Consider the following 55713-nt stretch of genomic DNA (forward strand, 5'->3'; position numbering starts at 1 on the left):
TGCCCTCATCCGACAGGACGAAAGAAGATGGGGTTTACCCGGCTTAACAAAGCCAATCTTGCCCGGCGGGCGCAGCGGGGTCATTTCGACGGCACATTATAGACCCTTATGCCGCCCAGCGGCGCGAGCGAGCCCATGACCCGGAACCTGACCCATCTTCAGCGCCTAGAGGCGGAGAGCATACATATATTGCGGGAGGTTGTGTCGGAGGCGGAGCGGCCTGTGATGCTGTATTCGGTGGGCAAGGATTCGGCAGTGATGCTGCATCTGGCCAAGAAGGCCTTCTATCCCTCGCCGCCGCCCTTCCCGCTGCTGCATGTCGACACCACCTGGAAGTTCCGCGCGATGTATGATCTGCGCGACAAGGCCGCGCGCGACGCGGGGATGGAACTGCTGGTCCATCATAATCCCGAGGCCCAGGCGCGCGGCATCAACCCGTTCGACCATGGCGCGCTCCACACCGACATGTGGAAGACGGAAGGGTTGAAGCAGGCGCTCGACAAGTTCGGCTTCGACGCGGCATTCGGCGGCGCGCGGCGCGACGAGGAGAAGAGCCGCGCCAAGGAGCGCATCTTCTCCTTCCGCACCGCGTCGCATGGCTGGGATCCCAAGAACCAGCGGCCCGAACTGTGGAACCTCTACAATGCGAAGAAGGCCAAGGGCGAGAGCATCCGCGTCTTCCCCATCTCCAACTGGACCGAGCTCGACATCTGGCAATATATCCAGCTCGAGGGCATCGAGATCGTGCCGCTCTATTTCGCCGCCCCCCGCCCCACCGTCGAGCGCGACGGCATGCTGCTGATGGTCGATGATGACCGCTTCCCGCTGGCGCCCGGCGAAGTGCCGGTCGAGCGATCGATCCGCTTCCGCACGCTGGGCTGCTATCCGCTGACCGGCGCGGTCGAGAGCGAGGCCAGCACCCTGTCGGAGGTGATCCAGGAGATGCTGCTCACCACCACATCCGAGCGCCAGGGTCGCGCCATCGACAAGGATGCCGGCGGCGCCGGCATGGAGAAGAAGAAGCAGGAGGGGTATTTCTGATGTCCGACGTGATCACACAGGACCCCGTCTACCAGACCGATGCGCTGATCGCGCAGGACATCGACGCCTATCTCGACGTCCATCAGCACAAGACCATGCTGCGCTTCATCACCTGCGGCTCGGTCGATGACGGCAAGTCGACCCTGATCGGGCGGCTGCTCTATGATTCGAAGATGATCTTCGAGGATCAGCTCGAAGCGCTGCAGGCCGATAGCAAGCGCGTCGGCACGCAAGGCGGCGAGATCGACTTCGCCCTGCTGGTCGATGGCCTCGCCGCCGAGCGCGAACAGGGCATCACCATCGACGTCGCCTATCGCTTCTTCGCCACCGAGAAGCGCAAGTTCATCGTCGCCGATACGCCGGGCCATGAACAATATACCCGCAACATGGTCACCGGTGCCTCCACCGCCGACCTGGCCGTCATCCTGATCGACGCGCGCAAGGGCATTCTCACCCAGACGCGGCGCCACAGCTACCTCGCCCATCTGATCGGCATCCGCAACATCGTGCTGGCCGTCAACAAGATGGACCTGGTCGGCTATGACCAGGCCGTGTTCGACAAGATCGTCGCCGATTATGCCGCGTTCGCGCAGAGCATCGGCATCAGCGCCTTCACCCCCATCCCCATCTCCGGCTTCAAGGGCGACAATATCACCGCCCGGTCCGAGAACACCCCCTGGTATCAGGGGCCGACCCTGATGGCGCATCTCGAAAGCGTCGAGGTCGATGCCACCACCGCGGCGGCCAAGCCCTTCCGCATGCCGGTCCAGTGGGTCAACCGTCCGAACCTGGACTTTCGCGGCTTTGCCGGCCTGATCGCCAGCGGATCGGTCAAGCCGGGTGACGCCGTGCGGGTGCTGCCGTCTGGCAAGACCAGCACCATCAGTCGCATCGTCACGATGCCGGGTGGAACCGGCCCGGCAAGCGGGACCGGTGGTGACGGCGACCTCGACGAAGCGATCGCCGGCCAGTCGGTCACGCTCTGCTTTGCCGACGAGATCGACTGTTCGCGCGGCGACGTCATCGCGGTCGCTGACAATCCGCCCGAGGTCTCCAGCCAGTTCGAGGCGACCATCGTGTGGATGGATGACGAGGCGATGCTGCCGGGCCGGCCCTATTGGCTCAAGATCGGCACGCAGAGCGTCTCGGCCACCGTCCAGGCGCCCAAATATGTCGTCAACGTCAACACCATGGAGCATCTGGCCGCCAAGACGCTGGACTTGAATGCCATTGGCGTTGCCGAACTGGCGACCGACAAGCCGATCAGGTTCGAGCCCTATGCCGAAAACCGCACGCTCGGCGGCTTCATTCTGATCGACAAGATCTCCAACCGCACCGTGGCGGCGGGCATGCTCCACTTCTCGCTGCGCCGGGCGCAGAATGTCCATTGGCAGGCGACCGATATCGGCCGCGAGGCCCATGCCGCGCTCAAGAACCAGGTTCCCCGCATCCTCTGGTTCACCGGCCTCTCGGGCTCGGGCAAGTCGACCATCGCCAATGAGGTGGAAAAGCGGCTCGCGCTGATGAACCGCCACACCTTCCTCTTGGATGGCGACAATATCCGCCATGGCCTCAACAAGGATCTGGGCTTTACCGAGGCCGACCGGATCGAGAATATCCGCCGCGTCGGCGAGGTTGCCAAGCTGATGGCCGACGCGGGCTTGATCGTGCTGACCGCCTTCATCTCGCCCTTCCGCGCCGAGCGCGAGATGGTGCGCGAGATGCTGCCGGACGGCGAGTTCATCGAGATCTTCGTCGATACCCCGCTCGAGGTTGCCGAGGCGCGCGACGTCAAGGGCCTCTACAAGAAGGCGCGATCGGGTGCCCTCAAGAACTTCACCGGCATCGACAGCCCCTATGAGGCGCCCACCAGCCCCGAAATCCGGGTCAACACCGTCGAGATGACGCCACAGGAAGCCGCCGAGCATATCATCCGCAAGATCATGCCGCTCAAATGAGCAACATCATGACAGATGCCGATCTGGCCGCCCATCTCGCCGAGACCGCCGGCCGCCTGCTGCTGGAGGTCCGCGCCTCGGGCCTGTTCAGCGCCAAGGCGCTCGGCAAGGCCGGCGACCAGACCGCCAACCAGTTCCTCGTCCATGCGCTGCGGGAGCAGCGGGCCGAGGATGGTCTCCTCTCCGAGGAGATGGCCTGTGACGGGGCCAGACTGACCCACAGCCGGGTGTGGATCGTCGACCCGGTCGACGGCACCCGCGAATATGGCGAGGCACGCGCCGACTGGGCCGTCCATGTCGGCCTCGCCGTAAACGGCGTGCCGACCATCGGCGCGGTTGCGCTGCCGGGGCATGAGGATGGCATCGTCCTGCGCACCGACCAGCCGCGCGCAATCCCGCCCGCGCCCGAGAAACTGCGCATGGTCGTATCCCGCACCCGCCCCGCACCCCAGGCGGTCGCGGTCGCCGAAGCGCTGGGTGCCGAACTGGTCCCCATGGGCTCCGCCGGCGCCAAGGCGATGGCGGTGATCCTGGGCCAGGCCGACATCTATCTCCACGCCGGCGGCCAATATGAATGGGACAGCTGCGCCCCCGCCGCCGTCGCACTCGCCCACGGCCTCCACGCCTCCCGCATCGACGGCGCACCGCTCATCTACAACCAAGAAGACACATATATGCCCGACCTCCTCATATGCAGGCACGAGCATGCCAGCACGGTGCTGGAAGCACTGAAGGGCTAGGCGCGGGTCGTCAGTCCGGCGCCGACATCAGCGCCCGCCCAGGCGCGCCAGCGATCACCGTCGGGATCGATGTCCACCCGGTCCGTCAGATCGAAAATCTTCACCGCCGGTCGGTCCGGCATATAGGCCGGCCAGTCCGGCTCGGGCGCGCCATGGCGGACGAAATGGGCGATATGATCGGTCATCCGCCGGCCGAGCGCCGCGCGGCGCCCGCGCATCGGCCCGCCCCGCGCAAAGGCGGCGCGCAGGCCGCGCATCGGCCAGGTCAGGGTCAGATCGAGGCCATGGGCGGCGCCGGCGATCGGATGGCGATAGTCGAAGCGATAGAACCAGGTCGGCGCCTGCCCCGACTGGCGATCGGCGAAATGGCGCGTCGGCATCAGGAAGGTGAGATCGGTGGCGAGCGCGCGGCGCCCCGCCTTGTCGCGCGGATAGGCGGCGAGGATGCGCGCGGCGTGATCGGCCGGCAATTGGGCCTGGAGCAAGGCTTCGAGCGCCGGCCAGTTGGTCGGCAGGATATCGCCGGGCATCAGCTCGAACAGACGGATTTCCTCACGCGTGGCGCCGGCGAGCAGCGGCACCGGCGCTGCCGGCTCCGCCACCGCCTCCGCCAGCGAGGCCGGCAGCAGGTCGCCGTCGAACCAGGGGGCGGCAGGAATCGTGCCGGGATTGGCGGCGCCGGCCGCGCCCTGCGCCTCGAACAGGCGGATGAGGTCCATGCTGCGCAGCGCGGCGAGATCGGGGTTGCCGAGCGCCGCCATATAATCGCGCGCCACCTGTTCGCTACGGTCGCGGCCATGGATCAGGCTGACGGCGCCACTCTGCATGATCGCGCCGGCAAACAGGCCGCGCGCGGCAGGTGCATGGAGCAATAGCGAGACCGACATGGAGCCGGCCGACTGGCCGCCGACCGTCACCCGCGCCGGATCGCCGCCGAAGGCCGCGATATTGTCGCGCACCCAGGCGAGCGCCGCGATCTGGTCGCGCAGGCCGAGATTGGAGGGGATGCCCGGCACGACCGCGCCGAAATTGACGAAGCCGAGCACGCCCAGCCGATAGTTGATGGTGACGACGATGATGTCACCGTCGCGGGCCAGTTCGCTGCCGTCATAGCTATGGCCGCCACCCGCGACGAAGGCGCCGCCGTGAATCCAGACATAAACCGGCAGCGGGCCGGTCGCACCGTCGGGCACATGGATGTTGAGCGACAGACAATCCTCGGCAAAGTCGGGCAAGGACAGCCGCGCTCGCTTCGCCTGATTGCCATACATTTGCGGACATTGCGGACCGGGGCGTGATGCGTCACGCACATCATTCCACGCGACCGGCGCCTCCGGCGCGGCAAAGCGGTCGGCCCGCGCATAGGGAATGCCGCGCCAGCATCGCACGCCGTTCGCCCGGATGCCGCGCACCGGCCCGGCCGTCGTCGTCACCGTCAATCCGTCCATGCCGCCCCTCCCGTCTTGCGGCGAAGATGCTAGGCGGCGCCGGATGAGGCGCCAACGCGCGGGGCGCAGATAGCGGCGGGGCGATGCCCCTGCCCGATCAGGGCTGCATCGACGGGGTGACGACCAGCCGGTCGAGAATTTCCGCCATGCGATCGAGCGGATAATCGGGTTCCTGCTGCAGCCACCAGGCGAGAATCTCGACCGTGGCGCTGACCGCGAAGACGATGCGCAGTTCGTCGGGCAGCCAGCCGGCATCATGCGGCCTCTGCTGCGCCAGCTGGCGCGCCTGGTCGGAAAATTCCTGCTTGAGCATGGTCGCCGCGCCGCCGGTCAGGAAAGCCGACCAGAGCGCGCGCCGTTCGGCGACATAGGCAAAGAGCGTCAGACAGGACTGGCGGGCATCATCGGCGAACAGGATCGGCAGCGCGCGCTGCAGCAGATCAGCGATCTGTCCGGCCGCCAGATCGTGCAGCAGCGCATCCTTGGACGGATAATGGCGGAAGAAGGTGGCGTAGCCGACCTCCGCCTCGCGCGCGACCTCGCGGATCGTCACCTGATCATAGGGGCGGGTTTCCAGCATGTGGAGCATCGCGTCGAGCAGCTGGCGGCGGGAGCGCAGCTGGCGCGCGTCGGTCGGCAGATTATCCATCGGGGCCATGGCTTAGGGCCTTCGCACCCGCCTGAACAGAGGGGAGGATCGCCGGGCCGATGATCCGCCCCCGCCCCATTGCCCGGCGCCCCTGCCCGACTAGGGTCCGGCCCGACAGGAGAGGAAGCACGCCATGGACAACCGGATCGAGACGCTGATCGCCAAGGAAGAGATCAGGGCACTGGCCCAGCTCTATTCGCGCGGGGTCGACCGGCAGGATTTCGCGCTGATCCGGTCGCTCTATACCGACGATGCGACCGACAGCCATGGCGCCTATTATGACGGGCCGGTCGACGGCTATGTCGCCTTTCTCGAAGCGTCGTTGCCGCACATGCATATCGGCAATCATTTCGTCTGCAACCATCTGGTCAGTGTCGACGGCGATACCGGCGAGGGCGAGGTCTATGCCATTGCCTGGCATTTGATCCCCGATGGCAAGGGTGGGCTGCTGCACGATATCCAGGGGGTGCGCTATATCGACAGCTATCGCCGCGTCGATGGCCAGTGGCGCTTCGCCAAGCGGGTGGTGAGCTTCGACATGAAGCTGCTGCAACCCGCCGCCGACCATGGCGACAAACCGGTGCCGGTGAATGATCCCAGCTATGCGCTGCTGACGCCGCTGTTTGCACGTGGGGCGGGCCGCTAGCCGCTTCGCCGCAGCGATGTCGCCGCCGCTTCCTTGACAGTCAAATCAACAATCCTGTTGATGATAGCCAAGAAGAGCGGCGCGACAGGCGCCCGCTGGAGCGGATGATGGCCTTTTCGACGATCGACCTGACCGCGCGCATCGGCACCGAGATCCGGACCGACGCGGCAACCCTGGTGTCGGGCGCTCACGCCGACACGATCCTGGCGCTGTTGCAGCGGCGCGGCGTGCTGATCGTGCGCGGGCTGCACATGAGTCGCGAAGATCAGCTGGCCTTTTCCCACACGCTGGGCCGGGTCCAGCCGCAGGGCGAAGGCGGCATCTTCAAGGTGACGATCGATCCGAAGGAAAATCCGGGCGCCGAATATATCAAGGGCGCCTTCTTCTGGCATATCGACGGGGCAAGCGACGACGTGCCCAATTTCGCCGCGACGCTGAACGCCAAGTCGCTGTCCAGGACCGGCGGCAGCACCTATTTCGCCAATACCTATGCCGCCTGGGACGACCTGCCCGACGAAGAGAAGACGGCCTATGACGGGCTGCGCGTGGTCCATAGCTTCGAGACATCGCAGCGCTATGTGAACCCCGAACCCACCGTGGCGGAGCTGAATTTCTGGCAGATGCGCACGCCCAAGGTCCATCCCTTGGTCTGGACCCATGAGACCGGCCGCAAGTCGCTGGTGCTGGGATCGACCGCCGACCATGTCGAGGGAATGGACCCGGCGCAGGGCCGCGTGCTGCTGTCCAGGCTGCGCGAATGGGCGATCCAGCCGCAATTCGTCTATCGCCATGACTGGACCGAGGGCGACCTGCTGATCTGGGACAATAGCGGCACGATGCACCGGGTCGATCCCTATCCGCTGGAAGAAAATCGCATGATGCATCGCACGACGATCGAGGCGATCGAGCAACTGGTCGGCGCCTGAAAAGCGACACCGAAATTGACATATAGGAAGGAATTGCGATGACGAGGTCTCTCAACGGCCGCACGGCCGTGGTCACGGGTGCAGGATCGGGCATTGGCCGCGCGATCGCGCTGCGCCTGGCCGAAGATACGGCCAAGATCGCGGTGTGGGACATCAATGGCGACGGCGCGGCCGAGACGGTCAAGCTGATCGAGGCGGCCGGCGGCACCGCCATCGCCATCACCGCCGACTGTTCGGACAAGGCAGCGATCCATGCGGCGGCGGAAGAGACGCGCGCCAAGCTGGGGCCGATCGCCATCCTGGTGAACAATGCCGGCATCGCCCCCTTCACCCCGTTCATGGACATCGATGACGACCTGTTCGACAAGGTCATCCACATCAACCTGCGCGGCCCTTATCTGCTGACCAAGGAAGTGCTGCCCGACATGCTGGCCGCCGGCTGGGGCCGGGTGATCAACATCACCTCCTCCTCGGTCCAGTCGGGCTCCTTCGCCCAGGGCCATTATGTCTCGTCCAAGGGTGGCCTGATGGGCATGACCAAGGCGCTGGCGCTGGAATTCGCGCCGAGCGGCGTGACCTTCAACATGGTGCCGCCCGGCTTCATCGACACGCCGATGCTGCGCGCCGCGCCGATCGACGCCGACGCCTTTGCCCAGACGCTGCCGATGAAGCGGATCGGCAAGCCGGAAGATATCGCCGCCGCCTGCGCCTATCTGGCGTCGGAAGAGGCCAGCTACATCACCGGCCAGACGATCAGCACCAATGGCGGTCGCTATATGGGGTCGCATTAACAGGACCGCATCTGGCGACGGGAGCCGGGACGCTTGCATGGGCGGCCCGGCCATTTATGCTCCGACCATGGTCCAGAAACGTCGCGTCGGCGCCGAAAGCTCCGAAACCCGCGCCCGGATCGTGGAGGCCACCGAACAGGTGATCCGCGACGAAGGCTATGCCGCCGCCAGTTCGCGCCGGGTGGCGTTGCGCGCCGAGCTGCCGCCCTCGCTGGTCCATTATTATTTCCCGACCACCGACGACCTGCTGCTGGCAGTGTTCCGCCGCGGCGCCGAACAGAGCGACGCAATGATCGAGGCGGCGCTGACCAGCGCCGATCCGGTGCGGGCGCTGTGGCGCTTCTTTTCCGACCCCAGCCGCAACGCGCTGGCGATGGAGTTCGTCGCCATGGCCAATCATCGCAAGGCGATCCGTGCCGAGATCGCCCGCCACAGCGAGGCGATGCGGGATCGCCAGGCGCAACTGATGGAGCAGTTGCTGGGTGATCGACTCGCCGATCACAAGGTGACGGCAGCGGGCCTCAGCCTGCTCCTCGCGGCGGTCGGCCGCACCCTGGTGATGGAAGCCGACATGGGGGTCGCGAGCGGCCACGCCGACGCGCGCGCTTCGGTCGAGGCGCTATTGGACGAATTGCTGCCGCCCGAAAAATGAGAGGCATTGACTTTTCTGTGCAGGCATGTTGAACATGTGTTCAAACGCGCAGGGATGCATAGGAGAGCAAGGCATGTCCGCCACCACCATTACCCGTTTCGTGCATGAAGATATCAAGCCGAGCATCGGCAGCCGCATCCTCAACAGCAAGGAGGAGCTGCTGGCCGGCGAACTGGCGCCGCAGATTCGCGAGCTGCTGGAACAGCGCGGCGTGCTGGTCTTCCCGAAGATCGACTTCACCGACGAGGAACAGATCGCCTTCACCAAGACGCTGGGCGCCTTTGCCCCCGAGCATCGCGGTGGCGAGGAAATCCACAAGATCACCCTCGACGTGAAGGAAAATCCGCAGAGCGCCGAATATCTCAAGGGATCGCTCTACTGGCATATCGACGGCACGATGAACGATGTGCCGATCCTCGCCTCCTTGCTCTCGTGCAAGGTGCCCGCGACCTGGGGCGGCAATACCGGCTTCTGCAACACCTATGCCGCCTATGAGGCGCTGACCGACGAGCAGAAGGCCGAATATGAGACGCTGCGCGTGATCCACTCGGTCTGGGCGACGGTCTTCTATTATGAGCCCGAGCCCAGCCTCGCCAAGCTGAAGGGCATGCGCCAGGTCGGCGAGAATGAGCTGCCCCTGGTGTGGAACCACAAGTCGGGCCGCAAGTCGCTGGTGCTGGGCTGCACCGCCCAGCGGGTCAAGGATCTCGATCCCTATGCCAGCGCCGAAATCCTGGTCGGGCTGCGCGAATGGGCGACCCGCGAGGAATTCAGCTACAGCCATGAATGGAGCGTCGGCGACCTGGTGATCTGGGACAATACCGGCACCATGCACCGGGCCGAGAAATATGATCCCGACTGCAACCGGATGATGCACCGCACCAAGCTGCAGGGCGAAGAACCCTTCGAATAAGGATCGGCCGTCCGGCCTTTCCACGCCCGCCGCCCAACCGGGTTGGCGGGCGTTTTGCCCTGCCCCCGGAGCATCGTCATGAGCACCCCGCTGACCTTCGGCTATCTCTATGATTTCCGGAACCCGCCCCAATGGGAACGGCGCCCGGCCGATCTTTATGCCGAGATATTGGACTTTATCGCCTGGAGCGAAACGGCGGGCTTTGCCGGCGCCTGGGTGCCCGAACATCATGGCGCGCAGGATGGCTACATGCCCGCGCCCAATGTCGCGCTGGCGGCGATCGCGGCGCGCACCAGCAAGATCAGGCTGGGGTCTGCGATCGCGCTCGCCCCGCTCTATCATCCGGTCCGCTTTGCCGAGGAATGCGCGGTGCTGGATATCCTGTCCGATGGCCGGCTGGAGATGGCGCTGGCGATCGGCTACCGCCGGCGCGAGACCCAGGCCTATGGCGTCGATTTCGCCAAGCGCGGCGCGCGCTTCGACGAGTTTCTGGAAATCGTCCAGCGCCTCTGGGCCGGCGAGACGGTCGATTTTGCCGGGCAGCATTATAATGTGACCGGCGCGTCCCTGCGCCCGGCTGCGCCGCGCGGCCGCATCCCCCTCTATATTGGCGGCTTTGCCGAAAAGGCGCTGGCGCGGGTGGCGAAATATGCCGACGGCTATTTCGGCAATGAGGAGGTATGCGGCCTCTATGCGGACAAGCTGCGCGCCGAGGGGAAAGACCCGGCCGCCGCGCGCATCCGCATCCAGAGCCTGTTCACCCTGGTCGCCGAAGACCCCGAGGCGGCGATGGCGGAGATGGCCCCCTATTTCCACCATGTGAACGAGACTTACGGCGCCTGGCTGGCCGAGGATCAGGCATCGGGCATCGACAAGGTGGCGCTGAAACCCATGTCGCTTGACGCCTTCAAACGCAGCGGCATCCTGCAGATCCTGACCCCCGACGCGGCGATCGACCATTTCCGCGCGATGCAGCAACGCATCAATGTCGAGCATATCATGATGATGCTCCCGCCCGGCCTGCCCCCGGCGAAGTTCCAGCCCTATGCTCAGCTGTTCGCCGACAGGGTCATGCCCGCATTCTGAAGGGCGGCGTCAGTTCCCCTGCAAGGCGCGGCGGAGGGCAGCGAGGCGCATCGCCTGGAGTGCCTGCATCTGCGGCGTATCGGCGCCGGCCAGGCCGAAGCCATGATAGGCGCCGGGCGTGACATGAAGTTCGACCGCGATGCCGAGGGCCAGCAGCCGGCGGGCGAAGTCGATATCCTCCTCCAGGAACAGGTCGAGCGCGCCGACGCTGATGAAGGCGGGCGGCAGGCCGGACAGGTCGGGGCAGCGGGCCGGCACGGCCGCCATGGGCACGCGGTCGGTCCCCGCTTCCTGACCCAGCAGTGCGCCCCAGCCATAGCGGTTCTGCACCGGGGTCCAGACGAACCGGCCGGTGACGGGGTGGCGCGGCGCGCTGCTGCCGGTGCGATCGTCCAGCATCGGCGCGTCGAGCAGCATGAAGCAGATCGGATAGGCGCCAAGGTCGCGGGCATGGATCGCCAGCGCCACGGCATGGCCGCCGCCTGCGCTCTCGCCGCCGATCGCGATGCGGGTCGGATCGATGCCCAGCGCGTCGGCCTGGTCATGCAGCCAGGCGAGCGCGGCGTAGCAATCGTCGCGGGCGCCGGGGAAAGGGGTTTCGGGCGCCAGCCGATAATCGACCGACAGGACGACACAGCCCAGTTGCGCCGCCCAGGCGCGATTGGACAGGTCGCTCATGTCGGCCATGCCGAGCACGAAGCCGCCACCATGGATATGGAGATAGGCCGGACGCAGGGCATCCCCAGCCGCCTCGGCCGGGCGATAGAGCAGGCAGCGCACATCGGGCGATCCGGGCGCGCCGGGCAGGAAGATTTCTTCCCGCTGCACGGCGGCCAGCGCGTCGGGCATCGGATCGGCCGGGCGGTTGGCAAAGGGCTGGCGGAAGGCGGCGATGGTCTGATCGCTGAGGTCGAGTGGCGGGAAGAGGTCGAGCGCCGCGCGCAATTCGGGGGCTACCAGTTGCCGCGCCTCGTCCATCGTCCCGTTTCCTCTATTGTGCGTCGCGTGGCCGGTCATAGGCGGCACCATCGAAATGGTCGAGCGGCACCAGAGGTTCGGCGGTGAAGTCGATCACCCGGCCGACGCGCTGTGCCCTCACCGCATTTTCCGGCTGAAAGGTGAAGCAGTTGGGCGGCACGCGGGTCGCGGTCGATTGCCGCTCCATCGGGATCAGCCGGCCATTGGCCAGGATCGTGCCCCATTGCAGCAGCCGGGCCGCCTCGCGCTCTGGCTCTTCCAGCGCATCGATCCACGGCCGCAGCTTCATCAGCGACTGGCCGGCAATGTCGGCCGGCGCGGTCATGACATGGCTGCGATGGGCGACCTGTAACAGCGGCATGCCGTCGCGCCTGATTTCCGCAACCGCCTCGCCCTCGATCGGGTCGCAGGCGAGAATCTCATAGCGGGTCGGCGCCTCGTCGCCGGCATGGGCTGCCGCCAGCACGGCCAGGTCGTGCAGATGGGTGCAGTTCGCCTTCTTCTCGCCACGCGCCGCAACGTCACCCAGCGCGACGCCAGTGAAGGTCGCCTGCAGCACCGCCGGCGCTCTGGGACAGGTGGTCCAGGGCACCCGCTCCATGATCGCGTCGACGCCGCTGATGCGCGCGCCGTCATGATGCAGGATGACGGCCATGCTGTGATAGTCATCCTCGACCGCCGCCGTCACCCGGCCCGGCAACGGCGTCACCAGGAAGCGACGGCGAAAGCCGGGCAGCATGTCCAGCATGCCGCTGTCCATCGCGATCAGTCCTTCGCCAGCAGCAGCGCCGCCGCCATGGGGCCGCCACCCGATGTCGCCACGGCCACCTTCGGGTCGCCGGCGATCTGCCTTTCGCCGCCCTCGCCGCGCAACTGCACCACCGATTCATAGGCAAAGCCGAAGCCGTGCAGCCGGCCCCAGCCAAGCTGGCCGCCGCCGGTATTCATCGGCAATTCGCCGTCGAGCGCGATGCGCTTGCCGCCTTCGAGGAACTGGCCGCCCTCGCCGACATCGCAGAAGCCCAGCCCTTCGAGCCAGGTGATCGGCTGGAAGGCGAAGCCGTCATAGAATTGGACGGTATCGACATCCTTGGCGCTGTAGTCGGTATTCTTCCACAGGTCGCGCCCGGTCGGATAGGCGCTCGCCCATTCGGCCTGGTCCCAGCTGTAGCGCTCGACCGATCCGGCGCTGGCGGCGATGCGGACCGGGGTGGTCTTCACTTCGCCCAGCGCATCGCCCGCCGACACGATCAGCACGGTCGAGGCATCGGTGAAACGATCGCAATCATAGAGACAGAAGGGCGAACTGATCATCCGCGCCGCCATATACTCGTCCATGGTCAGCGGCTTCCTGACGATCGCGCGGGGGTTGCGCGCGGCATTGGCATGGTCGTTCAGCGCCACCTGGGCGAGCTGTTCGCGGGTCAGGCCATAGCGCTTCATGTGGCGCATCGCGAATTGCGCGGTCCAGTTGGCCGCCGAAAAGGCGCCGAAGGGCGAGACCCATTGCGAATTGCCCGACACATCCTTGCGCCGTTCCATCGGCGGAAATTCGTCGGGACGGGCCAGCGCCGCCGCTTCATAGACGGTGCGGAAGCACAGGACATGGCGGGCAAGGCCGGCCTTCACCGCCATTGCCGCCTCGGCGATCGCGCCCAGCTGCGCCGTCGCCTCGGCCGCGCCGATATGCCAGCGTGTGTTGAGGCCCAATATCTCGATCACATCGTCGGAGCTGACCGGCGAGAAGCCGAGGAAGGTCGACATCTTGCCGGGATAGGTGGCGACGCCATCGATCTGGTCGAGCGTCAGGCCGGCGTCGGCAATCGCCTCGCGCACGGCGTCCAGCGTCAGGCCGAGCGGCGACCGGGTCAGCCGCACGCCGACCTCCGACATGCCGATGCCGGTGATATAGGCTTCGCGCGCCATGCTCATGCGACCTTCTCGAACAGGGGGAACCAGATGCCGTCCTGCTCCTCGAAGGTGACGCGGACGCGGTCATCCATGTCGACGGCATCGACCGGGCAGTTGACGATATTGGTGGTCAGATAGACGCCGGGCACATCGTCGAGCCGGACGCGGGCGATGACGAAGGGCACCTCCATATCCTTGGCCCAGGCCTGATAGTTGATCGTATAGGTATCGACCGCGCCGGTGCCGGCGACCGCATGGGGGCCGACATTCTCCGACTGGCAATGACGGCAGATCTCGCGCGGCGGATGGGTGAACTGGCCGCAATCATCACAGCGGGTGATGTTGAGCTTCCCCTCCGCCCCGCCGGTCCAGAAGGCGCGATTTTCCCGATCGAGGCGCGGGCGCGAACGTTGCCAGACCATCAGACGTCCCAGACCAGGTTCAGGCTTTCGATGCCGATCACATGGCCGCCATGGAAGACCGTGGGCTTGGCCGGATCGAGCCGGAATTCGGGCAGACGCGCCAGCATCTCCTCATAGAGAACCTGCAACTCCACGCGCGCGAGGTGCGAGCCAAGGCAGCGATGCGGGCCGACGCCAAAGGCGATGTGAACATTGTTCTCGCGATCAAGATCATAGCTGTCGGGCTGCGGAAACTCCTTCGCATCCAGATCGGCGGCGGGCAGGAACAGCTTGAGCATGTCGCCGGGCATCATCTTGGCCCCGGCCAGTTCGGCCGGCTTCTTGATGACCCGCATCGGCACGGTGAAGGTATAGCGGCGCAGCATTTCCTCGGCGGCTTCGGCCACCAGCTTGGGCTCGGCGCGGAGCTTGGCCTGCAATGGCAGGTCGAGCGCCAGGCCGCGCATGGCAAGGCCCATGCCGTTCATCACCGTGTCGAGGCCGGCGATGAACAGCAGCACACCGTAATTTTCCATGTCGGCAAGCGTGCTCGGCTGACCGTCCACCTCCAGCTTCCACAGCATGGAGATGATGTCGTCGCGCGGATTGTCCTTCCGGTCGAGCACGGTGTCGCGCATCGCTGCGGCAATGCGCTGCAAGCGGCGCATGGAGCCTTCGCGATCGGTATCGATCGCCTCCATATGCTCCTTCACGATCTGGCGATATTCCGGCAGTCGTTCGAGCGGCAAGCCCAGCATCTTGAGGAAGACCTGCACCGGCAGCGGCTCGGCCACGGTGCTCATGAACTCGCACTGGCCATCGGCCTTGATCGCGTCGATCAGTTCGCCGGCCAGTTCGCGGATGCTGTCCTTCAGGGCTGCGATCGTCTTGGGCGAGAAGACCTTCTGCAGCGGCTGGCGATATTTGGTGTGCTCGGGCGGATCGAGCGTGATCGGGATCGGCTGCGGGATATGCGGCGCGCCCGGCGGCAGCGAGGCGAGCAGCGCCTTCATCTTGTCGGCTGGCACGAACTCGCTGGAATAGGTTTCGGTATCGCGCGACGCCTCATAATTGGCGGCATGGGTCAGCGCGACCCAGCCGCCGCCATTGCGCGGCGTCCAGAAGACCGGCGGCGCCGTCTTCAGCAGGTCGAGGATGCGCGCATGCGGATCGGCCAGCAGGCCCGGATCGGCATGGACATCGAAATCATAGACGAGCGCGTCGGGCACATGGGCCGGCTGTGGCGCGGCGGGGCTCAAGGTGGCGTGGGCCATGATTCTCTCCGTCTTCCCTGCTGGGGCGGGCGCGTGCAGGACGCGTCCCTTCTTGTCGGACCCGTTTTGCCCGGCGGCCCGGCAAAGGCAAAGGGGCTGGGTGCGGTGATGCCAGATAACGCACCGACGATCCGCGTCGCGGCTCCGTATCGCGATGGCGATTGTGCCGGGGGCCACGTTGATCGGGGCCGCAATCTCCTTTCTAAGGAAGGTCAGAATAGCCGGAGAGGGCAGATGAGAATCCGCATCGAAAAGTCAGGCTGCGTGGGCAATGCCCGCTGCGCCGCCGTGTCCGAGGACATGTATCCGCTGGACGAGGACGGCTATATCGCGACCGAGGGTTTCGACGTGGCAGATGGCGAGCAGCAGACCGCCAAGCGCGGCGCGCGCGCCTGCCCCGAACGCATCATCGTCGTCGAGGAAGATGATGGCAGCATCAGCTGGCCGCCCAAGGCCAAGGCATAATCAGAGAATCCGGGAGAGCGAAATGAGCGACATTTTGGGCTATAAGGGCAAGCGCGTGATCGTGAGCGGTTGCTTCTCCGGCATGGGCGAGGCGACCGCCAAGCTGCTGCTGGAGCTGGGCGCCGAGGTCCATGGCCTCGACTTCAGGGACAGCAGCCTGCCGCTCGCCTCCTTCACCAATGTCGACCTGCGCGACCCGGCCTCGATCGAGGCGGCGGTGGCCGGCATCGGCGGCAAAGTGGATGCGCTGTTCAACTGCGCCGGCCTGCCCCAGTCCTTCCCGCCGCTCGACGTCATGAAGGTGAACTTCATCGGCCTGCGCCACCTGACCGAACAGGTATTGCCGCTGATGGGACCGGGCGGCGCGATCGCCAGCATTGCCTCCACCGGCGGGCTGGGCTGGAGCCGCCGCATCCCGACCAACATGGAGTTCGTCACCACCAAGGGCTATGACGCCGCCGTCGCCTGGTGCGAGGCGCATCTCGATGATGTGGTCAAGGAAGGCTACAGCTTCTCCAAGGAGAATGTGATCGTCTGGACCCAGTTTATGGGCGCGCATCTCATCAAGAAGGGCATTCGCATCAACTGCACCCTGCCCTCGCCCACCCAGACGCCGATGATGGCGACGTTCGAGGCCGCGTCCGGCAAGGATGTGGTCGCCGCCGCCGCCGAGCCGATGGGCCGTTACTCGACCCCGGCCGAACAGGCGGGCGGCATCGTGCTGCTGAACAGCGATCTGGCCGGCATCGTCAATGGCGTGGTCTTCCCGGTCGATGGCGGCTTCATGGGCGGCGTCGCCACCGGCCAGGTGGACCTCAGCGTCATGATGCGGCGTTCGGCGCCCGCCGAGGCCTGAACCCCATGAATTTCGACCTGACCGACGATCAGGAGATGATGCGCGACATGTTCGCGCGCTTCCTGGACGAACATAGCAGCATGGCGCGGGTCCGCGCCGCCGCGCCGACCGGCTTCGACTCCGCTTTGTGGCAGGGGCTGGCGGAACTGGGCGCGCTGTCGATCCGCGTGCCCGAAGAGGCCGGGGGTCTCGGCCTCGGCCTGTTCGACGCGACCATCCTGATGGAGGAAGCGGGACGGACATTGGCTTCGGGGCCACTGGCCGAAGCGCTGGTGGCGGCGCGCTTGCTGGCGCAACTGGGCGGCGAGGCGACGGCCGACCTGCTTGGCCGCGTACTGGCGGGCGATGCGGTCGCCAGCTTCGCCTTCGACGATATCGCGGACACGCCCGTCCAGTGGATTGGCGGTGGCCTGGTGGCCGAAGCGGTGCTGGCCCGGTCGGGTGACGACATCCTCCTCGTCACCGTGCCGGCAGAGGCACGCAAGGCGGAGGATAATCTGGCCTCCACCCCGATCGCGCAGATCGACCTGTCGGCGCATCCGCGCACGGTGCTGGCATCGGGGGCCGAGGCGCTGGCGATCTTCGCCGCCGGGATCGAGGAATGGAAGCTGCTGATCGCCGCCGGTCTGGCCGGCATCGGCCGCGAGGCATTGAAGCTTGCCGCCGCCTATGCCTGCGAGCGCAAGCAGTTCGACCAATATATCGGCCAGTTCCAGGCCATTTCCCATCCGCTGGCCGATATTCTTTGCGAAATCGACGGCGGCAAGTTCCTGGTGTGGAAGGCGATCCGCGACCTGGCCGATGGCGCGCCCGAAGCCGGCGGTGCCATCTCGATCGCCGCCTGGTGGAATGCCAACAGCGCGGCCAAGGCGGTGGCGCAATCGCTCCACACCTTCGGCGGCTATGGCCTCACCACCGAATATGACATCTTCCTCTATAATCTGCGGGCCAAGGCCTGGCCGCTGGTCGGCGGCGATCCGCAACGCTGGCTCGACGAGGCCGGCCGCCGGCTCTACGCCGATGAGGCCGCCGCCCTGCCCGACGCCGGGCCGATGCCGGTCGATTTCGACCTGGGCGAAGCGGCGCAGGCGATCAAGGACGAGATCAACGCCTTCTTCGCCGCCAATGTCACGCCGGAGATGCGGGCGACCTTCCACTATAGCTGGGAGGGCTATAACCCCGAACTCAACCGCAAGCTGGCGGCGCAGAATCTCCTCTATCTCGGCCTGCCCAAGGATGTCGGTGGCCGGGGCCTGTCCGCCTATGAAAAGACGGCGGCGATGGATGCGTTCGAGGAGCAGGGCTATAACAACCCTGCCGCCAATGTGACGCAGATGGTGTCGCTCATCATCCACCGCTTCGGCACCGAGGAGCTGAAGCAGGCAGTGCTGCCGGAAATCATGCGCGGCGAGGTGATCTGTTCGCTCGGCTATTCCGAACCCGGCTCGGGCTCCGACGTGTTCGCCGCGCAATGCCGCGCGACGCAGGAGGGTGATGGCAGCTGGCGGATCGACGGCACCAAGATGTTCACGTCGGGCGCCAACCTGTCCACCTATGTGCTGATGCTCTGCCGCACCAATCCGGACGTGGCCAAGCATAAGGGCCTCACCATGTTCATCGTGCCGCTGAAGGCCGATGGCGTGACGGTGCAGCCGGTCCACACCTTCCAGGACGAGCGCACCAACATCACCTTCTATGATGGCGTGCGCATCCCCGACAGCTGGCGGCTGGGCGAGATTGATGGCGGCGTGCGCACCATGAGCGCCAGCCTGGAGCTGGAACATGGCGGCGGATTCGCCAAATATCAGCGCAAGATGCTGCAGGCCGGCGAAGCCCTTTGTCGCGAACTTATCCACAGGGGCAGGCCGCTGATCGAGGATGGCGGCGCACAGGCGCGGCTGGCCCGCACCGCCGCCAATCTGTGGGCGTCGGAACTCATCACCTATCGCGCCCAATGGGTCATGTCGGAAAAAAAGCCGAACCATGCCTATGGCCCGATGGCCAAGATGTTCAGTTCGGAGAAGTTCCTGACCGACGCGCGCGACCTGCTCGACCTCACCGCCCCGGCCTCGCTGTCCAAGCGGAAGGGCCCGGCGGAGGAGATCAACATGTTCTATCGCCACGCGCAGGGCGCAACCATCTATGGCGGCACCAGCGAGGTGCATCGCAGCATGATCGCGGAAAAGGGCCTCGGCCTGCCGCGCACCCGCGCCTGAGGAAGATCGCATGACGGACGACGCGCCCCATCTGCTGACGCAGGAACAGGATGGCATTCTCATCGCCACGCTGAACCGGCCGGACAAGCTCAATGCGCTATCGGCGGAGACGATGGCGCTGTTCGAGGCGGCGCTGATCCGTTTTCGCGACACGCCGGAGCTGAAGGTGATGCTGGTCCGATCGACCGGCCGCTATTTCTGTTCCGGTGCGGACATGAAGAGCGGCGGGTCGCCCAGGGAATATCCCCGCACGCCCAGCGGCATCCGCGAAAATCACCGGCTCCAGCTCAACGGGATGCAGCGCATCTATGACGAGATGGAGCATGTGGAAAAGCCGATCGTCTGCGCCATCCACGCCACCTGCGTCGGCGGCGGGCTGGAAATGGCCTTGTCCTGCGATTTCCGCCTAGCCGCCAAGTCGGCCGCCTTCTCCTTCCCCGAAGGGCTGTTCGGCGTGCTGCCGGCCTCCAACGGGGTCAGCCGCCTGACCCGCATCTGCGGTCCGCACTGGGCGCGCTGGCTGATCATGGGCAACCAGAAGGCCGATGCCGACCGGGCGCTGATCATGGGCCTGGTGCATGACGTGATGCCGGACGAGGGCTTCGAGGACGCGGCCCTCGCCTTCTGTCGCCACCTCACCAAGCAGAATGGCGAGCAGATGGGCGCCGCCAAGATCGCGATCGAGCTGGCCGCCGAAGTCGGCCCGTCCATGGGTCGCCATGTCGAACGCATGGCCAATAGCGCGCTGATGCTCAACCCCGCCTATCTGGAGGGGATGGAACGCTATCTGAAGGGCATCGGCGGCAAGAAGGATTGAGTTTTCCTTCTCCCATCCACACACTTATCCACAGCTTTTTCCACAGACAGGCGTGGGAAAAGCTGTGGATAATTTCTGTCGATAAGCCTGTGGATAAGTCGAACGCGCGCCGCTCTCAGGCGCGCGTATCGCGCAGCATCGCGCGATAGTCGCGGATGCCCAGTTCCATCAGCCGCGCCTCGGCCCGCAGCAAATGAGTGCGCGCCAGCGGATGCGGGGAATGGAGGATATTCTGCAGCGCCATGTCGGTGGTGACGGTGACGACACGCTCCAGCCCGGTCATCAGCGCGGTGCCCATGCTGAACACCGGCGATCCGGCCTCTTCGCTGCCGCCATCCATCTGGTCGACCAGCAGCCGCATCACCGGCTGGGCGGCATGGACGCGATGCAGCATCATCCGCTCATTCTGGCGATCGGCCATATTGTTGCGCAGGTGGAGCAGGCGGGAGTGCTTGACCCAGAAGCCATGATAGGCGGTGACGAAGGCCAGCGCCTTCTCGCCCAGTTCCTCCTCGCTCCATCGGGTCCGCAGCAGGCCGACATAGTCGGCCTCGGCCGTGGCCATCACCGGCTCCAGCACGGCGAGCAGCAATTCGGTGAGATCGGAGAAATAATTGTAGAGCGACGTCATGCCGAGCGAGGCCTGGCGCGCGACCGCGCTCAGCGAGATTTCGACATCCACCGGCCCCGCCAACAATTCGTTGGTCGCCGCCAGGATACGCTCGCGCGTGTCGCGCCCCTTGCGACCCAGGCGCTGGCCATTGAGATTATGGCTCAGTGCCTTGGTGGCCCGTCCCCGGCCCTTGGGTTCCGACGGCCCGTCCGCCGCAATCGATGCCTTTGCCGTCAAAACCCGTCCTATCCATGCCCCGTCGCGCGCCTCAGGCGGCGCGCCAGGCGATCAGCTTGGTTTCCAGGAACTCCTCGATCCCTTCGAGGCCCCATTCGCGGCCTACACCACTGGCCTTGTAGCCACCGAAAGGCAAGTCGCCGGCGATGCACATGCCGCCATTGACGCTGATCGATCCGCTGCGGATCTGCTTGGCGACATTGATCGCCCGGTCAAGATTGCCCGAACTGACGCCGCCCGACAGGCCATAGCTGCTTTCATTGGCGATGCGCACGGCATCGGCATCATCCTCGAACGGGATGACCACCAGCACCGGCCCGAAAATCTCTTCCTGGGCGATGCGCATGTCGTTGGTGACGTCGACGAAGCAGGTCGGCTCGATGAAATAGCCGCCGCCCTTGTCCGGCCGCGCCTTGCCACCCGCCAGCAGGGTCGCGCCCTCGGCCTGGCCGATATCGACATAGGACAGCACCCGCTCCATCTGCCGCTTGGAAATGACCGGCCCCATGATGTGCTGGGGATTGTCGAAATCGCCCCAATTGTCGCCGAAGCTGGCATAGGCATGCTTCAGGATCGCCTTCGCCTCCTCATAGCGGCTGCGCGGCACCAGCAGGCGCGAATGGACGGCACAGCCCTGGCCGGCATGGAAGACCAGCATGGTCTGGGCGACGTCCATCGCGAAATTGGCGGAATCGTCGAGCACGATCTTGGCCGACTTGCCGCCCAGTTCCAGGAAGACGCGCTTCAGCGTGGCGGCGCCCTGTTCCATGATGCGCTTGCCCACGCCCGTCGATCCGGTGAAGGAGACAAGGTCGACACGCGGATCGGTGACCAGCATCTCGCCGGCCAGCGCCGGATCGCTGCCGAACACGACATTGATGACGCCGGCGGGGAAGCCCGCCTCCGCCGCCAGTTCGCCGAAGATGGCGCCCATGCCCGGCGTGTTGGGCGCGGGCTTCAGGATCACGGTGCAGCCGGCCAGCAGCGCGGCCACGACCTTGCCGACATTCACATAGAGCGGCACGTTCCAGGGCGTGATCGCCGCAACCACGCCGACCGGTTCATAGACCGCCTTGCGCAGGCTTTCGAAGCCATAGCCGGTGCGCCCGCCATAATCCTTTTCCCATTTGAGCTTGGGAAAGACCGCGAGATAATCGTCCCAGCCATCGAGCGCCATGTCGACATGGGCACGGCCGACGGCCCCCATGGCAGCGCCGGCCTCATGCCGGGCCAGATCCGACAGCCGTTCCTTGTTCGCCTGGAACAGGTCGCGCAGCTTCGTCACCAGCGCGACGCGCAGGTCGACATTGGTCGACCAGTCGGTTTCGTCAAAGGCGCGGCGGGCAGCGACGATCGCGGCCTCGACATCGGCGGGCGAGGCATCGGCGGCGGTGCCGACCGGCTCGCCGGTCCAGGGGCCGATCACCTCAAAGGTCTTGCCGCCTTCGGCACCGCGCAGCACGCCGTCGATATAGAGCTTGGCTTCGGGAAGAGTGGCCATGATCGCCTTCCTGTGGATAACTTCTGTGGATGTTGTGGATAAGTCGCCCGGTCAGCGCTTGCGCGCGCTCAGGGCGACTGATCCGATGTGCAGGTCCGCCGGCATGTCGAGCACGGCGCGGAAGACGTCGGTGACCGAATTATAATGGCTGATGCCGCGCTCGCGCAGATTGAGGCCGACCTTGGCATTTTCCTGGGCGAAGCGGATCGCGACATCCATCGGCCAGCTGCTGCCGGTCTTGGTCTCGTCCATCATCATGCCGGCCTGGACCACGGTGACGCGCACGCCCTCGGGCTCCAGTTCGCGTGCCCACATGTCGGACATCAGTTCCAGCCCCGCCTTACCGCCGGCATAGAGCCACAGCATCGGCATTTTCAGCGGCACGGATTCGCTGGTGACATTGATGATATGACCGCCCCCGCGCAGCAGCGGCAGCGCCTCCCGCGCGCAATGGATCGGGCCGGCGACATTGGTGGCGAGCGATGCTGCGATCTGCTCGTCGCGCACCTCGGCCAGGGTGAAGGGTTCGTAGATGGCGGCATTGTTGATCAGCACGTCGATCCTGGGATGACGCTGCGCGATCGTGGCAAAGGCGGCGCGGACGGAAACGGGATTGCCGACATCGCATTCGACCGCGAAATGGGGTTCGCCCAGTTCCTGCGCGACCGCCTCGACCTTTGACAGGGTGCGGCCCAGCAGGATGACGGTTTCGCCATCGCGCGCGAACCGCCGCGCCAATGCGCGTCCCAGCCCGTCGCCCGCACCGGTAATGACGATGACCTTGCTCACCTCTCGCTCCACCTGTTCTTGTGCTGTTGGCATTTACTTGCGCATGTCGTCCGCGGCGCGGCAAGATGGCGCCGCATCGCGCGCGCGATAGTTGGGAAATTCAGCCCGCCGGCCGCGCGAAATCGGCCGGATAGACGGACAGGTCGCCATCATAGGCGATCCCGCCCGGCCAGAAGCAGGCGCCGCTGATCCTGGCGAAATAATGGACCGTGCGGGCGAAGGAGCCGGCCGAGGAGCGCGGCTGGAAGGCGACGCCGCTGGGGCTGACGCCGCGCGCGCGCGCGCTGAAATCCTTGACCGTAAACAGCAGGTCGTCGGTCTGCTGGGCGCAGAAGACCAGGTCGCTGCCGGGACAATAGCGGCGCGGTTCGACCTGAAGCGGCGAGAGACGCCCACGCTTCATCGCCACCTTGCCCGGCACGCGCGTCACTTCGGGGCCATGGACCGTGTCATACCAGTGATGATATTCCGCCTCCCGCCCGGCGACGAAATTGGCGAGGATGATCGAGACCCCGGAAAAGGGCTGGTCGGGCTGGTGATTGGGGCTGGCGACCCAGTCCGAATACATGGCATAGCTGTGGATGCGCTCGCTTTCGTCGCTGTCGTCGATCAGCCCCGCGTCGCGCGCATCGGCCAGCAAGGGCGCTAGCGCCGGCAGGTCGATCTCCGGCGCGGCATAGTCGAACTCATAGACCGACAGGAAGCGCCAGGGTTGGGGAATGTCGGGCATGATCTGCTGCGGCGTCACCTCATAGCGATCGGCCGACCGAAAGCCGCGCAGCCGGGCCAAATCCGCCTGATGCGCGCCGTCGAACCAGCGGGCATAATCATCCGCCCGGCCGGCCGCGACATTGTGCAAATGGATGGTGGTATACAGGCTCATTCCTCGTCCCCGGCTGCCCGGCCGGCTGGTCCCGACCCTGTGTGCGGCGGCAATCCAGCATGGATGCCCCGCACATGCCAGAGCCGCCGGCCAATGATCGCCGGGGCATTGAGAAGCGGGCGCGAATTGACCCTGTCGGCAGCGCTCCCCATCCTGGCGCGGCAATCATGCCGGAAGGACGCGTGATGACCGACCCTGTAGCCGCGCCCCGCTTCGCCCTGTTCCGCGCGAAGGACGCCACTGATTTCGAGGAAAGCGGCCTGATGGCGACGGTGCCGCCGACGCCGATCGAGATGGCAGGATCGATCGCCGCGGTCGAGGCGGGCATGCTGGAAGGCACGCGGGTGAAGCTGCTCTTTTCCATGCCGGGCCTCAGCCTCACCCATGCCTGGTTCCGCAGCGGCTTCCCGCTGCCGCGCCACAGCCATGATGTCGACTGCCTCTATTTCATCCTCGCCGGATCATTGCGCATCGGCACGGAAGAACTGGGCGCGGGCGACGGCTTCTTCGTTGGCGCCAACGTCCCCTACACCTATGTGCCCGGCGACGAGGGCGTAGAGGTGCTGGAATTTCGCGGTTCCGACAGCTTCGACATCAGGATGCTCGCCAACAACCGCGCCTATTGGGACCGGGCGGTGGCGCAGGTCTCGGCGCAGCGCGCGCATTGGACAGGCGAGACGCCGCCGTCGGGCCTGTCCTTCGGACCCGAGCCCGGCGGCGGATAGGGGCGATCAGCCCCGGCCGTTTGCCGCCTCATGCGCGGCCAGGCGGCGCCCGGTCACCAGCGTCTGGCCAACGAACAGGATGATCAGGATCACCCCGACCGTGCCGACGAAGATGTCGAAGCCGGACCAGCGCCCGAACAGGCCGGGCTTGTCGCCCAGCACCATCATCATCACCGTCAGCGCGATCAGCATCAGCCGCAATTCGGTCGGGCCGGCCGACAGATAGGAGAGCTTGAACTCCCCCAGCACGCGGGCGGAGAGATAGGCGTGGATCGACAGCAGCAGATAGCCGGCGAGCGCCACCAGGGCGACATCCATGGTGACATAGGGGCTGAGGCCGATGCCGGCGAGGATCAGCAAGGTCACCAGTCCATCGCAGCTATGGTCGATGAAATAGCCATAGGAGGGGCGTTCGATCCGGCGGTAGCGCGCCAGGCTGCCATCCATGGAATCGCCGAACCACTGGACGACATAGCCCAGGATCGCGAGCAGCAGCCAGGATGCACCGACATTGCTGGCGGTATAACCGATGAAGGTCATCAGCGCGCCGATCAGCCCCAGCAGGGTCAAAAGGTCCGGCGTGACCTGTCGCGGCATCCGGGCGCACAACCAGGTGAGAAGCTGGCGTTCGGAACGCGCCAGGAAATTTTGCTGGATGCGGTCCAGCGTCGTGGCCGCATCATGTCTTTGATCTGTCATGATCCCTTATCGAGGACATATGTGGCGCGGACAAGACAACATCCCCCACACATGACGACATGGTGCCCGCCTTCCCGTTCAGGTCGGTGGCACCTTCATGTCGATCGCCAGCCGGGTGAGGCGGGATCTGGCGATGCGCCAGTGGCCGCCTTCCCGGCGATATTGTTCATGATAATGGCCATGGCCGATCAGGCTGCGGCCATCGGGCCAGACCAGATGGTCCTGCATCGCCCAGATGGCGGTCGCGGTGTCGCCGTCGATGGCGATTTCGGGCGAATGGACATGGTGGACGGTGCGCGCCGCGTCGATCGAGGCGCGGACGCTGGCGATCGCGACATCGCGCCCCTCCAGCAGCGGCCCGCCCGATCCGGTGGCGTCGAGCCGGAAGTCGGGCGTGAACAGCGCGGCAAAGCCGTCCCAATCCTTGGCATCGAGCAGACGGCAATAGCGCGCCTTCACATTGGCGATGGCCAGCCAGTCGGCGAAATCGGGCGCGGCCATCAGAAACGGAAACCGCGCATCTGGTTGCCGCCGTCGCACAATATCACCTGATTATTGATGAAGCTGCCCTCGTCGGAGGCGAGGAACAGGCCGAGATTGGCGATATCCTCGGCCGTGCCCTGGCGCTTGACCGACTGCATGCCCTTCAGCCGCTCCCAATTGTCGGCGGCGACGCCGTCCTGCGCCGCCTCGGTCGCCATCAGCCCCGGCGCGATGCCGACGCAGCGTATCTCGTCCTGGCCGAACTGCATCGCCATTGCATGGGTGAAGATGTTGAGCGAGGCTTTGGTGATGCCATAGGCGGTGGCCGGGTTGTAGCTGGCCATCGACGATTTGTTGATGATGACGCCCTTCGCTTTCGCCAATGCCGGCCGCAATGCTTCGGCCAGCAGCAGCGGGCCGATGGTGTTGACCGCGAAATAATGCTGCCACTTGGCCTGACCCAGACCGAAGAAACCGCGCGCAATCTCCCCGGCATGGAGGCCGGCATTGTTGATCAGCACGTCGAGGCGGTCATGGACGGCCAGCACATCGGCGGCGAAGGCCTGGATATCGGCCTCGTCGCTCATGTCGACGCGATGCACGGCGGCGGTGGCGCCAAGCTGTTCGACCAGCGCCTTGCTCTCGGCCAGCCCCGCTTCGTTGATGTCGGCCAGGATCAGGTGCGCGCCCTCGCCGCCAAAGGCGAGCGCATAGGCGCGCCCCAGCCCCGCCGCGCCGCCCGTCACCAGCACGGTCTTGCCCGCGAAACGTCCCGCCATCCTCTGCCTCCTATTCTGTTTGAAACCCTATCGCCCGCGCAGATAGGCCATGGCGGCGCGTGCCGCCGCCAGCCCATCCTCGGGATTATCGACCTCGACATAGCCGGTCGCGCGGGTCAGCCGGGCGATACGCGGCATCAGCGCGGCATAGCCCATCTCGCCACGGCCGGGGGTGACCGCATGGTCGGTGATCGCCGTGCCATGGTTCCGGTCGATATCCTTCAGATGCATCGACACCACGCGCGGTCCCAGCGCCGCCAGCAGATCGAGCGGCGCCACGCCAGCATACCAGGCCCAGGCCAGGTCGACCTCGAACGAGAGCAGGTCCGGCGCGATCCGGCTGGCCATCAGGTCGAGCGGCCGGTCGCCGTCGATCGGCATCAGGTCATACCAGTGATTATGATAGGCGAGCGTCAGGCCGGCCGCCTTCGCCTTTCCCCCCAGCGCCGCAAGCTGCGGGATATAGGCGTCGAGCGCGGCGCGGGTCGTCTGGCCCAGCGTGCGGCTGGCGATGAAGATCGGCGCGGTGGTCAGCGCGACGATGTTCGCGCCGATCGCCGCCGCCTGATCGAACTGCCGGTCATAGTCCGCGCCGCGCACGCCGAGCCGGACCACGCCCACCGCCATGCCGGCATCGCGCACCATGCGGGCCTTGTCCTGCGGCGTGGGTTCGGACAGGTCGTTGGCGACATAGGAAGCGAGGCGAAAGCCGAACCGGCCATAGCCCATCGCCGCCACCGCGCGCAGCGTGCCGGCATAGTCGCGCGCCAGTTCCTTGCGCACGGTGGTGTCGGCCAGACCCAGCGTCCATGCGCCGCGCCTCGCCGCCACCTGGCCCGGCAGCAACAAGGCCGCGCCACCGCCCAGCAGCAGCGACCGGCGACCAAGGCATTGCGGTGCCCGCAATCGCCCGGCCGGATCGGTCACGCCGCCTCGACCTCCAGCCGCTTGACCACCAATGCCTTGAGGTCGGCGGTCTTGATCTTGGCACTGCCGGTCAGTTCCAGATCGCTCTCGGCAAAGAAGAGGACGCGACGGGGCACCTTGAAGCTGGCCAGTTGCTCCCTGGCGAAGCCGCGAATGCCGTCCTCGTCCAGCGTGGCATCCGCATGCGGGACGATGCAGGTGACCACCAGCTCGCCCAGCGTCTCATGCGGGACGCCGACGGTCTGGGTCACCTTGACGCCCGGACAGGTCTTGATGACGCTGTCGATCTCGATCGGCGAGACATTGGCGCCGCCAGTCTTGATGATGTCGTTGAGCCGCCCTTCCCAGTGCAGCCGCCCTTCCCTGTCGAACCAGCCACCGTCGCCGGTGCGGAAGAACCCCTCGCCATCGACCGAGTCATCGAGCGGGATGCCGACATAGCCCAGCATCAAGGTCGGTCCCTTGACCGCGATCTCGCCCCGTTCGCCGAGCGGCACAACCGCGCCGGTGAGCGGATCTACGATCTTGAAGATATTGCCGGGCAGCGGCGCGCCATGGCTGCCGGCGATCCGCTCCTCGGGCGTGCCCGACGGGAAGATCGAGCTGATCGTAAAGGTTTCGGTGTTGCCATAGGCGGCCATCGGTTCCTGCCAGTCGGTGCTGACGGTCGGATGGCGGCCGAGCGGATTGGCCGGATTGACATAATAGAGCGAGGACAGATCGACATCGCCCCAATTGGGTGCGGCTTCCAGCTGCGCCCATTGATGCGGCCAGGCAAAGGCCATGGTCGCCTTTTCCGCTTCCATCAGGCTCAGCGCTTCCGCCGGCTGGAAGGTCTGTTGCAGGATCAGGCTGCCGCCGCCGGTCAGCGCGCCGCCGATCGCCATGCAGAAATTGCCCGACCAGAAGAAGCCATTGGCCGACCAGGCGCGGGCATTGGGCTTCGCTTGCAGGAAGCGTTTCCAGCGCCAGAGCTGCAAGGTCGGACCGCGATGCGCGCTGATGATGCCCTTGGGCTTGGCGGTGGAGCCGGAGGAGAAGAAGAGCACGCCCGGATCGGCCGGCATGACGGTGGCGGCAGCGGCATCGACCAGCGCCTGATCGACCGCGTCACCGCGTGCAAGGAAGTCGCCCCAGTCCTCGATCCGGCCCATCGCTCCGTCGACGGCGGCGAGATGGCGCAGGAAGGGGAAGCGGGTGGAGACGAGCCGGCCGTCGCCGGCGACGCCGATCGCCGGTTCCAGATCGGCGAGGATCGCGCCGAAATCCTTCTTCAGGACCGCGCGTTCGAGCAATAGCACGGAGCAGGCCGAGGACTGGACCAGATGGTCAAGTTCGGCCGGGGTCGAGAAGGTGCTGAGCGTGGCGGCGACGCCGCCCGCCAGCGCGACGCCGAACACGGCCGAGAGAAATTCCGGCCGGTTGGTCATCAGCACGCCGACGCGCGTGCCCTTGCCCACGCCACAGGCGACCAGCGACCGGGCGACCGCATTGGCCTGCGCCCACAGATCGTCATGGCTCCAGCGGACCACGCCATCGGGTCCGTGGAAGACCAGCGCCTCCCGCCCGGCATGGGCCTGCGTAACCTCACGCAGCCAGCCGCCGAGCGTCAGCGTGCCCAGGCCCTCCTCTTCAGAGAGAGGCGGGCCGGCGACGATCGAGAGCGCAGCCATCGGCTTAGCGGTTGACGTCGACGATGACGCGACCGCGCACCTTGCCGGCGAGCAGGTCGGCGGCGACGCCGATCGCATCGCCGAGCGAGATTTCCTGCGCGATCACCTCCAGCAGTGCCGGATCGAGATCGCGGGCCAGCCGCGCCCAGGCGGCGAGGCGCACGGGCTTGGGCGCCATCACGCTGTCGACGCCGAGCAGGCGCACGCCGCGCAGGATGAAGGGCATGACGGTCGCCGGGAAATCGGCGCCCTGGGCGAGGCCGCAGGCGGCGACCACGCCGCCATAGCGGGTCTGGGCGCAGGCATTGGCGAGGGTGAAGCTGCCGACCGAGTCGACCACGCCGGCCCAGCGCTCCTTCTGCAGCGGCTTGCCCTTTTCCGACAGTTCGGCGCGGTCGATCACGCCGTCGGCGCCCAGCGTCTTGAGATAGTCGCCCTCGGCCGACTTGCCGGTCGAGCCGATCACGGTGAAGCCCGCCTTCTTGAGCAAAGCGACCGCAACGCTGCCGACGCCGCCGGTCGCACCGGTGACCAGGATTTCGCCCTGATCGGGGGTCACGCCCGCCTTCACCAGCGCCTCGACGCAGAGCGCCGCCGTGTAACCGGCCGTGCCGATCGCCATCGCCTGGCTGGGCGTGAAGGCGCTGGGCAGCGGCACCAGCCAGTCGCCCTTCAGCCGGGCGACCTGGGAGAGGCCGCCCCAATGGCCCTCGCCCACGCCCCAGCCGTTCAGCACCACCTTGTCGCCGGCCTTCCAGTCGCCATGGTCGGAGTTGCGGACGGTGCCGACCAGGTCGATGCCGGGCACCATCGGAAATTTGCGCACCACCGGCGAGGCGCCGGTGATCGCCAGGCCATCCTTGTAGTTCAGGGTCGAATAATCGACGTCGATGGTCACATCGCCCTCGGGCAGCTGCGCCTCATCGACCTGCGCGAGCGACACGCTCTGCTTGTCGTCGGTCTTTTCGATCAGGATGGCGGAAAACATGCGGTCGGTCCTTCTTGAAGAGAGAAAGGGAAATCGGGCAGCCTATCCCTGGGCAACCCTGGGGAGCGGCGCGAGCGGACGGCCGAGCCGCTCGGCAATGTCGGGGAATTTGTCGCTGCGCATCGATCCGAACATGCACAGGCGCAGGCATTCCTGGGCGAGGCGACGGCCAAGTGCCCGCCGTTCCCCCTCTTCGCGGGCATGGCTGCGCGCCCAGATCGGCCAGAGAAAGGCACCCGCCAGCATCAGCACCGACAGGACTTCGGCATCGACGCCGTCTTCGGCGAGATCGCTGTGGGCGAAGCGCTGGAGCGAACCTTCATATTCGCGCCAGAAAGGGTCGGCCATCGGATCGGGCGAGGCCAGAAGCTGGAGCAGCCAGATGCGGCACAGCTCGGGATTGTCCATCGCGAACAAAGCCAGCCGGTCGGTGGTGTCGGCAATGTCGACTTCCTCGACCCGGCGCTCGCCGATCGTCTCGGGATCGCCGAAGACCGAACGGAACATGCGTTCCGACACCCAGTCCGCAGTCGCCTCGATCAGCTTCTCACGGGTTTCGAAATGCTGGTAGGCGGTGCCGCGATTGACGCCGGCGAGATGGGCGACTTCCGACAGGCTGACGCCATCCGGCCCATCCTTGGCCAGCAGCGCACGGGCGGCTTCCAATATGGCCTCACGGGTCGCCACGGGATCGCGGGCGCGCCTTTTCCGAATGTCCGTCATGCTGCCTCACCTAGGTTGATCGTTCAGAGCCTATAATGATCAGCCCTGTTGATCGGCTCCATCCCTGCCCGCTCCGGGGCCAGAGTCAATCGCTGCGGCCCGGCGGTCGCGCCCTCATCGCTCCCGCGAAGGCCATGGCCCCAAACGCCGATCGGCCGGACAACCCCCTGGGGCTGCCCGGCCGATCGTCTGGCCCTTGGCGCGGATGGATCAGCGCGAACCGAAGGCGAAGCGCAGATTGACGCCAAATTCGCGCGGCGGGGTGACCGTGGCACCGGTATAGGTGCTGGTATAGGTCGCCGCCGCCGTGGTCGCGCCGGTCGCGGTGAAGCCGGTGATCTGCTGATAGCCGGTGAAGAGCGGGGTGGTCCGCGTCAGCACCTTGGTCGTGTCGAACAGATTCTTGGCAAACAGCGAGATTTCCCAGCCGCCATCGGGATCGCGGATACCGGCATAGAGATTGACCAGCGCATAGGCGCTGACATCGTCATAATTATTGCCCGGATCGCCCTTCGACTTGCCGTTATAATTGACGAGGCCACGGATGAAGCCGTCGGTCTTGCCCGAAATGGTCGTGTGGAACTCGCTCTGCAGCGTGGCGGTGATCGGCGGCAGGAAGGCCGCGCGCTGGTTCACCTGACAAGCCGAGAGATTGTCGGCGCCGACAGCACCCTGCAGTTCCGCCAGGCTGGGCGCATTGCCGACCGGATCGGGAATGCCGTCGCCGTTCAGGTCGTTGCACGGAATGGTGCCGTTCTTGATCTTGCCGAGCGAATAGCTGCCGGTCAGGTTGACGTTCCAGCTGCGGGTGATGTCGAAGCCCAGTTCGCTTTCCACGCCGTTCACCTCGACCGGGACAGCGCCCACGAAGTTGAACGAGCCGACCTGCTGCGCGGTGCCGGTCACCTGCCCGGCCGCATTGCGGACGGCGACGGTGTTCACATAATAAACGCCGTTGTTGGGCACGCGATAGGGGAAGTTCTTGTACTTCTGGTGATAGGCGGTGACGTTGAAGCGCATCCGCCCGCCCATCAGCGTACTCTTGAAGCCCAACTCATAGGATTTGGAGGTTTCGGGCGGCAGGTCGAGGAAGGAGCGCTCCAGCGCCGACGGCGCGATGTTGAAGTCGCCCACCACGTTGATGCCCGGACGGAAGGAGCTGCCGGTCGCGGCATAGACCAGGAAGTCCGGCGTGAAATTATGCTTGATCGATGCGCTGTAGATCAGCTTGTCGGTATCCTGCGAGTCCGCGGCGATGGTGTTGCCGTTGACCGCCAGATAGTTGTTCGACTTATACTTGATCTGGCGCAGGCCGCCCGCCAGTTCGGTCGCCTCGCCGAAATGGGCGGTCAGGTTGCCGAAGAAGGACTGTTCGTGCGACTTGCCGGTACGGTCGATCTCGGTCTGCACGACCGAGGCGATGCCGCCGCCAAAGGCCGCAGGCAGGCGCACGATGGTCGGCGAGGTCAGGTGGGTCGGCGGGTTGAGCCGGTCGTCGAAGAAGCCGATGACATAGTCGAACATGTCGAACACACGTTCTTCATTCTGCAACCGGATTTCATGCGAGGTTTCCTTGGCCACCGTGTCGGTGACCTGATTGACGTCGCGGCCGATGAAGAAATTGCCATCGTCGACATTGTCGGTCGAATGGAATTTCTGCTTGGTATACATGCCCTGATAGATCAGGCGCTGGCCGGCAAAGGCCAGTTCCGACCGCCAGTTGAAGATATCGAAGCGCTGGTTGATGATGCGCGGCTGTTCCTGGATCGACAGGCGATCCTTGGCGGTGATCAGCACCGGGCTGGGCGTGGCGTCGGGATTGGCTTCGCTGAAGGAAATCGCCTGGTCATAGGTCCGCGCATCGCGGTCCATATATTGATAGGTGCCTTCCAGCTTCAGCCAGTCGGTCGGCTCGATCGTGCCGACGATACGCGTGCTCTTGGTACGCGACCAAGGGCTCGGCCCGCCGCTGAGCGGGCGAACGCGATCGGCATCATCCTCGTTCCAGACGCCCGACACGCGGATGCCGGCAATCCCTTCGATGATCGGCAGGTTGAGCCCGCCCTTGAAGTTGAGCGTGCCGATATCGTTGCCGGTCCAGTCGATGAAACCGCCAAACTGGTTGAGGTCGGGCTTGCGCGTGGTGATGGTGATCGAACCCGATGGCGAGGCGCGGCCGCGCAGCGTGCCCTGCGGCCCGCGCTGCACTTCGATCTGGCCGATGTCGTACATCTGCTGCAGCACGGCGCCCGGCGAGAGCGGTGCGTCGTTGAAGTAGAATTGGATGGTGCCGCTGTTGCCGCTGGCATTGGCGTCGAAATTCACGCCGCGCAGGCGCGCATTGCCGCCGATGCCATTGGCATTGTTGGTCAGTTCAAGGCCCGGCGCCAGCGCCTGGACCTCGTTGAAGGTGCGGATGTTGAGGTTGCCGATCGCCTGCTCGGTGACCGCGTTGACCACCGCGGGCACGTCCTGAATGTCTTCGCCGCGACGACGCGCCTCGACGATGATGATCTGGGCGTCGAAACCGGTGTTGCTGGTTGCAGCCTGTTCCTCGGGCGCCTGGGCAAGAGCCGGCGTCGCGATGGTGAGTGCCGCGACACTCGCGCCGATCAAATAATAGGCCGACATGCGATTCATAAGTGAAGCCTCCCCAAATAAACATCATGTTGACTATTGAGTCACCATTGATGCAGTGATCTTTTTTGCTTTGGTTGATTCTCGTTATGCCTGATATTGGCGGCCCGAGAAGCCCGGCCGCCTTGCAGATGGCGACATATCGCCATCGCGATTCCACCAGATCGTCACTGATCCCCCAGGCGATTTGCGCCTGCCCATTCCCCCTGCATGATCGCCAGCCGATGGCGCATGAGAGGGGAGAGCGCAATGGACATGCAAATGACGGGCAGGGTCGCGATCGTGACCGGCGCGACCGCCAATATCGGCCGCGCCATCAGCCTGGGGCTGGCGGCCGAAGGGGTGAAGCTGGTCGCGGTGGGGCGCGATCAGGCGGCTGGCGCGCGGCTGGTGGAGCAGGCGATCGCCGCCGGCGCGCAGGACGCCCGTTTCGTGGCCGCCGACCTCAGCGATCCGGCCGCGCCGGGGCAGATCCTGGCGGCGGCCTCCGCGCTGGGCGAGGTCGCGATTCTGGTCAACAATGTCGGCGGCAATATCGGCGCGGGATTCTTCGTCGATTCCGATCCGGCAAGCTGGGCCGGCGACATCGACCTCAACCTCGGCACGCTGTTGCGCATGACCCATGCGACACTGCCCGGCATGATCGCGCGCAAGGCGGGCGCGATCGTCAATATCGGCTCCACTGCGGGCATCGTCGGCGACTATATGCTGCCGGTCTATTCTGCGGCCAAGGCGGCAGTCCACGGCTTTACCAAAGTGCTGGCGAAGGAAGTCGGACCGCACGGCATCCGCGTCAATTGCGTCGCCCCCTATGGCACCGTGTCGCGCGATCCCGCCGCCTTCTCCAGCGGCAGCCGATTCCACCCCGATCGCAACTTCTTTGGCCGGGCCTTTGCCAGCACCAGCCCGAAGGACATGGAGAAGCGGTCGCGCCAGACGGTGCTGGGCCGCCCCGTCGCCTTTGCCGAGGAAGTCGCCTCGCTCGCCGTCTATCTGGCGTCGGACCAGGCCGGCTTCATCACCGGCCAGGTCTATCCCGTCGACGGCGGCAGCCTGCTGTAAATCAGGCGTCGGGCGGGCCGAAGCGGAAGATCGTCATCTTGTTGCCGTCGAGATCGCGGAAATAGGCGCCATAGTAACCGTTGGGATCATCGCCGCGAATGCCGGGCTTGCCCTCGCACTTGCCGCCCAGTTCGAGCGCGCGGGCATGGACCGCATCGACCTGTGCCCGGCTGTCCGCCTGGATGCCGACCTGATTGCCATTGCCCGGCGTCGCATCCCCCTCGAACGGAATGCCGATCAGCAGCATGCCGCCCTCGGCCGTCTTGTAGGCGACCAGATCGGGCCGGTCATAGGCGCGCACCGCGCCCAGCAGTTCGGCAATGCCGTCATAGAATGTCTTCGCGCCATCAAGGTCGCGGGTGCCGAAACGGGCCATGCTGATCATATTGCTCTCTCCCTCATAATCCGCCCATGCCTTTCCAGCGATCGGCGCCCATCCACACATATTCGACATAATGGCCCAGCCATTCGCGCGTATCGAGATAGACGAACTCCAGCATGCCCGGCGTCCCGCCCTTGAGCACCACCGGATAAGGCTGCTGCTCGACCCGCGCCATGAAGGCGGCCCAGTCGTCGACCCGGTTGCAGATATGGTGGAAGACCAGCCGATCATCGGCGGGCAGCGCATCGCGATAGAGCGCCAGCACGTCACCCGATATCGGCTGGATCAGTTCGAACTGCATGTCGTCGACCCAGACGAAGGCAAGTTTCTGCACGCCCTGCCCCTCGCCCTGCGGCGTCCAGAGCTGCACCGGCACCTCGATCTCCGACAGGGAGCGGACATCGGCCTGCTCGCGGAACTGGGCGACGGCCTTGTCGACATTGCGGGTGACATAGGCGTTCTGGAAATGATGGCCGGTCAGCATGGCTCAGCCCTCCCGCGCGACGTCATAGCGCGCCAGATAGCGCTCGAAATGCGGCGCCAATTGCTCCACCGACAGGCCATATTGGGCAAGCTTATAGTCGTGGCGGCCGAACTTGCCCTGCGGATTGTCGTCGAGCCAGGCCTGCATCGCGGCCTCCGCCTCCGGCGTGAAATCATCGCCCAGCGCGGCATAGAGCCGCCGCATCGTGCCGATCGGATCGCTGGTGAGGTCGGCATAATGGACGTCGACCATGCTGTCCTCGCCCAGCCGCTCGCGCGCATCCATGATGCGGTCGGCATGGAGCCGTGCCTGATAGGTGCAATTTTCCGCCAGCCATTCGGGATCGACCCGGCCGGTAAAGGCCATCTGCCCCAGGCTGATGATCGAGCAGAAGCTGCCCATGGCGGTATAGGGATCGCGATGGGTCCAGATGAAGCGGGCGTCGGGATAGATTTTGCGGATCGTCTCGATCCACAGGCTGTGGCTCGGCATTTTGAGATTCCACACGCCCGGCGCATCGGCCTGCAGCAATTGCAGGAAGCGTTTGTGATAGTGATAGGCCGACGTCATGTCGGTCGAGAACAGCCAGTCGCGATAATTGGGCAGCTTCCCCCGCGATTCCAGCGCCAGCGCCTTGAAATCATGCGCCATGAAGAAGATGCATTCATTGGGGTAGACGGCCGAATTGCGATAATATTTGCCCATTTCCGGCCGGGCGGCGAGCATCGCCTTTTCCTGTTCCAGCCGGGCGATGGCACGCGGATCGCTCTTGAGCGTGGCGCTGGTCGCCGGCGGCACCGGTTCGTCAATCTCCCAGGTCAGCGGCGATCGCCGGGCCGGATCGCAGGCCAGCAGATTGCTGAGCAGCGTCGTGCCGGTGCGGGGAATGCCGAAGACGAAGACCGGCCGCTCGACCGGCCGTTCCAGCAGCTCGGGCCGCTGCGCCAGATAATCGGTGGTCCTGAGGCGATTGGACAGCAGGTCGACGACATTGGCCTCCATCCGCGCATGGCCGCTGTCCGACAGGCCGGCCTGGTTCGCATCGGCCAGCAATATGTCCAGCCCTTCGCGATAACTGTCGGAATCGAAGCGATCGAGGCCGGTGGCCTTGATCGCGCGGTCGATCAGCGCGTCGGCAACCAAAGCAGCGCCCATGGCATGTCTCTCCTGATGTCTTTTGCCGCCATCATGGGCAGCAGGGCGATGCGCGCCAATGCTGCCCGATGAAGCGGCCCGGCCGCACTATCGATATCGGGCCATATCAGAAGCGCGCGGCCAGCCCCTATCGCGGGCGCGATGTCAGATGCTGGCGAAACTGGCGCGGCGTCGCCCCGGTGGCGCGGCGAAAGGCGAAGGCGAAGCTGGAGGGCGAAGCGAATCCGAGCGCGAAGGCAATCTCCTTGATGCTCTCGCTCGATCCCAGATAGCGTTTGGCGACATCGATCCGGCACTGGACGATATAGTCGCCGATCGAACAGCCCCGGCTGGCGCGAAAGCCGCGCGTCAATTGCCGCACCGACAGGTTGCACAGGGTCGCCAGCTCCTCCAGCGAGGGCGCTGCGCCGCCCAGTTGCAGCCGCTCGTCGATCCGCCGCAGCCGCCAGGTGGCAAGCCCGCCGGTCGCCGGTCCCTCGGCGATCGCCTGGCAATAGCGCGCCACCTCGATCGCCAGTTGCCCGGCGATCAGCTCGGTCAGCACGATGCTGCCCGGCCCCGGCCGGTTAACCTCCTCCGCCAGGCGGAACAGGCAGGCGCGCATATGCGGATGGGCGATGTCGAGACAGGCCGCGAGGCGACTGTCGGTCCATTCGATCGGGCCGTCGAGCCAGCGGTCGATCGCCTCCGCCTTGATCTCGCACACGACCGAGGACTGGCTGCCCTCTCCTTCGGTCCGCAACCGCAAGGCCTGCCCCGGCGGCACCAGGAAAATCTCGCCCAGCCGCTCATAGCGATGCGGCCCCCAATGCTCGGCATAGCAGCCGCGCACCCGCTCGGGCCGGGGGGTCAGGCACATGTCGAGCCAATAATGGCGCTCGCGCCGGAAAATGCGGTCGGTCGGCCCCGCCAGGTCGAGCCGCATGATCCGCGCCTGCGCCTGCGGCACCGCAATCTCGGCCTCGAAAACCGACCTGGCATAGGATTCCGCCATCGCTCCCCCGCTCTCTGGCCATGTTTGGCCCTATCGCTGCACTATGGCTCATTCTCGATAGTCTGGTCAATTGCGTCGGCGCCGGAGTCGCCCCCATCCTTGGGCCATCAGGCAAGCCGCCAACGATGCGGCACCCTATGGAGAGAGATGAATGGCTAAGGGTCTTTTCGACTGCACGGGCAAGGTCACGCTGGTCACCGGCGGCAATGGCGGCATTGGCCTGGGCTTCGCCATGGGCGTCGCCAAGATGGGCGGCGACATCGCCATCTGGGCGCGCAATGCGGACAAGAACGAAGCCGCCGCCGCCGCCCTGCGCGCAGCGGGCGCCGGCCGGGTCGAAACCTATCAGGTCGATGTCGCGTCGGAAGAGGCGATCGTCGACGGCTATGCCAAATTGCTCGCCGATTTCGGCCGCATCGACTGCGTTTTCACCAATTCGGGCCGCGCCTCGCGCTCGCGCTCGGTGCTGACGCTGGATTCGACCGAATGGCATGATCTGCTGGCGGTCAACCTGCACGGCGCCTTCTTCACCCTGCGCGAAGGCGCCAAGGCGATGGTCGCCCGCGCCGAAGCCGGCGAGCCGGGCGGCAGCCTGGTCTATTGCGGCAGCCTGTCGATGTTCCATGGCATTGCCGGGATCAACAATTATGCCGCGTCGAAGGGCGGCATGGGCGCGGCCGTGCGCGGCATGGCGGCGGAACTGGGCAAGTACGAGATCCGCGCCAACAGCATCGCGCCGGGCTATATCAAGACCGGCATCGGCGGCGATGGCGAGATGAGCGAGGAGATGAAGGCCCGCATGGCCGCCGTCGACGCCCATTTCTCGGCCAAGACGCCGATCCATCGCCCCGGCGCGATCGAGGATTTCGAGGGCATCGGCGCCTATCTCGCGTCCGACGCATCGCGCTATCATAGCGGCGACACGATCGTCATCGACGGCGGCAGCCTGGTCTACCCGCCCTACGCCTTCTGAGCCGATCGAAGGAGCGCCCCGATGCACCTGCTCAACATCCATGATGTGAATGATGTCCGGCTCGACGCCTATCAGCGGCCCGAGCCAGGTCCGAAGGACGTCGTCGTGAAGATGAAGGCCTGCGGCATTTGCGGCAGCGACCTCAGCTATATCAAGAATGGCGGCATTCCCGGCCCCGGCAAGCTGACCGCGCTCGGCCATGAGGGCGCGGGCGAGATCATGATCGTGGGTGACGAGGTCACGGGCGTCAGCGTCGGCCAGAGCGTCATCATCAACCCGATGATGACGCCCAGCTTCATCGGCAGCGGCGGACCGGAGGGCGCCTTTACCGAGGAATTGCTGGTCCGCGACGCGCGACTGGGCGACAGCCTGCTACCGATCCCGGACGGCATATCCTATGATGTCGCCGCCATGTGCGAACCGCTGTCGGTGGCGATGCACGGCGTCAACCGGGCGCAGGCCAGGGCAGGCGACAAGGTCGTCATCTTCGGCTGCGGCCCGATCGGCCTTGGCATGGTGCTCTGGGCGATCGACCGGGGGTGCCAGGATGTGATCGCGCTCGACCTGGCCGAGGAACGGCTGGAGCGCGCCCGCGCGCTCGGCGCCCACACGATCAATCCGGCGAAGGAAGATGTGATCGCCCGGATCAAGGCGATCCATGGCACCACCACCGTGTTCGGCCGCGAAAAGTCGCAGACCGACGCCTATATCGACGCGGCCGGCGCGCCCTCCATCCTGTCCGACGTGATCGCCATGGCCAAGACCCATGCCCGCCATGTCATCACCGCAGCCTATATGAAACCGATCGAGCTGCCCGCCGGCCCGATGCTGACGACCGAAATGACGATCACCACGGCGGTCGGCTATCCGACCGAAATGCCCGACGTGATCGCCGCCATGCCGCGCCTGAAGGACAAGATCGCGGCGCTGATCAGCCACAAGCTGCCCTTCGCGCAGGTGATGGAGGGGCTGGAGATCGCCGCCCGCCCGCAATCCGCCAAGGTCATGATCGAGTTCGAGGGAGCCGACGCATGAGCACGCCATCGACCGCCGAGAAACCGCAGACTCCCTTGGGCGCGCTGGTGATGGCCGGACAGGGCCAGACCGATGCCGAAGCGATCACCGAGACCATCTTCATGGTGAAGGATATTTCCAACGCCTATCTGGTGACGACGGGCGACGGCGACCTGCTGGTCAATACCGGCTTCCTGGGCAATGGCGCGCGCAACAAGGGGCTGTTCGCGCCGCACCGCACCGGCGCGCTGAAACGCATCATCGTCACCCAGGCCCATCCCGACCATTATGGCGCCCTGCCAGACCAGCAGGAGCCGGGCACCGAAGTCATCACGGGTGTCAACTTCGTCGACACGGAGGATTATTTCGACCGGCTCGGCCCGTTCCTCGGCATCCGATCGGGCAAGCTCTGGGCATCGATGACCCGGCGCGACGGTCCACCGCCCAAGCCGCCCCGCATCGTCCCCGACCGGATGGTCGAGACCGTCCATGCCTTCGAACAGGGCAGCCGCAAGTTCGAGGTGGTGAAGACGTCCGGCGGCGAGACGCTCTGCTCGGTGTTCGTCTGGATGCCCGAGGAAAAGATCATCTTCACCGGCAATCTGTTCGGCCCGGTGTGGCGCTCCATGCCCAATCTGGTGACGATGCGCGGCGACCGCCCCCGGCTGGTGCGCGCCTATCTCCAGTCGCTGGAGCATGTCCGGTCGCTGGCGCCCGAACTGGTCATCACCGGCCATGGCGATCCGATCCGCGGCGCAGACACGATCCGCGCCGATCTCGACCGGATGCATGCCGCCGTTTCCTATATCGAGCGCGAGACGATCGCCGGCATGAATGCCGGCCGGCATGTCCAGGATCTGATGCGCGAGATCGTCCTGCCCGAGGATATCCGCATCGGCGAATTCCATGGCAAGACCAGCTGGGTCGTCCGTGCCATCTGGGAGGAAAATGCCGGCTGGTTCCATTATGAGGACGGCACCACTGCCCTTTATGGCGTGCCGCGCCCGACCGTCTATCCCGACCTGGTCGAACTGGCCGGCGGCGCCGGGGCATTGGCCGCCCGCGCCCATGTCCATGCCGCGGCGGGGCGTCCGCTCGAAGCGCTGCACCTGCTCGACATCGCGCTGGGCGTCGCGCCCGACCATGAGGCGGCGCTGACCGTCAAGAAGGCCGCGCTCGAACAATTGCTCGCCCGCAGCGGCAGCACCAACCTGTCCGAAACCATGTGGCTGAAGGCGGAAATCGCCGATGCCGACAAGCGGCTCCCGGCCGCCTGACCCCCATTTCAGGAAGCATAATCATGGCACGCAGTCTTACGCATTTGGAGCGCCTAGAGGCGGAGAGCATACATATATTGCGGGAGGTTGTGTCGGAGGCGGATCGGCCTGTGATGCTTTATTCGGTGGGCAAGGATTCGGCGGTGATGCTGCATCTGGCCAAGAAGGCCTTCTATCCCTCGCCGCCGCCCTTCCCGCTGCTGCATGTCGACACCACCTGGAAGTTCCGCGCGATGTATGATCTGCGCGACAAGGCCGCGCGCGACGCGGGGATGGAACTGCTGGTCCATCATAATCCCGAGGCCCAGGCGCGCGGCATCAACCCGTTCGACCATGGCGCGCTCCACACCGACATGTGGAAGACGGAAGGGTTGAAGCAGGCGCTCGACAAGTTCGGCTTCGACGCGGCATTCGGCGGCGCGCGGCGCGACGAGGAGAAGAGCCGCGCCAAGGAGCGCATCTTCTCCTTCCGCACCGCGTCGCATGGCTGGGATCCCAAGAACCAGCGGCCCGAACTGTGGAACCTCTACAATGCGAAGAAGGCCAAGGGCGAGAGCATCCGCGTCTTCCCCATCTCCAACTGGACCGAGCTCGACATCTGGCAATATATCCAGCTCGAGGGCATCGAGATCGTGCCGCTCTATTTCGCCGCCCCCCGCCCCACCGTCGAGCGCGACGGCATGCTGCTGATGGTCGATGATGACCGCTTCCCGCTGGCGCCCGGCGAAGTGCCGGTCGAGCGATCGATCCGCTTCCGCACGCTGGGCTGCTATCCGCTGACCGGCGCGGTCGAGAGCGAGGCCAGCACCCTGTCGGAGGTGATCCAGGAGATGCTGCTCACCACCACATCCGAGCGCCAGGGTCGCGCCATCGACAAGGATGCCGGCGGCGCCGGCATGGAGAAGAAGAAGCAGGAGGGGTATTTCTGATGTCCGACGTGATCACACAGGACCCCGTCTACCAGACCGATGCGCTGATCGCGCAGGACATCGACGCCTATCTCGACGTCCATCAGCACAAGACCATGCTGCGCTTCATCACCTGCGGCTCGGTCGATGACGGCAAGTCGACCCTGATCGGGCGGCTGCTCTATGATTCGAAGATGATCTTCGAGGATCAGCTCGAAGCGCTGCAGGCCGATAGCAAGCGCGTCGGCACGCAAGGCGGCGAGATCGACTTCGCCCTGCTGGTCGATGGCCTCGCCGCCGAGCGCGAACAGGGCATCACCATCGACGTCGCCTATCGCTTCTTCGCCACCGAGAAGCGCAAGTTCATCGTCGCCGATACGCCGGGCCATGAACAATATACCCGCAACATGGTCACCGGTGCCTCCACCGCCGACCTGGCCGTCATCCTGATCGACGCGCGCAAGGGCATTCTCACCCAGACGCGGCGCCACAGCTACCTCGCCCATCTGATCGGCATCCGCAACATCGTGCTGGCCGTCAACAAGATGGACCTGGTCGGCTATGACCAGGCCGTGTTCGACAAGATCGTCGCCGATTATGCCGCGTTCGCGCAGAGCATCGGCATCAGCGCCTTCACCCCCATCCCCATCTCCGGCTTCAAGGGCGACAATATCACCGCCCGGTCCGAGAACACCCCCTGGTATCAGGGGCCGACCCTGATGGCGCATCTCGAAAGCGTCGAGGTCGATGCCACCACCGCGGCGGCCAAGCCCTTCCGCATGCCGGTCCAGTGGGTCAACCGTCCGAACCTGGACTTTCGCGGCTTTGCCGGCCTGATCGCCAGCGGATCGGTCAAGCCGGGTGACGCCGTGCGGGTGCTGCCGTCTGGCAAGACCAGCACCATCAGTCGCATCGTCACGATGCCGGGTGGAACCGGCCCGGCAAGCGGGACCGGTGGTGACGGCGACCTCGACGAAGCGATCGCCGGCCAGTCGGTCACGCTCTGCTTTGCCGACGAGATCGACTGTTCGCGCGGCGACGTCATCGCGGTCGCTGACAATCCGCCCGAGGTCTCCAGCCAGTTCGAGGCGACCATCGTGTGGATGGATGACGAGGCGATGCTGCCGGGCCGGTCCTATTGGCTCAAGATCGGCACGCAGAGCGTCTCGGCCACCGTCCAGGCGCCCAAATATGTCGTCAACGTCAACACCATGGAGCATCTGGCCGCCAAGACGCTGGACTTGAATGCCATTGGCGTTGCCGAACTGGCGACCGACAAGCCGATCAGGTTCGAGCCCTATGCCGAAAACCGCACGCTCGGCGGCTTCATTCTGATCGACAAGATCTCCAACCGCACCGTGGCGGCGGGCATGCTCCACTTCTCGCTGCGCCGGGCGCAGAATGTCCATTGGCAGGCGACCGATATCGGCCGCGAGGCCCATGCCGCGCTCAAGAACCAGGTTCCCCGCATCCTCTGGTTCACCGGCCTCTCGGGCTCGGGCAAGTCGACCATCGCCAATGAGGTGGAAAAGCGGCTCGCGCTGATGAACCGCCACACCTTCCTCTTGGATGGCGACAATATCCGCCATGGCCTCAACAAGGATCTGGGCTTTACCGAGGCCGACCGGATCGAGAATATCCGCCGCGTCGGCGAGGTTGCCAAGCTGATGGCCGACGCGGGCTTGATCGTGCTGACCGCCTTCATCTCGCCCTTCCGCGCCGAGCGCGAGATGGTGCGCGAGATGCTGCCGGACGGCGAGTTCATCGAGATCTTCGTCGATACCCCGCTCGAGGTTGCCGAGGCGCGCGACGTCAAGGGCCTCTACAAGAAGGCGCGATCGGGTGCCCTCAAGAACTTCACCGGCATCGACAGCCCCTATGAGGCGCCCACCAGCCCCGAAATCCGGGTCAACACCGTCGAGATGACGCCACAGGAAGCCGCCGAGCATATCATCCGCAAGATCATGCCGCTCAAATGAGCAACATCATGACAGATGCCGATCTGGCCGCCCATCTCGCCGAGACCGCCGGCCGCCTGCTGCTGGAGGTCCGCGCCTCGGGCCTGTTCAGCGCCAAGGCGCTCGGCAAGGCCGGCGACCAGACCGCCAACCAGTTCCTCGTCCATGCGCTGCGGGAGCAGCGGGCCGAGGATGGTCTCCTCTCCGAGGAGATGGCCTGTGACGGGGCCAGACTGACCCACAGCCGGGTGTGGATCGTCGACCCGGTCGACGGCACCCGCGAATATGGCGAGGCACGCGCCGACTGGGCCGTCCATGTCGGCCTCGCCGTAAACGGCGTGCCGACCATCGGCGCGGTTGCGCTGCCGGGGCATGAGGATGGCATCGTCCTGCGCACCGACCAGCCGCGCGCAATCCCGCCCGCGCCCGAGAAACTGCGCATGGTCGTATCCCGCACCCGCCCCGCACCCCAGGCGGTCGCGGTCGCCGAAGCGCTGGGTGCCGAACTGGTCCCCATGGGCTCCGCCGGCGCCAAGGCGATGGCGGTGATCCTGGGCCAGGCCGACATCTATCTCCACGCCGGCGGCCAATATGAATGGGACAGCTGCGCCCCCGCCGCCGTCGCACTCGCCCACGGCCTCCACGCCTCCCGCATCGACGGCGCACCGCTGACCTACAACCAGCAAGACACATACATGCCTGACCTCCTCATTTGCAGGCACGAACATGCCGATGCAGTGCTGGGGGCTATGGCCGAGATCGCGGCGCAGGCCGCCTGAAAACAGAAGGGAAGAGGATCATGACCACCGACACCATCGGCCTCGACGCCGACGCCCTGGTCGCCGCCGCGCGCGAACAGACCGGCCTTACCGACCTGGGCGACGACGCCATATTGGAAGGGCTGGACGTGCTGGTCGACGCGATCAACCGCGAGGCCAACCTCACCGAAGCGGCGCAGGGCCGCTGGGCACAGCAGCTGACCGCGACGCTCGCCAACCGGCTGCAGGTCGAGGACTGGCTCGCCCGCCATCCAGACCTGCTCGACGCGCCGGTCGAAAAGCCGATGTTCGTCTTCGGCCTGCCACGCACCGGCACGACCCTGACGATCAACCTCTTGAACGCCGATCCGGCTCGCCGCTCCTTCCTGCGCTGGGAAGCGTTCAATTCGGCGCCACCCGCTGCGGCCGGCACGCTCAGCAGCGACCCGCGCTATGTCGCGGAACAGGCGCGGCTCGACATGTCGCTCAAATATGCGCCGCATATCTCGGCCATCCATCATGAGGATGCCGACAGCCCGACCGAGTGCCAGTTCGCCATGGCGCCGTCCTTCTGCGCCCAATATTATGACTCGGTTCTGCATGTGCCGAGCTATCAGAAATGGCTGTTCGCCACGAGCTACCTGCCCGCCTTCCGCTATCACAAGCGGCTGCTGCAATTGCTGCAGGCAGAAAATGGCGGCCGCTGGACACTGAAGAATCCCTGGCATCCGCTGTTCCTGGACGACCTCACCACCGTCTATCCCGATGCCCAGCTGGTCATGACCCATCGCGATCCGGCCGACGTCGTCGGCTCTGCCTGCAGCCTCGTCTACCAAGTGCGCAAGATGTTCAGCGCCGATGTCGACCCGGTCGAGGTCGGCCGCTCGCAACTGCGCACCTTCGACCTGATGATCGAGCGGATGCTGGCCTATCGCGAAAAGCATGGCCAGGATGCGATCCACGACATCCAGTATGACGACCAGCTACGCGACCCGATCGGCGAGATGCGCAAGCTCTATGCTCGCTTCGACGAACCGTTCACGGCGGAAGCGGAAGCCGGCATGACCGCGATGCTGGCCGCCAATCCACAGGGCAAGCATGGCAAGCATAGCTATGACCTGGCCGATTATGGGCTCGATCGGGCGCAGATCCACGCCCATTTCAAGGCCTATACCGACCGCTTCTCGATTCCCGTGAAGGCCTGACCCGATGACGCAGGCGCATCATGACCTCGCCCGCCGCTTCTTTGCCGCCCTGTCGGCGGCGGCACTGCCGGACGAATTGCTGACCGAGGACATGACCGCCTGGACGACGACATCGGGCGTCGATGCGCCGCGCGCATCCTATCAGCGCGGCGTGGCGATGCTGGGGTCGCTGTTCCAGGGCGGGCTGAGCTTCACCGTCGATTCGCTGACCGCGGAAGCGGACCGGGTCGCGGCCGAGGTGCGGTCGGCGGGCACGCTGGTGAATGGCGAGCCCTTCGCCAATCGCTATGTCTTCCTGCTGCGCATCCGCGACGGCCGGATCGCGTCGGTCGCCGAGCATTTCAACCCGACGCCGGTGGAAGCCCAGATCAAGCCGCTGATCCAGGCGATGATGGCGGCGAAGCAGGACTGAGCGATCAGCCCTGTTTCATGCCCTGGCTGGCCATCGCGAAACTGTAGCGCAGATGGTCGAGATGGCCGGTCGGCACCGGCGGGAAGAGCAACGCGTCCTGCGTATCGCGGATCGCGTCCAGCCGATCGGCAATCTGCTCGATCGTCCAGTCGGGCTGGAACACGCCAGCGGTTTCCATCGTGTAGGCGCGCGCGACACGCCCGGCCATGGCGATCAGCATCTCGCCACTGACCGCGCAATCCTGATGCGCGAGATAGCCGACGGCGGGCGCGACCAGTTCCGGGTCCATCGGCGGATAGGCGCTGGTGTCGAGACCCTCGGCCATGCGGGTGACGGCGCCGGGCAGGATGATGTTGCTCTTCACCCCATGGGCCGCGCCTTCGATCGCGGCGACGTTGGACAGGCCGATCATCCCCGCCTTGGCGACGCTGTAATTGACCACGCCGGCATTGCCATAAAGGCCGTTGATCGATCCGGTGAGGACGATGCGGCCATAATTGGCGGCGCACATATGCGGGAAGGCGGCGCGCACGACATGGAAGGCGCCGCGCAGATGGACGTCGAGCACCGTCTCGAAATCGGCATAGCTGAGTTCCGCCAGGCCGCCGCGCCTGACGATGCCGGCATTGTGGATAAGAATGTCGATGCTGCCGAAATGGTCGCGGGCGAGGTCGATCATCGCCAGCCCGCCTTCGGGCGTGGCGACGCTGTCGGTCGAGGCAATCGCCTGGCCGCGGGCGGCACGAATCTCGTCCACCACCGACTGGGCCGGGCCGGCATCGGTCCCCTCACCCTGCATGCTGACGCCGGGATCATTGACCACCACCTTCGCCCCGCGCGCCGCCAGCAGCAACGCATAGGCCCGGCCGAGGCCACGCCCGGCGCCGGTGATCAGGGCGACGCGGTCGTCAAATCGCAGCATGATAGTCTCTCTCCCGGATGATGATTGGCGGGGAGCTTAGCGGCGGCGGTGCCGTCGCCCCAAGCGTGGCGCCAAATGATCGCTCAGGCGACGATCCCGGCGTCGCGCAGCCGGGCGATGGTCTGCGCATCCATCCCGAGAAGGTCTGCCAGCACCGCGTCGCTATGCTCGCCCAGCACCGGCGGCGCACTTGGCACGGGCTGCTCCGCGCCTGGGAAGCGGAAGGGGCGGTTGACGATCGGGATCGTGCCCAGCGTCCTGTGCTCGGTCTCCACCACCATGTTGCGGGCCAGCGTCTGCGGCTGGGCCAGTGCCTCGCTGATGGTCAGGATCGGCGCATGGGGCACCTGATGCGCGGCGAACAGCTCGGCAAGGTCGGCCACGGTGCGGGTCTGCGTCACCGCCGACAGCAGGGCGTTCACCTCCGCCCGCCGCTCGCGGCGCTTGTCGAGCCTGTCATAGCGCGGATCGTCGGCCAGCGCGTCCAGCCCCAGTGCGGTGCAGATCTTGCCCCAGAAATGATTGGTGAGGCAGGCGATGACGATCGACCCGTCGCTCGCCGGAAAGACGCCATAGGGGACGAGATTGGGATGCTGCGATCCCTGCGGCACCGGATCCTGCCCGGTGAAGAAGCTCAATTGCGCCAGATAGCCGAGCAGGCCGATCATCCCGTCCATCAGGCTGATGTCGATCAGCCGGCCGCGCCCGGTGGCATGGCGTTCGTGCAGGGCGGCGAGGATCGCGATCGGCCCGTTGATGCCGCCGACCAGATCGCCCAGCGGAATGCCGAGCTTGGTCGGCAGCCCGCCCGGTTCGCCATTGACGCTGAGCGCGCCGGACATGGCCTGCAGCACGATGTCGAAGGACGGCCGATCCTTGAGTGGCCCGGTCATGCCGAAGCCGGAAATGGCGCAATAGATGAGGCCGGGGTTGATCGCCGACAGCGCCTCATAGCCAAGGCCCAGCCGGTCCATCACGCCGGGCCGGTAATTTTCGATGACGATGTCGGACTTGGCCGCCAGGTCGCGCGCGATCGCCAGCCCCTCGGCGGCTTTCAGGTCGAGCACGATGCTCTTCTTGCCGCGATTGACGCTGAGGAAATAATGGCTTTCGCCTTCGCGCAGCGGCGGGAAGCTGCGGGTGTCATCGCCGCTGCCGGGCGGCTCCACCTTGATGACTTCCGCGCCCAGATCGGCGAGCGCCAATGCAGCCGAGGGGCCGGCCAGGACGCGGGTAAAATCCAGCACCCGCACCCCGGCCAGCGGCCCTGCCCATATACTCTTGGCGTGGCTGTCCATCATGCATCTTTCGGTGGGCCGTCCCATCCCAAATCCTCCCCAGGGGGAAGGAACGGCCCGCCGCGCCCGGATCAGGCCGGGCGGCTGGGCAGTTCGGCAATCGAGGTGCCGAAGGCCGAGACTTCGCCGCGATGGGTTTCCGCGCGCTGCTGGATCTCGACATATTTCTTGCCGTTCTCCTCGAACTTGCGGATCACGCTGCCGTCGATGAAGATCACGTCGCCATCGGGATTGTGGCGGCGGATCTGGCACTTGCTCTTGTGCAGGAAGCCGTCGTCGCCGATCCAGTTGGTGACCTGATGGGTCAGCCAGCTGCAGCGTTCCGGACCATAGTCATAGGCGCCCGGCGCGCCGACTTCGAGCGCGAACGCCTCGTCCCAATGGACGCGTTCCGGGCAGTCGGGCACGTTGAAGCGATTCTTGATGCCGGTGCCGGGATGCTTCTGCTGCATCTTCCACGCCAGCTTGTTGGCGCGGATATAGAGGCCGCCCCAGCCCTGCGCGTAGCAGATGAAGCCGGTGACGGTCATCGGCCCCTTCATCATGCGCGGCAGCTCGTCGCCGACCTGCACATCTTCCCAATAACGGGGCGTAGCGCCGCGAATTTCTTCCTTCTCGTACAGCTTGTACATCTCGGCCAGCTGTTCGTCGGTGAAGGGTTCCACACGACCACGGGCTTCGGTGTACTTCGTGCCACGCTCGCGCGCTTCGTCGCGGTCGGTGCGGAATACCCAGCTATCGCCTTCAGCCACCTTGTCGCCCGACTGGTTGAAGAAATCGACATGGTAGATCTGCTGGAAGCTGCGACCGGCGAACTTAGTCTGATGCTCGACCAGATCCTTCAAATAGGCCTCGGTGCGGATCGTGTCGTTGCGCAGCACCGGCTTGTGCCAGGTCCAGTCGGCGCCCGCCCACATGGCATGGACGCCCGACAGGCCACCGCAATAGCCCGAGATGATGCGGCTGGTGGTGAACAGGAAGCTCGGCAGCGCAACCAGCGAACCATGCTTGGTCTTTTCGGCATAGGCCGGATCGCACCACAGCGGATTATCGTCGCCGATGCCGTGCGCATAATGGCGGATCGCGTCGCGCGTGGCTTCGTAGTTCCACGGCTCGACCGTATTCTCGATCTTGACGCCGATGCGCTTGCGCAGGTCGTCCAGCCCCTCCTCGGTGATCTTGGGGAATTTGTTCACGGGCGCGTCGGCCAATGTTGCCATCTCTCTTCTCCTGACTTCAGTTGGCGAGTTCGACCGCCTTGGCGGCCTCACGATCTCTCAAAATCTTGCGGTGGACCTTGCCGGCCGGCGTCTTGGGCAGGTCGGTCACGAATTCGACGATGCGGGGGAATTCATGCTGGGCGAGCTTTTCGCGGGTGAAGTCCTGCAGTTCGCGGACCAGCGCGTCGCTGCCGTCGCGATTGAGGATGATGAAGGCCTTCACCACCTGGCCGCGCTTGTCGTCGGGCACGCCGATCACCGCGCATTCCAGCACCGCCTCATGCTTGAGCAGCGTATTCTCGATCTCGACCGCGCTCATCGTCCAGCCGGCCGAGATGATGACGTCGTCGGCGCGGCCGCAATGGTAGAAATAGCCGTCGGCGTCGATCTTCGCCCGGTCCTTGGTGGTTTCCCACCGATCGCGGCGCCACAGCATCAGCTCGCCAATCTCGCCGGGGTCGCAGGCGCTGCCATCGGGGCGCTGCACTTCCAGCTTCTGGCCCGGCACCGCCTTGCCCAGCGAACCCGGCTTCACCCTGAAATCCTGCGCGCCGGGATAGTTGACCAGCACCACGCCAATCTCGGTCGTGCCGTACATGGAACAGGCCGGCACCTTGAAATGGGCGTCGATGAACTCCAGCGTCGCCGGGTCGATCGGCTCGCCGGTGTAGGACAGCTTGTCGAAATGGAAGGCGAAGTCGGCGGCCCGGCCGCTATTCTTCATCATCCGATAATGGGTCGCGGCGGCCGACATGTTGGTGATGCCATAGGCTTCCAGCGCCTGCATCAGCCGCACCGGATCGAACCGGCCGGCAAAGGTGCCGGTCGTCACGCCCAGCCCCAGCGGCGCCAGCGTGCCATGCCACAGGCCATGGCCCCAGGCCGGCGAAGAGGGGCAGAAAAACTCGTCGCCCGGCCGGATGCCGGTGCCGTAGAGGGCGGCGAACATCAAGGTCACCAGCGCGCGGTGGCTGTGCTTCACCGCCTCGGGCAGTTCGCGCGTGGTGCCCGACGTATATTGGAACACGGCCAGGTCATTGGCCTTGGTCTTCGGGCTGTAGCTCGCCGGGAAGCGGGCGAGATCGGCCAGCAATGCGTCGTCGGCGACGATCACGCGCGGGCCGTCCATGCTGCGCGCCAGCTCCGCCTTTTCCGCGTTGGTGATGAGGATGGTCGGCTTGCAGTCATCGACCCGCAGCCGCAATGCATCCGGGCCGAACAGGGTGAAGAGCGGCACCGAGATCGCGCCGGTCTGCATCGCGCCGAACAGGCAGACATAGAAGGGCAGCGAAGGCTCCAGCATGAAGGCGATGCGTTCGCCCGGCTGAATACCCTCGGCATCAAGCCAATGGGCGAAGCGCGCAGCGCCCGCCGCGATCGCGTCGAAGCTCAATATCTCGTCCCGGCCGCCATCATCACCATTGGCGGCATGGGCGATGCGCACGGCGGCACGGCCCGATCCGTCAGCATGGCGGGTGATGCATTCATGGGCGATGTTCAGGTCTTCGCGGTCGCCGTCGAACAGATCCCACAGCGCCGCTGAGGTCGCATGTGCCTGTGCATCGGCATAGCTGCGATAGTCGGTTAGCTTCGCCATCATCCCATCCCATCGGTCCGGCATTCAACTGGGCGAACGGGTCGAAACCCCGTCGCTGCTTGCAACAAGCGATGTCACAGCGACTCATTTGTTGTAAATGGTGAATTATGTTCTATATTTCGAATTACAGGCCATCGGCGTCGCGATAGGATGACGCCATGACCGACAGCCGCACCACACCCCGCCCGCCCTCCACCGTCCGCAAGGTCGCCAAGGCCGTGCAGGAGAGCAAGGCGCCCGCCATCGCCCGTGCCGCCGCAATCCTGCGCCTGCTGGGCAAGAGCGACCGACCGCTCGGCGTGCAGGCGATCGCCAAGGAACTGGGGCTGGTGCCCAGCACCTGCCTCTATGTGCTGCGCGCGCTGGTGGAGGAGGAACTGGTCGCCTTCGATCCCGACACCAAACGCTATGCGCTGCAGGCCGGCGTGCTGACGCTGGCGCGCAACTGGCTGCGCCGCGACGCCTTCAACGACCTTGCCCAGCCGGTGCTGGACCGGCTGGCGCAGCGGTTCGGCCTCACCATGCTGGGGGTGCAGGCGGTGGGCCTCGATCATATGATCGTCGTCGCCATGGCGCAGTCGGGCAGCGGCTTTCAGCTGAGCGCCCAGGTCGGCAGCCGTTTCCCCGCCCTCATCAGCGCCACCGGCCGCTGCATCGCCGCCTTTGGCGATTATGGCGAGAAGGAACTGAAGGCGCGGTTCGACACGCTGCGCTGGGACGATCCGCCGCCCTTTGCCGACTGGATGGAGCAACTGCGCCAGACCCGCGCGCAGGGCTTCGCGGTGGACGAGGGCCAATATATTGCCGGCGTCACCGTCGTCTCCGCGCCCGTATGGAAAGGCGCGGGCCGCCCGGTCCATGCGCTGGTCGCGATCGGCATCGGCGCGGCGCTGCAACGCGAAGGCCTCGGTGAATTGCAGCAAGCGCTGGTCGAGGCGGCCGCCGCGCTCAGCGAGCAGCTCAGCGGCGACCGTCCCCTACCGGCGGCGTAGCGCCAGCACGCTCCCTTCGGCGTCGCCCGACACATAGAGCGTGCCGTCCGGCCCGGTCGTCACATCGGCGAAATTGATCATCGGCCCGGCCATGTCACCGATCGGCCCCAGGAATTTGGGCGTCACGCCGGCGGGCGCCCCCACCGGCAGGGCGCTGGCGATCGTCGCGCGCGCGCCGCCCGACAGGTCGGTGGCGACCAAAGTCTTGGTCCGCGTATCGACGACAAACAATTGCCCGTCATGGATCGCCAGCCCTTCCGGCCGACCCAGCCCGTCAATGATCGTCTCGCTGCGGCCGCCCGCGATGCGCAGCACGCGCCCCGCTCCGGCCTCGGCGACATAGGCTGTCCCGTCCGGCCCCAGCGCGACGCCCATCGGCTTGTCGAGGTCGGTCGCGAGTTCGCCGACCGCGCCATTCTCGATCGAGAGCAGCCGGCCAGTGCCATATTCGGCAACCACCACCGCCCCGCCCGGCGCGACCGCCACCCCCATCAACTGGTCGAGGCCGGTGGCGAGGAAATCGCTTTCCCCTTGCCCCGGCCGATAGCGCGCCACCGCTCCCAAGCCGGTGCTGATGATCCATTCGCCCGCCTGCGCGCCCGCAGCCACACCGCGCATATAGCCGGGACAGCCGGGGTAGAAGATCATGCCGGCCAGGGTCAGTGCCTCGTCGGCCCGCAGCGTATAGCCGAAGGTGCCGTCGGCGACGAACAACGCGCCGTCCGCGCCCATGGCGAGGCCCAGCGGCCATTGCAGTGCGCGGGGCACGACGGAGCGGACCTTGCCATCCCCAAGCAACTCCGTAATTTCGCCCGGAATGCTCGACACGAAGATGCGGTCACCGATGAAGCTGACATTGTCGAGGCCGGGACCAAGGTCGGCCAGCACTTCGCGCGTGCCGCTCACCAGATCGAGCCGCAACACCTGACCGCTGGCCACCTGGGTCGTGACGATCCGCCCCTTGCTGTCGAACTTCACCGAATCCGGCACGCCCAGATCGCCGGCCACCACTTCGGGTGCGCCACCATTGATATCCACCCGCCAGATCTCGTTGGCGCCCATCACCGGGAAATAGAGCTTGCCGTCCGGGCCGACCTGAAAGGCGTTGGCCATCGGGATATTGTCGAGGATGATGCGCGGCTCGCCCCCATCCAGGTCCAGTTCCATGATCCGCGCGCCGATGCGGCATTCGCCCGCGATCAGCCGGCCCTGATGCCAGGTGATCGGGTTGGCGACCGGAATGTCGCCGCGCACCACCCGCACGTCGCCCGATGGCGTGCGCATCGCGACCCGGCCCTCGGTAATTTCGGTCAGATAGAGGTTGCCGGCATCGTCGAACACCAGATCGTCAGGCGCGACGATGGAGCCGCCCATCGCGCTGATCGTCTCGATCGCGCCGCTGTCGACATCGATCGCGCTGACCTGGCTGCCACCGACCTGTGCGACATAGAGGCGCCCGTCCGGCCCGGTGGCCAGACCATTGGCACCGTGCAGGCGGCTGGGCGGGGTCAGCCGCGCAAGGGACCAGCCCTCGGCAGCGACCGCAGCACTGGCAGCGCCATAGCGCCCGGACTGGACCGCCATCTCAGGCGTAGCCCAGCAGCGACTTCACTTCGAGATATTCGAGGAAGCCATGCTCGCCCCATTCGCGGCCATTGCCGCTGCGCTTGTAGCCGCCAAAGGGGGCGTGGAAATCGAATCCGCCATTGATGCTGATCCAGCCGGTGCGCATCCGTCGGGCGACGGCACGGCACTGGTCGACATCGGTGCCGCTGACATAGCCGGCGAGGCCGAAATTGCTGTCATTGGCGATCTCGACCGCATGGTCGATATCGTCATAGCCGATGATCACCAGCACCGGGCCGAATATCTCCTCGCGCGCGATCAGCATGTCGTTGGTGCCGACGAAGACGGTGGGCTTCACGAACCAGCCCTTGTCGATCCCCTCCGGCCGGCCAAGGCCGCCGGCGATCAGAGTCGCGCCCTCGTCCAGGCCTTGCTGGATATAGTCCTGGATGATGTTGTACTGGCTCTTCGACACGACCGGACCCATGGCGACATTGCCGGTCGGATCACCGACCGTCACCGCGTCCGCTGCGCCCTTGGACGCCGCGATCACCTCATCCATGCGCGATGCCGGCACCAGCAGGCGCGATCCCGCGCTGCAGGTCTGGCCCGAATTGCCCATCATGCCGCCGGTCGCGCCAGCGACATTGGCGGCCAGCGCGTCATCGTCGAGCACGATGAAGGCGCTCTTGCCCCCCAGCTCCAGCCCGACCCGCTTGATCGTGGTCGCGGCATCCTTCTGGATCTGGACGCCGACCGGTTCCGACCCGGTGAAGGACACCATGTCGACATCCTCATGGGTGGAGAGCGCCGTGCCGATCACACTGCCGCTGCCCTGGACCATGTTGAACACGCCCGCCGGCACACCCGCCGTATCGAGGATTTCGGCCAGGATCTGGGCCGAGAAGGGCGCCAGTTGTGGCGGCTTCAGGATCATGGTGCAGCCGGTCGCCAGCGCCGGGAAAATCTTCACGCAGGTCTGGTTCATCGGCCAGTTCCACGGCGTGATGAGCGCGCAGACGCCGATCGGCTCGCGCGCGATCATGGTCGCGCCATGCGGTTCGTCGAACTTGAAGTCGCGCAGCACCTCGATCGCGGTCTGCAGATGCCCCGCGCCCAGCCCGACATGGAAGCCATGGGCGAGCGAGGACGGCGCCCCCATCTCCTCGATGATCGCATCGCCCAGCTCGGTCTGGCGCCGCGCATATTCCGCCTGAATGGCGAGCAGCAGGTCGAGCCGCTGTTCGCGCGTGGTCTGCGACCAGCTGGCAAAGGCCTTGCGCGCGGCGGCGACCGCCTTGTTCACGTCGGCAACGCCGCCGAGCGAAATGGTGCCGGCCACCGCCTCGGTCGCGGGGTTGATGACATCCGCGGTCTTCGGTTCGACCGGGGCGACCCACTGGCCGTCGATATAGAAGTTCCGATAGTCGCGCATGTCGATGTCCCATCCTCTCCAAAATCCTCCCCTTGAAGGGGAGGTGGCTGGCCAAAGGCCAGACGGAGGGGTGTGTCCGCCGGAGTAACACCCCTCTCCCCCTCCCCTTATCCGGGGAGGAAGGGCGTTTTACTGGGTGCCTTCGGCATACCAGGTGCGGAATTCGGCATATTTGGGCATTTCTTCCGAATTGGCCTTGGGGTCGATCACGACATGGACGACGCCCGGCTTGCCGCTGGCATAGGCACGCGCGATCGCCGGCTTGATGTCCTCCGCGCGGGTCACATATTCGCCGTGGCAGCCAAAGCCCTCGCCGATCTTGTCGAAGCGGACTTCCTTGCTCCAATGGGTGCCGGTTTCTTCCGTGCCCTGGCCGAAGGTGCGCTTGTAGACGCCCACTTCCAGGCCCCACTGATTATCCACGCCGACGACGCAGACCAGCGGCAGCTTGGTGCGGACCGCCACTTCCAGTTCGGCGATATGGAACATGAAGCTGCTGTCGGAGGTCAGCAACAGGCCCGGACGGCTGACGCCAGTCGCCGCCTTGTCCGCCAGCATCGCGCCGGTGGCATAGGGAATGCCGGTGCCGATATGGCCGAAATTCTGGTTCCAGATGACGTCGTTCGGCTTGCACTGCGAATAGGTCCACTGGAAGATCACGCCGGCGCCGCCGTCG

At 65.7% G+C, this 55713-nt stretch carries 54 protein-coding genes (1 of these 54 only partly in view); 24 read left to right on the top strand and 30 right to left on the bottom strand.

Translation table 11 applies throughout. The features are described 5' to 3' along the window. Positions 1-108: 108 nt before the first annotated feature. The 3 genes from cysD (U0025_RS18765) to U0025_RS18775 are packed head-to-tail and all read left to right on the top strand — an operon-like array spanning position 109 to position 3739. Positions 109-1041 carry a sulfate adenylyltransferase subunit CysD gene (cysD, locus tag U0025_RS18765; RefSeq protein WP_072895319.1) on the top strand — a complete coding sequence of 311 codons (933 nt, stop codon included), beginning with the start codon at positions 109-111 and terminating at the stop codon, positions 1039-1041. After that, a complete protein-coding gene (cysN, locus tag U0025_RS18770) occupies positions 1041-2999 on the top strand; it encodes a sulfate adenylyltransferase subunit CysN (RefSeq protein WP_004209016.1) in 1959 nt (652 codons plus the stop codon). The genes cysD (U0025_RS18765) and cysN (U0025_RS18770) overlap by 1 nt, the downstream gene beginning before the upstream one ends. A gap of 8 nt (positions 3000-3007) precedes the next feature. Further along, positions 3008-3739, top strand: coding sequence for a 3'(2'),5'-bisphosphate nucleotidase CysQ (locus U0025_RS18775; protein ID WP_004209017.1), 732 nt, complete (start codon positions 3008-3010; stop codon positions 3737-3739). On the opposite strand, the gene U0025_RS18780 is transcribed toward U0025_RS18775, so the two are convergent. After that, positions 3736-5187, bottom strand: coding sequence for a carboxylesterase/lipase family protein (locus tag U0025_RS18780; RefSeq protein ID WP_004209018.1), 1452 nt, complete (start codon positions 5185-5187; stop codon positions 3736-3738). The genes U0025_RS18775 and U0025_RS18780 overlap by 4 nt on opposite strands. A gap of 97 nt (positions 5188-5284) precedes the next feature. Continuing rightward, entirely contained in the window at positions 5285-5845 is a 561-nt protein-coding gene (locus U0025_RS18785; protein ID WP_004209020.1) for a TetR/AcrR family transcriptional regulator, read from the bottom strand. A 124-nt stretch (positions 5846-5969) separates the two neighbouring features. Between U0025_RS18785 and U0025_RS18790 the strand changes: the two genes are divergently transcribed. The 6 genes from U0025_RS18790 to U0025_RS18815 all read left to right on the top strand — a co-directional run bounded on the left by U0025_RS18790 (position 5970) and on the right by U0025_RS18815 (position 10850). Next, a complete protein-coding gene (locus U0025_RS18790; RefSeq protein ID WP_004209023.1) occupies positions 5970-6482 on the top strand; it encodes a nuclear transport factor 2 family protein in 513 nt (170 codons plus the stop codon). A gap of 104 nt (positions 6483-6586) precedes the next feature. Continuing rightward, positions 6587-7408: a TauD/TfdA dioxygenase family protein gene (locus U0025_RS18795; protein ID WP_174320750.1), complete on the top strand. Its 822-nt coding sequence runs from the start codon at positions 6587-6589 to the stop codon at positions 7406-7408. A gap of 38 nt (positions 7409-7446) precedes the next feature. Next, entirely contained in the window at positions 7447-8199 is a 753-nt protein-coding gene (locus U0025_RS18800) for an SDR family NAD(P)-dependent oxidoreductase (RefSeq protein ID WP_004209025.1), read from the top strand. Between the two features lie 67 nt (positions 8200-8266). Further along, a complete protein-coding gene (locus U0025_RS18805; RefSeq protein WP_230588698.1) occupies positions 8267-8851 on the top strand; it encodes a TetR/AcrR family transcriptional regulator in 585 nt (194 codons plus the stop codon). Between the two features lie 73 nt (positions 8852-8924). Continuing rightward, positions 8925-9764 (top strand): TauD/TfdA dioxygenase family protein, encoded by an 840-nt coding sequence (locus tag U0025_RS18810; RefSeq protein WP_004209027.1) that lies wholly within the window; start codon positions 8925-8927, stop codon positions 9762-9764. Between the two features lie 78 nt (positions 9765-9842). Continuing rightward, positions 9843-10850, top strand: coding sequence for an LLM class flavin-dependent oxidoreductase (locus tag U0025_RS18815; protein ID WP_004209028.1), 1008 nt, complete (start codon positions 9843-9845; stop codon positions 10848-10850). Positions 10851-10859: 9 nt separating this feature from the next. Here the strand turns inward: U0025_RS18815 and U0025_RS18820 are convergent, their stop codons facing one another. Genes U0025_RS18820 through U0025_RS18840 form a run of 5 tightly spaced genes read right to left on the bottom strand, consistent with a single transcriptional unit; the run spans position 10860 to position 15414 of the window. Then, positions 10860-11828, bottom strand: a complete 969-nt coding sequence (locus U0025_RS18820) for an alpha/beta hydrolase (RefSeq protein ID WP_004209029.1) — start codon at positions 11826-11828, stop codon at positions 10860-10862. Positions 11829-11841: 13 nt separating this feature from the next. Further along, positions 11842-12588 carry a DUF2889 domain-containing protein gene (locus U0025_RS18825; RefSeq protein WP_004209030.1) on the bottom strand — a complete coding sequence of 249 codons (747 nt, stop codon included), beginning with the start codon at positions 12586-12588 and terminating at the stop codon, positions 11842-11844. 5 nt (positions 12589-12593) lie between these two features. Next, positions 12594-13760, bottom strand: coding sequence for a thiolase family protein (locus tag U0025_RS18830; RefSeq protein WP_004209031.1), 1167 nt, complete (start codon positions 13758-13760; stop codon positions 12594-12596). Further along, positions 13757-14161, bottom strand: a complete 405-nt coding sequence (locus U0025_RS18835) for a Zn-ribbon domain-containing OB-fold protein (RefSeq protein ID WP_004209032.1) — start codon at positions 14159-14161, stop codon at positions 13757-13759. Before U0025_RS18835 ends, U0025_RS18830 begins: the two co-directional genes overlap by 4 nt. Continuing rightward, the gene (locus tag U0025_RS18840) at positions 14161-15414 is read right to left on the bottom strand and encodes a cytochrome P450 (RefSeq protein WP_004209033.1); all 1254 of its coding nucleotides are present in this window, start codon (positions 15412-15414) and stop codon (positions 14161-14163) included. The genes U0025_RS18835 and U0025_RS18840 overlap by 1 nt, the downstream gene beginning before the upstream one ends. 234 nt (positions 15415-15648) lie before the next feature. On the opposite strand from U0025_RS18840, the gene U0025_RS18845 reads away from it, so the two are divergent. The 4 genes from U0025_RS18845 to U0025_RS18860 are packed head-to-tail and all read left to right on the top strand — an operon-like array spanning position 15649 to position 19768. Continuing rightward, on the top strand, positions 15649-15879 hold the full coding sequence (locus tag U0025_RS18845; protein ID WP_004209034.1) for a ferredoxin: 231 nt from the start codon (positions 15649-15651) through the stop codon (positions 15877-15879). A 22-nt stretch (positions 15880-15901) separates the two neighbouring features. Then, positions 15902-16735: a coniferyl-alcohol dehydrogenase gene (locus tag U0025_RS18850; RefSeq protein ID WP_004209035.1), complete on the top strand. Its 834-nt coding sequence runs from the start codon at positions 15902-15904 to the stop codon at positions 16733-16735. A gap of 5 nt (positions 16736-16740) precedes the next feature. After that, a complete protein-coding gene (locus U0025_RS18855; protein ID WP_004209036.1) occupies positions 16741-18951 on the top strand; it encodes an acyl-CoA dehydrogenase in 2211 nt (736 codons plus the stop codon). A gap of 10 nt (positions 18952-18961) precedes the next feature. Beyond that, entirely contained in the window at positions 18962-19768 is an 807-nt protein-coding gene (locus U0025_RS18860) for an enoyl-CoA hydratase/isomerase family protein (RefSeq protein ID WP_004209037.1), read from the top strand. Positions 19769-19883: 115 nt separating this feature from the next. Here U0025_RS18860 and U0025_RS18865 read toward each other — a convergent pair whose 3' ends face one another. From U0025_RS18865 to U0025_RS18880, 4 genes are all read right to left on the bottom strand, one after another. Further along, a complete protein-coding gene (locus U0025_RS18865) occupies positions 19884-20618 on the bottom strand; it encodes a TetR/AcrR family transcriptional regulator (protein ID WP_004209038.1) in 735 nt (244 codons plus the stop codon). Between the two features lie 31 nt (positions 20619-20649). Then, a complete protein-coding gene (locus tag U0025_RS18870; RefSeq protein ID WP_004209039.1) occupies positions 20650-22119 on the bottom strand; it encodes an aldehyde dehydrogenase family protein in 1470 nt (489 codons plus the stop codon). Positions 22120-22170: 51 nt separating this feature from the next. Further along, positions 22171-22908, bottom strand: a complete 738-nt coding sequence (locus U0025_RS18875) for an SDR family oxidoreductase (protein ID WP_004209040.1) — start codon at positions 22906-22908, stop codon at positions 22171-22173. A gap of 100 nt (positions 22909-23008) precedes the next feature. Further along, positions 23009-23791 (bottom strand): hypothetical protein, encoded by a 783-nt coding sequence (locus U0025_RS18880; protein ID WP_004209041.1) that lies wholly within the window; start codon positions 23789-23791, stop codon positions 23009-23011. A 185-nt stretch (positions 23792-23976) separates the two neighbouring features. Here U0025_RS18880 and U0025_RS18885 point away from each other — a divergent pair, with 185 nt between their 5' ends. After that, positions 23977-24516 (top strand): cupin domain-containing protein, encoded by a 540-nt coding sequence (locus tag U0025_RS18885; protein WP_004209042.1) that lies wholly within the window; start codon positions 23977-23979, stop codon positions 24514-24516. Between the two features lie 6 nt (positions 24517-24522). Here the strand turns inward: U0025_RS18885 and U0025_RS18890 are convergent, their stop codons facing one another. From U0025_RS18890 to U0025_RS18925, 8 genes are all read right to left on the bottom strand, one after another. Continuing rightward, the gene (locus tag U0025_RS18890) at positions 24523-25215 is read right to left on the bottom strand and encodes a CDP-alcohol phosphatidyltransferase family protein (RefSeq protein WP_004209043.1); all 693 of its coding nucleotides are present in this window, start codon (positions 25213-25215) and stop codon (positions 24523-24525) included. 78 nt (positions 25216-25293) lie between these two features. Continuing rightward, the gene (locus U0025_RS18895; protein WP_004209044.1) at positions 25294-25716 is read right to left on the bottom strand and encodes a nuclear transport factor 2 family protein; all 423 of its coding nucleotides are present in this window, start codon (positions 25714-25716) and stop codon (positions 25294-25296) included. Then, on the bottom strand, positions 25716-26477 hold the full coding sequence (locus tag U0025_RS18900; RefSeq protein ID WP_004209045.1) for an SDR family NAD(P)-dependent oxidoreductase: 762 nt from the start codon (positions 26475-26477) through the stop codon (positions 25716-25718). The genes U0025_RS18895 and U0025_RS18900 overlap by 1 nt, the downstream gene beginning before the upstream one ends. Before the next feature lie 27 nt (positions 26478-26504). Continuing rightward, the gene (locus U0025_RS18905; protein ID WP_004209046.1) at positions 26505-27404 is read right to left on the bottom strand and encodes a sugar phosphate isomerase/epimerase family protein; all 900 of its coding nucleotides are present in this window, start codon (positions 27402-27404) and stop codon (positions 26505-26507) included. Next, positions 27401-29077, bottom strand: a complete 1677-nt coding sequence (locus U0025_RS18910; protein ID WP_004209047.1) for a class I adenylate-forming enzyme family protein — start codon at positions 29075-29077, stop codon at positions 27401-27403. Before U0025_RS18910 ends, U0025_RS18905 begins: the two co-directional genes overlap by 4 nt. A 4-nt stretch (positions 29078-29081) precedes the next feature. Next, entirely contained in the window at positions 29082-30065 is a 984-nt protein-coding gene (acuI, locus tag U0025_RS18915; protein WP_004209048.1) for an acrylyl-CoA reductase (NADPH), read from the bottom strand. Positions 30066-30107: 42 nt separating this feature from the next. After that, entirely contained in the window at positions 30108-30788 is a 681-nt protein-coding gene (locus U0025_RS18920) for a TetR/AcrR family transcriptional regulator (RefSeq protein ID WP_004209050.1), read from the bottom strand. Between the two features lie 210 nt (positions 30789-30998). Beyond that, positions 30999-33428, bottom strand: coding sequence for a TonB-dependent receptor (locus U0025_RS18925; protein ID WP_004209051.1), 2430 nt, complete (start codon positions 33426-33428; stop codon positions 30999-31001). Between the two features lie 258 nt (positions 33429-33686). Between U0025_RS18925 and U0025_RS18930 the strand changes: the two genes are divergently transcribed. Continuing rightward, entirely contained in the window at positions 33687-34487 is an 801-nt protein-coding gene (locus U0025_RS18930) for an SDR family NAD(P)-dependent oxidoreductase (RefSeq protein WP_254792336.1), read from the top strand. A 1-nt stretch (position 34488) separates the two neighbouring features. Here U0025_RS18930 and U0025_RS18935 read toward each other — a convergent pair whose 3' ends face one another. From U0025_RS18935 to U0025_RS18950, 4 genes are all read right to left on the bottom strand, one after another. Continuing rightward, entirely contained in the window at positions 34489-34872 is a 384-nt protein-coding gene (locus U0025_RS18935) for a VOC family protein (RefSeq protein WP_004209053.1), read from the bottom strand. Between the two features lie 13 nt (positions 34873-34885). Next, on the bottom strand, positions 34886-35353 hold the full coding sequence (locus U0025_RS18940; protein WP_004209054.1) for a VOC family protein: 468 nt from the start codon (positions 35351-35353) through the stop codon (positions 34886-34888). A 3-nt stretch (positions 35354-35356) separates the two neighbouring features. Then, a complete protein-coding gene (locus tag U0025_RS18945; RefSeq protein WP_004209056.1) occupies positions 35357-36508 on the bottom strand; it encodes a sulfotransferase family protein in 1152 nt (383 codons plus the stop codon). Between the two features lie 127 nt (positions 36509-36635). Beyond that, a complete protein-coding gene (locus U0025_RS18950; RefSeq protein WP_004209057.1) occupies positions 36636-37502 on the bottom strand; it encodes a helix-turn-helix domain-containing protein in 867 nt (288 codons plus the stop codon). A 151-nt stretch (positions 37503-37653) separates the two neighbouring features. On the opposite strand from U0025_RS18950, the gene U0025_RS18955 reads away from it, so the two are divergent. From U0025_RS18955 to U0025_RS18990, 8 genes are read left to right on the top strand one after another with little or no spacing between them, the layout of a single operon-like run. Beyond that, positions 37654-38475: an SDR family oxidoreductase gene (locus U0025_RS18955; protein ID WP_004209058.1), complete on the top strand. Its 822-nt coding sequence runs from the start codon at positions 37654-37656 to the stop codon at positions 38473-38475. Positions 38476-38496: 21 nt separating this feature from the next. Then, the gene (locus tag U0025_RS18960; RefSeq protein ID WP_004209059.1) at positions 38497-39510 is read left to right on the top strand and encodes a zinc-dependent alcohol dehydrogenase; all 1014 of its coding nucleotides are present in this window, start codon (positions 38497-38499) and stop codon (positions 39508-39510) included. Beyond that, a complete protein-coding gene (locus U0025_RS18965; protein ID WP_004209060.1) occupies positions 39507-40766 on the top strand; it encodes an alkyl sulfatase dimerization domain-containing protein in 1260 nt (419 codons plus the stop codon). The genes U0025_RS18960 and U0025_RS18965 overlap by 4 nt, the downstream gene beginning before the upstream one ends. Positions 40767-40789: 23 nt before the next feature. Then, positions 40790-41695: a sulfate adenylyltransferase subunit CysD gene (gene cysD / locus U0025_RS18970; protein WP_004209061.1), complete on the top strand. Its 906-nt coding sequence runs from the start codon at positions 40790-40792 to the stop codon at positions 41693-41695. Continuing rightward, the gene (cysN, locus tag U0025_RS18975; RefSeq protein WP_323156737.1) at positions 41695-43653 is read left to right on the top strand and encodes a sulfate adenylyltransferase subunit CysN; all 1959 of its coding nucleotides are present in this window, start codon (positions 41695-41697) and stop codon (positions 43651-43653) included. Before cysD (U0025_RS18970) ends, cysN (U0025_RS18975) begins: the two co-directional genes overlap by 1 nt. 8 nt (positions 43654-43661) lie before the next feature. After that, positions 43662-44411: a 3'(2'),5'-bisphosphate nucleotidase CysQ gene (locus U0025_RS18980; protein WP_004209063.1), complete on the top strand. Its 750-nt coding sequence runs from the start codon at positions 43662-43664 to the stop codon at positions 44409-44411. Positions 44412-44431: 20 nt separating this feature from the next. After that, the gene (locus U0025_RS18985; RefSeq protein WP_004209064.1) at positions 44432-45595 is read left to right on the top strand and encodes a sulfotransferase family protein; all 1164 of its coding nucleotides are present in this window, start codon (positions 44432-44434) and stop codon (positions 45593-45595) included. 4 nt (positions 45596-45599) lie between these two features. Next, positions 45600-46007 carry a nuclear transport factor 2 family protein gene (locus U0025_RS18990; protein ID WP_004209065.1) on the top strand — a complete coding sequence of 136 codons (408 nt, stop codon included), beginning with the start codon at positions 45600-45602 and terminating at the stop codon, positions 46005-46007. 4 nt (positions 46008-46011) lie between these two features. On the opposite strand, the gene U0025_RS18995 is transcribed toward U0025_RS18990, so the two are convergent. From U0025_RS18995 to U0025_RS19010, 4 genes are all read right to left on the bottom strand, one after another. Next, positions 46012-46929, bottom strand: a complete 918-nt coding sequence (locus U0025_RS18995; protein ID WP_004209066.1) for an SDR family NAD(P)-dependent oxidoreductase — start codon at positions 46927-46929, stop codon at positions 46012-46014. Positions 46930-47012: 83 nt separating this feature from the next. After that, positions 47013-48230, bottom strand: a complete 1218-nt coding sequence (locus U0025_RS19000) for a CaiB/BaiF CoA transferase family protein (RefSeq protein ID WP_254792337.1) — start codon at positions 48228-48230, stop codon at positions 47013-47015. Positions 48231-48298: 68 nt separating this feature from the next. Next, positions 48299-49447 (bottom strand): FAS1-like dehydratase domain-containing protein, encoded by a 1149-nt coding sequence (locus tag U0025_RS19005; protein WP_004209068.1) that lies wholly within the window; start codon positions 49445-49447, stop codon positions 48299-48301. Between the two features lie 16 nt (positions 49448-49463). After that, positions 49464-51047: an acyl-CoA synthetase gene (locus U0025_RS19010; RefSeq protein ID WP_254792338.1), complete on the bottom strand. Its 1584-nt coding sequence runs from the start codon at positions 51045-51047 to the stop codon at positions 49464-49466. Positions 51048-51202: 155 nt separating this feature from the next. Here U0025_RS19010 and U0025_RS19015 point away from each other — a divergent pair, with 155 nt between their 5' ends. After that, positions 51203-52036, top strand: a complete 834-nt coding sequence (locus tag U0025_RS19015) for an IclR family transcriptional regulator (protein WP_004209070.1) — start codon at positions 51203-51205, stop codon at positions 52034-52036. Here the strand turns inward: U0025_RS19015 and U0025_RS19020 are convergent. The 3 genes from U0025_RS19020 to U0025_RS19030 all read right to left on the bottom strand — a co-directional run. Then, positions 52022-53620 carry an SMP-30/gluconolactonase/LRE family protein gene (locus U0025_RS19020; protein WP_004209071.1) on the bottom strand — a complete coding sequence of 533 codons (1599 nt, stop codon included), beginning with the start codon at positions 53618-53620 and terminating at the stop codon, positions 52022-52024. The genes U0025_RS19015 and U0025_RS19020 overlap by 15 nt on opposite strands. 1 nt (position 53621) lies before the next feature. Next, the gene (locus U0025_RS19025; RefSeq protein ID WP_004209072.1) at positions 53622-55037 is read right to left on the bottom strand and encodes an aldehyde dehydrogenase family protein; all 1416 of its coding nucleotides are present in this window, start codon (positions 55035-55037) and stop codon (positions 53622-53624) included. A gap of 129 nt (positions 55038-55166) precedes the next feature. Next, positions 55167-55713 carry the 3' end of a thiamine pyrophosphate-binding protein gene (locus U0025_RS19030; protein WP_004209074.1) on the bottom strand. Its footprint extends 1238 nt past the window's final position, so the window shows 547 of its 1785 coding nt (coding positions 1239-1785); its start codon lies off the right edge, out of view; its stop codon occupies positions 55167-55169.

This window comes from Sphingobium yanoikuyae (assembly GCF_034424525.1).
GTDB classification, from domain to species: Bacteria; Pseudomonadota; Alphaproteobacteria; order Sphingomonadales; family Sphingomonadaceae; genus Sphingobium; species Sphingobium yanoikuyae.

What these genes read in the sequence shown, in the direction of transcription:
- cysD (WP_072895319.1), top strand. Translation starts at nt 109, where the DNA reads ATGCCGCCCAGCGGCGCGAGCGAGCCCATGACCCGGAACCTGACCCAT.
- cysN (WP_004209016.1), top strand. Translation starts at nt 1,041, where the DNA reads ATGTCCGACGTGATCACACAGGACCCCGTCTACCAGACCGATGCGCTG.
- U0025_RS18775 (WP_004209017.1), top strand. Translation starts at nt 3,008, where the DNA reads ATGACAGATGCCGATCTGGCCGCCCATCTCGCCGAGACCGCCGGCCGC.
- U0025_RS18780 (WP_004209018.1), bottom strand. Translation starts at nt 5,187, where the DNA reads ATGGACGGATTGACGGTGACGACGACGGCCGGGCCGGTGCGCGGCATC.
- U0025_RS18785 (WP_004209020.1), bottom strand. Translation starts at nt 5,845, where the DNA reads ATGGCCCCGATGGATAATCTGCCGACCGACGCGCGCCAGCTGCGCTCC.
- U0025_RS18790 (WP_004209023.1), top strand. Translation starts at nt 5,970, where the DNA reads ATGGACAACCGGATCGAGACGCTGATCGCCAAGGAAGAGATCAGGGCA.
- U0025_RS18795 (WP_174320750.1), top strand. Translation starts at nt 6,587, where the DNA reads ATGATGGCCTTTTCGACGATCGACCTGACCGCGCGCATCGGCACCGAG.
- U0025_RS18800 (WP_004209025.1), top strand. Translation starts at nt 7,447, where the DNA reads ATGACGAGGTCTCTCAACGGCCGCACGGCCGTGGTCACGGGTGCAGGA.
- U0025_RS18805 (WP_230588698.1), top strand. Translation starts at nt 8,267, where the DNA reads ATGGTCCAGAAACGTCGCGTCGGCGCCGAAAGCTCCGAAACCCGCGCC.
- U0025_RS18810 (WP_004209027.1), top strand. Translation starts at nt 8,925, where the DNA reads ATGTCCGCCACCACCATTACCCGTTTCGTGCATGAAGATATCAAGCCG.
- U0025_RS18815 (WP_004209028.1), top strand. Translation starts at nt 9,843, where the DNA reads ATGAGCACCCCGCTGACCTTCGGCTATCTCTATGATTTCCGGAACCCG.
- U0025_RS18820 (WP_004209029.1), bottom strand. Translation starts at nt 11,828, where the DNA reads ATGGACGAGGCGCGGCAACTGGTAGCCCCCGAATTGCGCGCGGCGCTC.
- U0025_RS18825 (WP_004209030.1), bottom strand. Translation starts at nt 12,588, where the DNA reads ATGGACAGCGGCATGCTGGACATGCTGCCCGGCTTTCGCCGTCGCTTC.
- U0025_RS18830 (WP_004209031.1), bottom strand. Translation starts at nt 13,760, where the DNA reads ATGAGCATGGCGCGCGAAGCCTATATCACCGGCATCGGCATGTCGGAG.
- U0025_RS18835 (WP_004209032.1), bottom strand. Translation starts at nt 14,161, where the DNA reads ATGGTCTGGCAACGTTCGCGCCCGCGCCTCGATCGGGAAAATCGCGCC.
- U0025_RS18840 (WP_004209033.1), bottom strand. Translation starts at nt 15,414, where the DNA reads ATGGCCCACGCCACCTTGAGCCCCGCCGCGCCACAGCCGGCCCATGTG.
- U0025_RS18845 (WP_004209034.1), top strand. Translation starts at nt 15,649, where the DNA reads ATGAGAATCCGCATCGAAAAGTCAGGCTGCGTGGGCAATGCCCGCTGC.
- U0025_RS18850 (WP_004209035.1), top strand. Translation starts at nt 15,902, where the DNA reads ATGAGCGACATTTTGGGCTATAAGGGCAAGCGCGTGATCGTGAGCGGT.
- U0025_RS18855 (WP_004209036.1), top strand. Translation starts at nt 16,741, where the DNA reads ATGAATTTCGACCTGACCGACGATCAGGAGATGATGCGCGACATGTTC.
- U0025_RS18860 (WP_004209037.1), top strand. Translation starts at nt 18,962, where the DNA reads ATGACGGACGACGCGCCCCATCTGCTGACGCAGGAACAGGATGGCATT.
- U0025_RS18870 (WP_004209039.1), bottom strand. Translation starts at nt 22,119, where the DNA reads ATGGCCACTCTTCCCGAAGCCAAGCTCTATATCGACGGCGTGCTGCGC.
- U0025_RS18880 (WP_004209041.1), bottom strand. Translation starts at nt 23,791, where the DNA reads ATGAGCCTGTATACCACCATCCATTTGCACAATGTCGCGGCCGGCCGG.
- U0025_RS18885 (WP_004209042.1), top strand. Translation starts at nt 23,977, where the DNA reads ATGACCGACCCTGTAGCCGCGCCCCGCTTCGCCCTGTTCCGCGCGAAG.
- U0025_RS18890 (WP_004209043.1), bottom strand. Translation starts at nt 25,215, where the DNA reads ATGACAGATCAAAGACATGATGCGGCCACGACGCTGGACCGCATCCAG.
- U0025_RS18895 (WP_004209044.1), bottom strand. Translation starts at nt 25,716, where the DNA reads ATGGCCGCGCCCGATTTCGCCGACTGGCTGGCCATCGCCAATGTGAAG.
- U0025_RS18900 (WP_004209045.1), bottom strand. Translation starts at nt 26,477, where the DNA reads ATGGCGGGACGTTTCGCGGGCAAGACCGTGCTGGTGACGGGCGGCGCG.
- U0025_RS18910 (WP_004209047.1), bottom strand. Translation starts at nt 29,077, where the DNA reads ATGGCTGCGCTCTCGATCGTCGCCGGCCCGCCTCTCTCTGAAGAGGAG.
- acuI (WP_004209048.1), bottom strand. Translation starts at nt 30,065, where the DNA reads ATGTTTTCCGCCATCCTGATCGAAAAGACCGACGACAAGCAGAGCGTG.
- U0025_RS18920 (WP_004209050.1), bottom strand. Translation starts at nt 30,788, where the DNA reads ATGACGGACATTCGGAAAAGGCGCGCCCGCGATCCCGTGGCGACCCGT.
- U0025_RS18925 (WP_004209051.1), bottom strand. Translation starts at nt 33,428, where the DNA reads ATGAATCGCATGTCGGCCTATTATTTGATCGGCGCGAGTGTCGCGGCA.
- U0025_RS18930 (WP_254792336.1), top strand. Translation starts at nt 33,687, where the DNA reads ATGACGGGCAGGGTCGCGATCGTGACCGGCGCGACCGCCAATATCGGC.
- U0025_RS18935 (WP_004209053.1), bottom strand. Translation starts at nt 34,872, where the DNA reads ATGATCAGCATGGCCCGTTTCGGCACCCGCGACCTTGATGGCGCGAAG.
- U0025_RS18940 (WP_004209054.1), bottom strand. Translation starts at nt 35,353, where the DNA reads ATGCTGACCGGCCATCATTTCCAGAACGCCTATGTCACCCGCAATGTC.
- U0025_RS18945 (WP_004209056.1), bottom strand. Translation starts at nt 36,508, where the DNA reads ATGGGCGCTGCTTTGGTTGCCGACGCGCTGATCGACCGCGCGATCAAG.
- U0025_RS18950 (WP_004209057.1), bottom strand. Translation starts at nt 37,502, where the DNA reads ATGGCGGAATCCTATGCCAGGTCGGTTTTCGAGGCCGAGATTGCGGTG.
- U0025_RS18955 (WP_004209058.1), top strand. Translation starts at nt 37,654, where the DNA reads ATGGCTAAGGGTCTTTTCGACTGCACGGGCAAGGTCACGCTGGTCACC.
- U0025_RS18960 (WP_004209059.1), top strand. Translation starts at nt 38,497, where the DNA reads ATGCACCTGCTCAACATCCATGATGTGAATGATGTCCGGCTCGACGCC.
- U0025_RS18965 (WP_004209060.1), top strand. Translation starts at nt 39,507, where the DNA reads ATGAGCACGCCATCGACCGCCGAGAAACCGCAGACTCCCTTGGGCGCG.
- cysD (WP_004209061.1), top strand. Translation starts at nt 40,790, where the DNA reads ATGGCACGCAGTCTTACGCATTTGGAGCGCCTAGAGGCGGAGAGCATA.
- cysN (WP_323156737.1), top strand. Translation starts at nt 41,695, where the DNA reads ATGTCCGACGTGATCACACAGGACCCCGTCTACCAGACCGATGCGCTG.
- U0025_RS18980 (WP_004209063.1), top strand. Translation starts at nt 43,662, where the DNA reads ATGACAGATGCCGATCTGGCCGCCCATCTCGCCGAGACCGCCGGCCGC.
- U0025_RS18985 (WP_004209064.1), top strand. Translation starts at nt 44,432, where the DNA reads ATGACCACCGACACCATCGGCCTCGACGCCGACGCCCTGGTCGCCGCC.
- U0025_RS18990 (WP_004209065.1), top strand. Translation starts at nt 45,600, where the DNA reads ATGACGCAGGCGCATCATGACCTCGCCCGCCGCTTCTTTGCCGCCCTG.
- U0025_RS18995 (WP_004209066.1), bottom strand. Translation starts at nt 46,929, where the DNA reads ATGCTGCGATTTGACGACCGCGTCGCCCTGATCACCGGCGCCGGGCGT.
- U0025_RS19000 (WP_254792337.1), bottom strand. Translation starts at nt 48,230, where the DNA reads ATGATGGACAGCCACGCCAAGAGTATATGGGCAGGGCCGCTGGCCGGG.
- U0025_RS19005 (WP_004209068.1), bottom strand. Translation starts at nt 49,447, where the DNA reads ATGGCAACATTGGCCGACGCGCCCGTGAACAAATTCCCCAAGATCACC.
- U0025_RS19010 (WP_254792338.1), bottom strand. Translation starts at nt 51,047, where the DNA reads ATGATGGCGAAGCTAACCGACTATCGCAGCTATGCCGATGCACAGGCA.
- U0025_RS19015 (WP_004209070.1), top strand. Translation starts at nt 51,203, where the DNA reads ATGACCGACAGCCGCACCACACCCCGCCCGCCCTCCACCGTCCGCAAG.
- U0025_RS19020 (WP_004209071.1), bottom strand. Translation starts at nt 53,620, where the DNA reads ATGGCGGTCCAGTCCGGGCGCTATGGCGCTGCCAGTGCTGCGGTCGCT.
- U0025_RS19025 (WP_004209072.1), bottom strand. Translation starts at nt 55,037, where the DNA reads ATGCGCGACTATCGGAACTTCTATATCGACGGCCAGTGGGTCGCCCCG.